Origin of the sequence: Imperialibacter sp. (assembly GCF_040222385.1) — a bacterium.
GTDB lineage: Bacteria > Bacteroidota > Bacteroidia > Cytophagales > Cyclobacteriaceae > Imperialibacter.
The window spans coordinates 230,480-288,150 of sequence record NZ_JAVKDF010000035.1 but is presented as its reverse complement, the minus strand read 5'-3'; the positions used below and the strand labels follow the sequence as shown (position 1 = coordinate 288,150).

General features: G+C 47.9%; 45 protein-coding genes (1 of these 45 cut by a window edge). 8 read left to right on the top strand and 37 right to left on the bottom strand.

The annotated features are described in order from the left end of the window. The 11 genes from RIG68_RS17090 to RIG68_RS17040 form a co-directional block, all read right to left on the bottom strand. A protein-coding gene (locus RIG68_RS17090) for a dihydrofolate reductase family protein (RefSeq protein WP_350124857.1) crosses the window boundary here: on the bottom strand, positions 1-437 show its 5' portion. 115 nt of this gene lie to the left of the window's left edge; the window shows 437 of its 552 coding nt (coding positions 1-437); it begins with the start codon at positions 435-437; the stop codon falls past the left edge of the window. A gap of 6 nt (positions 438-443) precedes the next feature. Continuing rightward, complete coding sequence (locus RIG68_RS17085; RefSeq protein WP_350124854.1) at positions 444-1,079, bottom strand: hypothetical protein; 636 nt, start codon at positions 1,077-1,079, stop codon at positions 444-446. Between the two features lie 139 nt (positions 1,080-1,218). Continuing rightward, positions 1,219-2,535 carry an alkaline phosphatase D family protein gene (locus tag RIG68_RS17080; RefSeq protein WP_350124851.1) on the bottom strand — a complete coding sequence of 439 codons (1,317 nt, stop codon included), beginning with the start codon at positions 2,533-2,535 and terminating at the stop codon, positions 1,219-1,221. Between the two features lie 502 nt (positions 2,536-3,037). Continuing rightward, positions 3,038-5,899 carry a M16 family metallopeptidase gene (locus RIG68_RS17075; RefSeq protein ID WP_350124848.1) on the bottom strand — a complete coding sequence of 954 codons (2,862 nt, stop codon included), beginning with the start codon at positions 5,897-5,899 and terminating at the stop codon, positions 3,038-3,040. A gap of 189 nt (positions 5,900-6,088) precedes the next feature. Further along, a complete protein-coding gene (locus tag RIG68_RS17070) occupies positions 6,089-7,255 on the bottom strand; it encodes a Fic family protein (protein ID WP_350124845.1) in 1,167 nt (388 codons plus the stop codon). Positions 7,256-7,617: 362 nt separating this feature from the next. Next, a complete protein-coding gene (locus RIG68_RS17065; RefSeq protein ID WP_350124842.1) occupies positions 7,618-8,004 on the bottom strand; it encodes an iron chaperone in 387 nt (128 codons plus the stop codon). Between the two features lie 6 nt (positions 8,005-8,010). Further along, the gene (locus RIG68_RS17060; RefSeq protein ID WP_350124839.1) at positions 8,011-8,379 is read right to left on the bottom strand and encodes an iron chaperone; all 369 of its coding nucleotides are present in this window, start codon (positions 8,377-8,379) and stop codon (positions 8,011-8,013) included. Positions 8,380-8,730: 351 nt separating this feature from the next. Then, positions 8,731-10,095 carry a sulfatase family protein gene (locus RIG68_RS17055; protein ID WP_350124836.1) on the bottom strand — a complete coding sequence of 455 codons (1,365 nt, stop codon included), beginning with the start codon at positions 10,093-10,095 and terminating at the stop codon, positions 8,731-8,733. A gap of 24 nt (positions 10,096-10,119) precedes the next feature. Further along, positions 10,120-10,587, bottom strand: a complete 468-nt coding sequence (locus tag RIG68_RS17050; RefSeq protein ID WP_350124833.1) for a GNAT family N-acetyltransferase — start codon at positions 10,585-10,587, stop codon at positions 10,120-10,122. Between the two features lie 6 nt (positions 10,588-10,593). Then, positions 10,594-11,295, bottom strand: coding sequence for a LytR/AlgR family response regulator transcription factor (locus tag RIG68_RS17045; RefSeq protein ID WP_350124830.1), 702 nt, complete (start codon positions 11,293-11,295; stop codon positions 10,594-10,596). After that, complete coding sequence (locus RIG68_RS17040) at positions 11,273-13,219, bottom strand: tetratricopeptide repeat-containing sensor histidine kinase (protein WP_350124827.1); 1,947 nt, start codon at positions 13,217-13,219, stop codon at positions 11,273-11,275. Before RIG68_RS17040 ends, RIG68_RS17045 begins: the two co-directional genes overlap by 23 nt. 187 nt (positions 13,220-13,406) lie before the next feature. Between RIG68_RS17040 and RIG68_RS17035 the strand changes: the two genes are divergently transcribed. Then, entirely contained in the window at positions 13,407-14,333 is a 927-nt protein-coding gene (locus RIG68_RS17035) for a hypothetical protein (protein ID WP_350124825.1), read from the top strand. Positions 14,334-14,414: 81 nt separating this feature from the next. Here RIG68_RS17035 and RIG68_RS17030 read toward each other — a convergent pair whose 3' ends face one another. The 14 genes from RIG68_RS17030 to RIG68_RS16965 all read right to left on the bottom strand — a co-directional run bounded on the left by RIG68_RS17030 (position 14,415) and on the right by RIG68_RS16965 (position 30,735). Continuing rightward, complete coding sequence (locus RIG68_RS17030; protein WP_350124822.1) at positions 14,415-16,217, bottom strand: SGNH/GDSL hydrolase family protein; 1,803 nt, start codon at positions 16,215-16,217, stop codon at positions 14,415-14,417. Positions 16,218-16,322: 105 nt separating this feature from the next. Further along, the gene (locus RIG68_RS17025; RefSeq protein ID WP_350124819.1) at positions 16,323-17,207 is read right to left on the bottom strand and encodes a TraB/GumN family protein; all 885 of its coding nucleotides are present in this window, start codon (positions 17,205-17,207) and stop codon (positions 16,323-16,325) included. 136 nt (positions 17,208-17,343) lie between these two features. Continuing rightward, positions 17,344-18,417 carry a helix-turn-helix domain-containing protein gene (locus RIG68_RS17020; RefSeq protein WP_350124817.1) on the bottom strand — a complete coding sequence of 358 codons (1,074 nt, stop codon included), beginning with the start codon at positions 18,415-18,417 and terminating at the stop codon, positions 17,344-17,346. After that, entirely contained in the window at positions 18,321-19,862 is a 1,542-nt protein-coding gene (locus RIG68_RS17015) for a glucuronyl esterase domain-containing protein (RefSeq protein WP_350124814.1), read from the bottom strand. The genes RIG68_RS17020 and RIG68_RS17015 overlap by 97 nt, the downstream gene beginning before the upstream one ends. Before the next feature lie 49 nt (positions 19,863-19,911). Then, on the bottom strand, positions 19,912-21,879 hold the full coding sequence (locus RIG68_RS17010; protein WP_350124811.1) for a sialate O-acetylesterase: 1,968 nt from the start codon (positions 21,877-21,879) through the stop codon (positions 19,912-19,914). A gap of 162 nt (positions 21,880-22,041) precedes the next feature. After that, complete coding sequence (locus RIG68_RS17005; protein ID WP_350124808.1) at positions 22,042-23,814, bottom strand: arylsulfatase; 1,773 nt, start codon at positions 23,812-23,814, stop codon at positions 22,042-22,044. Between the two features lie 2 nt (positions 23,815-23,816). Beyond that, positions 23,817-25,277 carry a serine hydrolase domain-containing protein gene (locus tag RIG68_RS17000; protein ID WP_350124805.1) on the bottom strand — a complete coding sequence of 487 codons (1,461 nt, stop codon included), beginning with the start codon at positions 25,275-25,277 and terminating at the stop codon, positions 23,817-23,819. Positions 25,278-25,428: 151 nt separating this feature from the next. After that, on the bottom strand, positions 25,429-28,059 hold the full coding sequence (locus RIG68_RS16995; protein WP_350124802.1) for an ABC transporter permease: 2,631 nt from the start codon (positions 28,057-28,059) through the stop codon (positions 25,429-25,431). Continuing rightward, the gene (locus tag RIG68_RS16990) at positions 28,056-28,394 is read right to left on the bottom strand and encodes a PadR family transcriptional regulator (RefSeq protein WP_350124799.1); all 339 of its coding nucleotides are present in this window, start codon (positions 28,392-28,394) and stop codon (positions 28,056-28,058) included. Before RIG68_RS16990 ends, RIG68_RS16995 begins: the two co-directional genes overlap by 4 nt. Positions 28,395-28,507: 113 nt before the next feature. Beyond that, positions 28,508-28,954: a YdeI/OmpD-associated family protein gene (locus tag RIG68_RS16985; protein ID WP_350124796.1), complete on the bottom strand. Its 447-nt coding sequence runs from the start codon at positions 28,952-28,954 to the stop codon at positions 28,508-28,510. Positions 28,955-28,988: 34 nt separating this feature from the next. Beyond that, complete coding sequence (locus RIG68_RS16980; protein WP_350124793.1) at positions 28,989-29,363, bottom strand: hypothetical protein; 375 nt, start codon at positions 29,361-29,363, stop codon at positions 28,989-28,991. A 25-nt stretch (positions 29,364-29,388) separates the two neighbouring features. Beyond that, positions 29,389-29,802 (bottom strand): VOC family protein, encoded by a 414-nt coding sequence (locus tag RIG68_RS16975; RefSeq protein ID WP_350124790.1) that lies wholly within the window; start codon positions 29,800-29,802, stop codon positions 29,389-29,391. A 119-nt stretch (positions 29,803-29,921) separates the two neighbouring features. Next, the gene (locus tag RIG68_RS16970) at positions 29,922-30,413 is read right to left on the bottom strand and encodes an SRPBCC family protein (RefSeq protein ID WP_350124787.1); all 492 of its coding nucleotides are present in this window, start codon (positions 30,411-30,413) and stop codon (positions 29,922-29,924) included. Further along, positions 30,406-30,735, bottom strand: coding sequence for an ArsR/SmtB family transcription factor (locus RIG68_RS16965; RefSeq protein WP_350124784.1), 330 nt, complete (start codon positions 30,733-30,735; stop codon positions 30,406-30,408). Before RIG68_RS16965 ends, RIG68_RS16970 begins: the two co-directional genes overlap by 8 nt. A 345-nt stretch (positions 30,736-31,080) precedes the next feature. Between RIG68_RS16965 and RIG68_RS16960 the strand changes: the two genes are divergently transcribed. Together RIG68_RS16960 and tamL are read left to right on the top strand one after the other, a co-directional pair. Continuing rightward, on the top strand, positions 31,081-36,105 hold the full coding sequence (locus tag RIG68_RS16960) for a translocation/assembly module TamB domain-containing protein (protein ID WP_350124781.1): 5,025 nt from the start codon (positions 31,081-31,083) through the stop codon (positions 36,103-36,105). Between the two features lie 4 nt (positions 36,106-36,109). Beyond that, positions 36,110-38,386 carry a translocation and assembly module lipoprotein TamL gene (tamL, locus tag RIG68_RS16955; RefSeq protein ID WP_350124778.1) on the top strand — a complete coding sequence of 759 codons (2,277 nt, stop codon included), beginning with the start codon at positions 36,110-36,112 and terminating at the stop codon, positions 38,384-38,386. Here the strand turns inward: tamL and RIG68_RS16950 are convergent. The 3 genes from RIG68_RS16950 to RIG68_RS16940 form a co-directional block, all read right to left on the bottom strand. Then, positions 38,383-39,009: an HD domain-containing protein gene (locus RIG68_RS16950; protein ID WP_350124775.1), complete on the bottom strand. Its 627-nt coding sequence runs from the start codon at positions 39,007-39,009 to the stop codon at positions 38,383-38,385. The two genes, tamL and RIG68_RS16950, sit on opposite strands and share 4 nt — an antisense overlap. Positions 39,010-39,060: 51 nt before the next feature. Beyond that, the gene (locus RIG68_RS16945) at positions 39,061-39,453 is read right to left on the bottom strand and encodes a DUF302 domain-containing protein (protein WP_350124772.1); all 393 of its coding nucleotides are present in this window, start codon (positions 39,451-39,453) and stop codon (positions 39,061-39,063) included. 112 nt (positions 39,454-39,565) lie between these two features. Further along, positions 39,566-42,070, bottom strand: coding sequence for a cation-translocating P-type ATPase (locus RIG68_RS16940; RefSeq protein ID WP_350124769.1), 2,505 nt, complete (start codon positions 42,068-42,070; stop codon positions 39,566-39,568). Positions 42,071-42,522: 452 nt separating this feature from the next. Between RIG68_RS16940 and RIG68_RS16935 the strand changes: the two genes are divergently transcribed. Genes RIG68_RS16935 through RIG68_RS16925 form a run of 3 tightly spaced genes read left to right on the top strand, consistent with a single transcriptional unit; the run spans position 42,523 to position 45,429 of the window. Continuing rightward, complete coding sequence (locus tag RIG68_RS16935; protein WP_350124766.1) at positions 42,523-43,662, top strand: Re/Si-specific NAD(P)(+) transhydrogenase subunit alpha; 1,140 nt, start codon at positions 42,523-42,525, stop codon at positions 43,660-43,662. Further along, complete coding sequence (locus RIG68_RS16930; protein WP_350124763.1) at positions 43,662-43,976, top strand: NAD(P) transhydrogenase subunit alpha part 2; 315 nt, start codon at positions 43,662-43,664, stop codon at positions 43,974-43,976. Before RIG68_RS16935 ends, RIG68_RS16930 begins: the two co-directional genes overlap by 1 nt. A 7-nt stretch (positions 43,977-43,983) precedes the next feature. Beyond that, positions 43,984-45,429 carry an NAD(P)(+) transhydrogenase (Re/Si-specific) subunit beta gene (locus RIG68_RS16925; RefSeq protein WP_350124760.1) on the top strand — a complete coding sequence of 482 codons (1,446 nt, stop codon included), beginning with the start codon at positions 43,984-43,986 and terminating at the stop codon, positions 45,427-45,429. Positions 45,430-45,514: 85 nt separating this feature from the next. On the opposite strand, the gene RIG68_RS16920 is transcribed toward RIG68_RS16925, so the two are convergent. Genes RIG68_RS16920 through RIG68_RS16910 form a run of 3 tightly spaced genes read right to left on the bottom strand, consistent with a single transcriptional unit; the run spans position 45,515 to position 48,137 of the window. Further along, on the bottom strand, positions 45,515-46,600 hold the full coding sequence (locus RIG68_RS16920) for an amidohydrolase family protein (protein WP_350124757.1): 1,086 nt from the start codon (positions 46,598-46,600) through the stop codon (positions 45,515-45,517). Between the two features lie 20 nt (positions 46,601-46,620). Continuing rightward, positions 46,621-46,917, bottom strand: a complete 297-nt coding sequence (locus tag RIG68_RS16915) for a TolB family protein (RefSeq protein ID WP_350124754.1) — start codon at positions 46,915-46,917, stop codon at positions 46,621-46,623. Further along, positions 46,914-48,137: a TolB family protein gene (locus RIG68_RS16910; protein ID WP_350124751.1), complete on the bottom strand. Its 1,224-nt coding sequence runs from the start codon at positions 48,135-48,137 to the stop codon at positions 46,914-46,916. The genes RIG68_RS16915 and RIG68_RS16910 overlap by 4 nt, the downstream gene beginning before the upstream one ends. A 590-nt stretch (positions 48,138-48,727) precedes the next feature. On the opposite strand from RIG68_RS16910, the gene RIG68_RS16905 reads away from it, so the two are divergent. Continuing rightward, positions 48,728-49,561: a phytanoyl-CoA dioxygenase family protein gene (locus tag RIG68_RS16905; RefSeq protein ID WP_350124748.1), complete on the top strand. Its 834-nt coding sequence runs from the start codon at positions 48,728-48,730 to the stop codon at positions 49,559-49,561. A 264-nt stretch (positions 49,562-49,825) separates the two neighbouring features. Then, a complete protein-coding gene (locus RIG68_RS16900) occupies positions 49,826-50,944 on the top strand; it encodes a hypothetical protein (RefSeq protein WP_350124745.1) in 1,119 nt (372 codons plus the stop codon). A gap of 680 nt (positions 50,945-51,624) precedes the next feature. Here the strand turns inward: RIG68_RS16900 and RIG68_RS16895 are convergent. The 6 genes from RIG68_RS16895 to RIG68_RS16870 all read right to left on the bottom strand — a co-directional run bounded on the left by RIG68_RS16895 (position 51,625) and on the right by RIG68_RS16870 (position 57,527). Beyond that, complete coding sequence (locus RIG68_RS16895) at positions 51,625-52,092, bottom strand: hypothetical protein (protein ID WP_350124742.1); 468 nt, start codon at positions 52,090-52,092, stop codon at positions 51,625-51,627. A 251-nt stretch (positions 52,093-52,343) separates the two neighbouring features. Then, positions 52,344-52,823, bottom strand: a complete 480-nt coding sequence (locus tag RIG68_RS16890) for a Kazal-type serine protease inhibitor family protein (protein WP_350124739.1) — start codon at positions 52,821-52,823, stop codon at positions 52,344-52,346. 844 nt (positions 52,824-53,667) lie between these two features. Further along, a complete protein-coding gene (locus tag RIG68_RS16885) occupies positions 53,668-55,110 on the bottom strand; it encodes a hypothetical protein (protein WP_350124736.1) in 1,443 nt (480 codons plus the stop codon). 98 nt (positions 55,111-55,208) lie between these two features. After that, complete coding sequence (locus tag RIG68_RS16880; RefSeq protein ID WP_350124733.1) at positions 55,209-56,042, bottom strand: sugar phosphate isomerase/epimerase family protein; 834 nt, start codon at positions 56,040-56,042, stop codon at positions 55,209-55,211. A 222-nt stretch (positions 56,043-56,264) separates the two neighbouring features. Next, entirely contained in the window at positions 56,265-56,771 is a 507-nt protein-coding gene (locus RIG68_RS16875; protein ID WP_350124730.1) for a hypothetical protein, read from the bottom strand. Between the two features lie 75 nt (positions 56,772-56,846). Next, positions 56,847-57,527, bottom strand: coding sequence for a DUF6962 family protein (locus RIG68_RS16870; protein WP_350124727.1), 681 nt, complete (start codon positions 57,525-57,527; stop codon positions 56,847-56,849). Between the last annotated feature and the right edge of the window lie 144 nt (positions 57,528-57,671).

Genomic DNA, 57,671 nt, shown 5'->3' with positions numbered 1-57,671 from the left:
AATAGCATCGACTTCACCGTAACGATGATTTCGTCGACCAACCTGGCCCGGAGGAAGTCTTTGGCAACAGTAGTGCCACCCACTACCCAAATGTTTTTATAGCGAGGTTTCAGTTGTTCAGTCACCAGCTTTTCGATATCCCCTGCATGAAATTTTACATTCACCCTTGCCGACATCATTGGTCGACTGGTCAGTACCATTACCGGTTTGTTGCCATAGGGCCAGCCCAATGCCAGGGCGTGTTCATAGGTTTTGGAGCCCATTACATAGCAGTCGATGCCTTCGAGAAAAGTTGTGATCTGTTCGTCGGTTAGGTCTATACCCTTTTCATACGTGTCAGGCGTTTCAATCCACGATACGTCATTGTCCTTCCTGGCAATAAAGCCATCGAGGCTGGAGACCATGTGCAGGGTTATTTTCGAGGAGGTCGTAGTCATTACTTTCTATTTGGCCTTTAGCCGTATCACATAAATGGAGTCGGTGGAGAAAATGTGAATACTGTTGCCGCTAAGGGTAAAGCCAGCATTAAAAAGCTCTTCAGCGCTCATCATGCTGAGCGAATCGACGGTCTCTTGGTCAAGCTTGCCATTGTACATATAAGGAAGGCCATTGCTCACCTGGCGTGACTTAGTCAAAACTGTGGAGGACTTCGCTTGCATCGTCCGCTTCATGTCATGAGTGGTTGTGAGTAGCTTGGTTAGCGTGAGTGAGGTGCTGCTCAGTTCAGTCAGCGAAAAGATTCCCCCGAAGTTAACCTTGTCCTGATCGGCCTTGTCGTCAAACGTATGCTCGATATACTTGTCGTCAATCACTTTCCAGCTACCGAAGGATCCATTGTAGAAAAACTTTCCGTTGGGGTAGTAGCACAGCGAAACATTCATGGGACTGGAAAGGGTATGGCCTTTGTTCTCAGTCGCATCCTCAAATACCCGCCAATAGCCACCGGTCAACGTAGCTAAAGCCTGATTGTTGAGTACTATGGCGTTAGGGTTACTGAGTTCAAAGTTTTTGGGTTGTGCGATTGCGATATTAAGCAGCAGACAGAATGCAGGGGTGAGTAGGTTGGTGATTGTTTTCATGTTCCTCTGGTTTGGCAGTAATCGTTAACTAGTATTTGTAACAATATCATTGTAAGAGTAGCGTTATCTAAAATAACAATATTTTAGTCTTTTCCACGGTTTCTGCCGCAAATTGTGACTTCCGGGGAGAGTTTCTCAGTCATTTATTAGAACCAATTACTTCCTCATGTACTACCTTCCCATCAACATCGTGATGGGTAAACTTGATGAGGGGAATGCCCGCTTCCCGGTAGACCTGGGTAGTGAGAAAGCCTCCTTTTACTCGTAGAAATTTATGTTCTGGCTTCAAGTCATCCTGATCCCATCCTTGTGCGTGCGAATCGCTGGTAGGCCCCTGGCTAAACTCCCAAAGACCTGTTTTGGGGTCTACTGACACATATTGCCAATGCCGGTCGCCATTGATGACAAGCACTTGCTGATCGGCTAAATATTGGCGAAGCCATTCTCCCTCCGTCTGAAAGGACTGATTGGAATGGTTGTCAATTTTGCCTTGTGCCCGATCAGGCCCAACAATAGGGATGGGGGAGACGAGTACTTTAAAAGTAGCATCTGATGCCTCAACTGACTCCTTGAACCAATCGATTTGTGCTTGCCCCCAAATCGTTTTGTCTTTTCCATCAGGAGCCTTGTTGTCGCTGCGAAACTCCCGTACCTCGACCATCCAAACTTGAAGGTCTTTGCCCCAGCGTACGGTTCGGTAGGGCTTGCCTGATATAGGCACTTGCTCCCTCCAAATTAGTAAGCCGTCGTCGAATGTCAGCTCACCGAAAGGGTCAGAGAAAGGAGTGGCGTCGTCTTTAAGCAAGTCATGATCATCTTTTTGCAAATACAACGGTATGTGCTCGAAAAATTCCTTCAGCGATGGCCATGAGTTCATGGCGTGCCACTTGTGCCTGGCCAGTTCGATGGTGGTGGCCATGGGGCCTGGTTTGTCGTAGTACACATAGTCGCCGGTCTGGCAATGAAAAGCAGGGTGCAACTTCAGCATGCTGTCATAGATTTTGAAACCACGCACAGCATCATCGAACGACCAGTAATACTGACAGGTGGAAGAAGTAAAAAGCACAGGCACGATGTCGTCGGCGGCGGGCGCTGTGGTGAAGAAACTCGTTAGGGCAGTAACGGGCGACCCTTCGTCTTTTCTGCCCTGAACCAATAGCGAATAAGTCGTATTTGATTGCAGGCCTGTGAACTCCCGCTTAATAGTAAAGTCTTCGTAAGCCGAAACATAGATCCAATCGCTGTCAATTGCTAATCCATTTGCAGTCAGGCTAATTTTCACCTCCCCGAAGGCGCCTTCAACAGCACCCTCCATTTTACTGATGGGCATGTTTTCGTCGAAGTTGAGAGGACTTTTGAAGGGCGGCTCTTTCTGTTTGTGATAAACAGCTACAGGCTTTGGACTGCCGCAGAGCCTTGTCCAAATAACGACCGACGAGGCGGTGACTTCACCCATCTTGAAGCCCGTTGTAAAATAAACTGAGTCGGAGGTATGTTGGGCGACTGAGCTGAAGCAGAGAAACAAAGCTGCAAATGAAAGGGTCGACCGGATTTTGTTTGTGTAGTTCAATGGACAAATGAATGGTAGTGATCATTCAATATACAGTATTGTTCAATCAAAGTAACTCTGAGGGTGTTCGGAAAAGCCTGGTGAAAACTGAAAAGAGGTCAAGCAATGAATCTGCGGCGTAAAGCTCAAAATCAACGTTATTCCATTCAGCATTGGTGGAAAATAAAGAAGCAAAACTGGCATAATGCGCCCCGCCCGACCGGGGTAGGTTTGGATCTTTTGCTCCTTTATGTAAAAAGTTACTCTTGTAATAAAAATCAATCCCTCAAAAGCACCGACTGATCCCGGAAAAGCCAGGCGAGCACCTGATCTTTCAAAAGTTCGAAACGGTTGTAAAAGAAAAGCCATTCTTGCGAATGGCCTTTCAATTCGTATCAGAAGAGCTGTTTTACTTATCTACTTTAATGGAGTTTTTGTCAATCACCTCTCCTTTGGCATCAAGCTCCACCACCTCGTAGCCCAGCTGCTGTAGCTTTTCCCGGTTGGTGGCGCCGTCACCTACCACCAGGATATAGATGCTGTCGTCGTCGAGGTACTTCTTAGCCAAATTGTTGATCTCATCTTTGGAAATGGTGTTGATGATTTTGGTTTGCTGATCCACATAACTCTTGTCGAGGTTGTAGTGAGCGATTGTCCGCAGGAAACCTGCTTTCTGCCCAGGCGTTTCATAGCTTCTGGCATCCCGCTGACCAACTGAATTTCTCATAAAGGCAAGCTCGTCGTCAGTAATGCCTTTTTCACGGTAGTCTGTGATCTCTTTCATAAATTCCACCACTGCACTATCCGTAGCTGTTGCCAGCACGCCCGCATAGGCCTGATAGGGCCCCGGGTCTTCCGTCGAACTGAAATAGGCGCCAGCGCCATATGTCCAACCTTTGTCCTCTCTCAGGTTTAGGTTGATGCGGCTATTGAAAGCGCCGCCCAGCGGATAGTTCATTAGATACGACTTAAAGTAGTCGCCCGTGGCATCATATTTCAGGTCGGTCATGTAGCCTACACGAATCTGCGATTGCGGCGCATTGGGCTTGTCAACCAGGTAAATCTTGGTTTTGTCGCCTGACTTAGCAGGAGGCAGGGTGGGTAGCGCCACTTTCTTGTTAGGCCAGCTTTTCAGGAAACCTAGTTTTGGCAAAACCTCCTTTTGATCAACATCTCCCACAATCACCAGCTCGCCAAGGTTGGGTGAGTAGTACTTGCTGTAGAACGCCTTTACGTCGTCGAGGGTGATATTGGCCACTGTTTCCTCTATGCCGGACGTGGGCACCGAATAGATGTGCTCATCGCCATACAATAGCCGATCAAATACCTGCCCTGCAATAGCCGATGGATCCTGCTGGCTTGCCTTGATACCTTCCATTTGCTGCTTGATTACCCTGTCAAAGTCGATTTGCTGAAAGCCTGGCCTCAAAAGTTTTTCTTCGGCAAGCTGAAGCGTTTTATCGAGGTTCTTCTTCAGTGTGTTAATGCTCACCACCGTCGAGGTTCTGTTGGCGTAGATATTAATGCTGCTACCTATCTTCCTCAACTCTTCCTGCATGGCTTCGGCTGAATAGTTTTGCGTTGACTCATCCATCATGGAAGCCGTGATCTGAGCCAACCCGCTTTTCTTGGGGTCGGCCGCATCGAACTTGTGGCCACCTACCAGCGTCAACTGAATAGCAACGGTAGGAATCTCATTGCTTTTTGTTCCAATCACCTTAATGCCATTATCGAATTTGGTTTCCCAAAACTCAGGCACTTTTACGAGTGGACTTGGGCCGGAAACGGGTCTTTTACTTCTGTCGAATGGCTCGTTGGTAGGTTTCTTATAAGTAAGGCCAGAGTAGTCCGTTTTTGGAAAGGCGCTAACACCACTTGTTGGCTTCTCGAAGTTGTCAGGTTTGGCAGGAGCTGTTTCAGCATTGGGCAGGTAGCTCAGGATCACGCCAGGCTTGTTGTAGATGTATTTATTGAACACCCGCATCACGTCGTCAGCTGTAATGTCGAGGTAGCGCTGCAGGTCTTTTTTTATCAGGTTGGGGTTGCCGAATGCGTACTGGTATCTGGATAGCTGTGAGACCTTTCCGCTGACACTGGCCAGCCCGTTGATCGTATTCGATTCCTGGTTGGCTTTGAATTTCTTCAGGTCGTCTTCGCTCACACCATTTTTGGCGAATTCGTCCAGTATCTGGCGCATGGCTGTTTCGAAGTCAGAAAGAGTCTGCCCGGGATAGGGCAGCACAAACATGGTAAACTCGCCTGAAAGCTCCGCCGCCGGGTGAAACACGGAGGCCTGAATGGCTTTCTGGGTTAATACAAATTTTTTGAAAAAGTAAGAGCTTTGACCTGTTCCTAAAATCTCAGAAAGGCAATCAAGTGCTGCTTCATCAGGGTGCATATTGGGCACCGTAGGATAGGTGAACATCAGCGCAGGGAAGCGGATGTTGTTGTCGATATGCGAGATATAGCGGTCGGCAGGAATCACCGGGGCGTCCAGCTTCATTTTTGCTACTTCCGGTCCTCTCGGAATACTTCCAAAATACTTTTCAACAAGGGTGATTACCTTTTTTGGATCAACATCGCCACCAACAGTCAGCGAGGCGTTATTAGGGCCATACCACCTCAGGAAGAAGTTCTTCAGGTCTTCCAGATTAGCCCGGTCGAGATCCTCCAGTAGGCCGATAGTCGACCAGGAGTATGGGTGACCATATGGATATACTGCAGCAATGGTCGTTTCGTTCCACATGCCGTAGGGTGCATTGAGTACCCCCTGACCTTTTTCGTTTTTCACGGTCGCTCGTTGAACTTCGAATTTTTTCGTTGTTACAGCGTCGAGGAAAAAGCCCATCCTGTCGGCCTCAAGCCAAAGCATGGTTTCGAGCTGGTTGCTGGGTGCGGTCTCAAAATAGTTGGTGCGGTCACGGTTGGTAGTTCCGTTCAGTGTGCCACCCGATTCGGTCACAATCTTGAAATGTTCTTCATCGCCAACATTGTCGGAGCCCTGGAACATCATGTGTTCGAAAAAGTGTGCAAAGCCAGATTTATTGAGTTCCTCCCGGGCAGAGCCCACGTGGTAGGTGACGTCGACATGCACCAGCGGATCGGAATGATCTTCGTGAATGATCAGCGTCAGGCCGTTGGCCAGTTCGTATTTTTCATAAGGAATCACCAGCTCATCACCGGTTTTTGTCACCTTTTCGATGAGCTTGGTTTGCGCTTGGGAAGTGAATCCCAGCGAAATGGCAAGACAGAGAAGTAGCAGTTTTTTCATTCGGAGCATAGATTAATTAAAAAGTAGTATTGAGTCTTTAACGTTTGGTTACTGAAAAGTAGTGTTGCGGATATAATTTAGTACAAAACGGTGGTTCTAATAAGTTTTCGAGAGCAAAATAACCTGAATCAGGCTTTTATTGGACTTTATGCATATATTTTCTCTCTGAGAAGGTAGACTTTGATCCGATCAAGCAATGTGGTGGTTGATGGAGGTGGGTTCCACGCTTCTATCAATGCCTTCATTTAAAACCAACAGGTAATTCGTACTCCTGCCCCCGCCTGCTGCTTTTTGAAGTATCTGTTTTGCCAGCAAATCTTGTATGTCACGCAGCGCCGTGTCAGCGGAACACCCGGTTATCTTCGCCCACTTCGAAGTGGTGAGGTTGCCTTCGAATCCATCCATTAGTTTATCAAGCATCAGCTTCTGGCGCTCGTTGTCTATCAAAAGTGCGTTCTTGCTCCAAAAGGTATGCTTGAATATCACTGCATCCAGCACATCATAAGACGCATTGAGAGCGTTGAGCAGACAGTTCAGGAACCAGTCGAGCCAGTGGGTGATGTCTACGTCTCCCTGCTGGGTTTTTTCCAGTATGTCGTAATATGCTTTTCGCTCCTTCCTTATTTGCGCCGACATACTGTAGAACCTTTGGGCCATGCCGTCGGCCCTGGCGAGTAGCATATCAGCTATTGCTCGGGCTATTCTGCCGTTCCCGTCTTCGAAAGGGTGGATAGTAACGAACCATAAGTGGGCTATGGCTGCTTTTATGACCATGTCGTTGCTGTCATTTTCGTTGAGCCAGAGCAGGAATCTTTCCATTTCATCATCCACTTGTTTAGCCGGTGGCGCTTCAAAATGCACCTTTTCTTTGCCCAGCGCACCTGACACCACCTGCATAGGCCCGGTGGAATCATCTCGCCAGTTTCCCACGAGCACTTTGTACATGCCGCTTCTACCAGTGGGAAACAGGGAGCTGTGCCATGCAAATAACCTCTCTTTTGTCAAAGGGGAGTTGTATTGCTGGGTGGCGTCCAGCATCATGTCGACGACGCCGTCCACATCCCTGTCCGAGGGAATCAGCCCGGATATGTCCAGACCCAAACGACGAGCCACGGAAGAACGTACCTGCTGCGGGTTTAGTACCTGGCCTTCTATTTCTGTTGATTTCAATACATCGAGTGTGAGCGTTTCCAGCACGGCTTCGTTTTGCAGCACAAACCCAAGAGATTCCATTTTGCCTACCAGTTTTCCTTGTAAATGGCGCACCTTGCCCAATAGGGGAGTTAGCTGATCCTGCTTCCATGCAAACGCTGGCCAGCTTGCTTTCTGATAGATGTATGGTAGTAATCTCCGCATAATATGCGGTAAATGTACCTGTTATTCCCCGCATTCAGAAATAATATCCGCAAAATATGCGGTGAATGGAAGAGCTAATCGCCGCACTGGTGCCCACAGCGATAGCTGGTGGCACCATCTACAAGAGGTTCAGCCACCCGTAGCATGAGACTACAAAAGTTTGGATCGGTCGGCGGAGGCAGTATGACCAGCCTGGCTAATGCGACCTTTCTTTTCAGTAAAACAGCCGAAACTTTTGTAGTCTTTTGATGCATCGTCACTAACCAGTCGTGCCACCAACCTGACAAGGACCATCGTTGTGGGCACGACTTGCGGGAGTGCTCATCTCCCCAAAAGATCGACGTGAAATAAGTTACGGAATGCTATTTCCTCTTTTTCTCTCTGGCTTTATCGAGGTTCTCCTCTACCCTGAACTTTACAATTTGTGCAATGAGGTCTAACGGCAGGGGTTTGTCGATGGGGAATTGCACCGAGCCTTTGGCACCTTTGTAGCCACCCAGTTCTTTTTTAAAAGCAGCAATACCGGAAGGGGTGGGGTAGAACCCAATGTGCTTATCGTAGGCGGCGTAGTATACCAACATGCCCTCAAGCATAAAAGCCGGCATATTGTAGCTGATCTTCTCTACTGCCTGGGGAGCCGCTTTTTTGATCGTTGCTCTGAGCCCTTGCATAAGTTGCTGTGTCCGCTCGGGGAACGCAGCAAAGTATTCTTCGATGGTTTTGAATTTGTGGCCGGGTGCTATTTCCATGGTCTTTTATTTTTTTGCCTTCACTCTTTGCTCGTTTTCTTTCAGTCGGAATGCTACCAGTTGTGCAATCAGTTCTAATGGCATTGGTTCGTTTAATGGAAACTGGGCTGTCGACTTTTCAGTAGTAAAGGGAGCTATGGTTTTTTGGAAAGCCTGATCACCAACAGGTACCGGATACATGCCGATGTGTTTTTTCCAGGCGGCGTACGACACGAGAAAGCCATTTTGCTTAAAGGCCGGCATATTGTAGCTGATCAACTCTTCTGCCTGGGGTGCAGCTTGCTTAATTGTTTGCCTCAGGGCAGTTAAAATCGACTGTACTTCTTCAGGAAAAGTACCGATATAGTCATCGACTGATTTGAATTTTGCTCCCATTAACTAATGTTTTTGTAGCGTCCGACATAACAAAAATACCTTTATCCTCATAAAATCCTCCGGTGCAGAAGCGGCAATTGGAGGGGTGGTTTGCGGCAGGTACTATCTGGCTGTGGGCATCGCTGCCTAACTGGTCGTGCCACCAACTCGGCGAGGGCCTTCGTTGTGGGCACGACTGGTAGTGGTGCCCACAGTGATAGCTGGTGGCCCCACCTAAGAGGGTTTCAGCTCCCTTTAGCATGAGACTACAAAAGTTTGGATTGTCGACTTTAGGCTGGACAGCCAGCCTGGCTCATGGCGCAATCTTTCTCAGCTAAACCGGCGAAACTTTTGTAGTCTTTCGGCGCATCTTCATTCAGACAGACTTTCAATTTGCTCACTGCACTGCTTGCGAAGCGCTGCCAGTATCTTCTGCGACGCCTTGTCTTGCACCAGGTTTTTTGTTTCCCATGGATCATTCACCAGGTCATAGAGTTCTTCAGAATCCGGGATATCTCTGTATCTGAAGTACTTGTATTTCTCGGTTCGTATGCCCTCGCTGGCAGCGATAGGCTTGAAGTTCCAAAGGTGCTCGCACAGAAAAGCCTCCCTTCTTGGCACGGCCATTTTGGTTTTTTTGGTATGTCCTGTCAGGCTCATTCCCTGGTAAGACGCCGGGACTTTGGCCTGAGCAAAATCAAGGATAGTAGGGGCAATGTCTACGTTTAGGGCCATGTCTTCCACGGTTTTTGCACCAACGCCCGATGGGTCATAGATGATCAGCGGCACACGCAGCGATGGCTCATACATCAGCCATTTGCCGGCCAGCTGACGTTCGCCAAGAAAGTAGCCGTTGTCACCCATCAGGATGATGACTGTGTTCTTGTCCACCCCTTTTGCTTCCAGCGCTGTTCGTATTTTGGCGATAGCCCTGTCTATTCCGCTGATCATCCGGTAGTAGCCCTTTACCATTTGCTGGTATTTTTCCGAGCTATCGAACCGCCAGTTCCAGCGGGCTCGGTTGAAGCCTTCCCGAACAGGCAGGGGCAGTTTCATAAAGTAATTGTCGTCGGCCATTGAGGGGCCCGGGATAGTGACATTTTTGTACAGACTGTCCACCTCCTGGGGCCAGAAGTACTGCTGCGGGGAGCTGTCGTCAGCGTGTGGTGCATGGAAGCTGATCGACAGGCAGAAAGGATGGTCGGCCGGTGCCTTTTCGATGAAGTCGATGGCATTGTCCCTGATCACGTCGGTGGTATGTTTATGTTTTGTTCCACCCTCCACGAGCCTGAAGTAGGCCGCTACAGGTTCTGGCTTGTAGACATCGAAAAGAGCAGTATCTCTTCGGCCTTCAAAATTGACACCCATTTTTCCCAAAAATCCACTGTAGTAGCCCTCACTTTTCAACACTGCAGGATAGCTATTGTCTATGAATTCGTTTTTGACTGGAGGTTGTTGAAAGGTGTAATTATGTTTTCTTTCGTAAAGTCCAGTAATGATGGTAGCACGGCTCGCAGCACAAATGGGTGTGGTAACAAAAGCATTTTTAAAGTAGACCCCCTCCCTGGCCAGTTTATCCATTTCCGGCGTTTGAATAATGGAGTTGCCTGCATGGCCCAGCGCATCCCAGCGCTGATCGTCAGTGAGAATGAAGACGATATTGGGCCTGGTTTTTTGGCCATACACGTAGCCAGACAAACAAATCAGGAGTAGGGTTAGTAGTTTTTTTGAAGTCATGGAAGGGTATTTTGTGGCCTTAAATCAGGTTGTGGTTTGTGTGCGTAATTGCTTTGCAAAGCAAATGCTACTGGCCATATTGGCATATTGTCCATAGTTTTCAATCACTGTGTAGCCAGATTTTTTGTATAATCGAATGGCGTTTTCGTATTGTATGCCGGTTTCTAAAATACAATATTCATAGGAAAGATCCGTAGCCCATCGCTCCAATTCCTGGAGAATTTTTGAGGCAACTCCCCGCCCTCTACCTTCTGGAGAAGTGTACATCCTTTTGACTTCCATGGTGGTAGCGTCGAACCTTTTGATAGCGCCACAGCCGAGAGCTGTTTCTCCATCGTATGCCACCACTACATGCCGGATTTCGTCAATTTGATTGAATTGAGCATAAAAGGCATGTTCTTCTCCGTCCATGGCTGTCACATAAACGTCGAGTTGCTTCACTAGCTTGATGAAGTCTGGATTTTCAGAAGTGGTTCTTTTGAATTGGATCATGCTCCATTACAATATCTGCATTTTTTCGAACAAGCCGGCTCTGTACGCTTTCCCTATGGGAATGGTTTCTCCTGCCACTTTTGCCACACTGTGTTCTATCAGGTCGATATATTCCAGATTGATCAGATAGGATTTGTGTACCCTGCAGAAAATCGAATCGGGCAACTTGTCTTCTATGCTCTTGAGTGTGTGGCTCACCGTAAACTTCCTATTGCCTGCCATATGCAGAATGGTGTAATTGCTTTCACCTCTGGCAAATACTACCTCTTCCGCTTTTATGGGCTTCAGAATGCCGCCATCCCTAACGAAGAGCTTTCCTGGCTTTGCACTCACTGCTGCCGACCTGTTTTTCTTTAGCGCCAGCTGAATATTTGCCAGCACTTCTTCTTCCTTAAATGGCTTCACGATGTAGGCTGAGGGATTCACTCCCTTTACCCGCTCCAGCGTTTGCGCATCGTAGTAAGAGGTGACAAAAATGAAAGGTACCGGAAGGATGGCAGCAACCTTCCTGGCCAGAGCGATGCCATCTTCAGCTCCTTTGATATTGATATCAAGTAGTAGCAGATCAGGCGAGGTGGCTGCGATTTGTGGCAGGGCTTCTGCTGCTGTTTCGGCCATGCCAGCAATTTCGTGACCGGCCTGCTCCACGCACAGTTTGAGATCGTAGGCAATGATAGGTTCGTCTTCAACTATAAACAGCCTGGCCATTGGGTTGGGGGAGCTTAATGGTGAAAGAGGTGCCATTAGTGGCATCAATGGTAACTGTACCTTTAATTGAGCGGACAAGTGCATCAATCAATTGTGTGCCAAAAGACGGATGCGTATTCTTAGCCCCAACGCCATTATCGGCAATACAGAGGTAAATATTCTGATTTTCGGCTGTGAGAGATACTGAAACAACAGCATCCGAGCTTTTGAATCCAAAAAAAGCATGTTTGAATGCATTAGTGATGATTTCGTTGCTGATGAGGCCAAGGTTCATGGCTGTATCGGGCGGCAAAACCACTGGATCAAGACTTAAATTGAGTTGGCAATGCCCTTCAGGATCAAACGACTTGCAAACCGTTTTGATGAGCTGCTCCAGGTACTCGTTGGCAGATACTTCGGTTACCTCACCACTTGAATAGAGGTTTTGGTGGACCAGCGACATAGAATGTACCCTCGACTGACTATCCCGGATCGCCTGCTTCGCCGCTTCATCCTTTACCATCTTCGATTGGATATTTAAAAGGCTGGAAACGATTTGCAGATTATTTTTGACCCGGTGATGGATTTCCTTCAATACCATTTCTTTTTCCTGAAGCGTGCGGGAAATGATTTCGTTCTTTACCGAAAGCTGCTCATTGGCCTTTTGCTTGACCCTGTAAAACCGATAAATCACAAACAAAAGCACAAAGGCTAGCCCAAGCCCGAAGAAAGTGGACACTTGAATGAGCTCCCGGCGTTTGATGTCTGAGTTATAGGCTAGCAGCTCTTTTTCTCTTGCAAATTGCAGGGAGTCTTTCTCCTCCTTGAACTGATAATTTACCTCCATCCGGGTGAGCTGCTCTGTTAGGTCTTCGTTGAGCAAACTGTCGGTCACCGATTTGTTGATTTCGAGAAAACTCAGGGCTTGACCTATATTTCCTCTTGACTTATAAAATTCATATAGTGATTTAGAAGCATCTTTTACCTGCACCTTCAGGTCGTTAGCTTTGGCGACATAGTAGCTTTCGGCCAGCCGCTTTTCTGCTAAAGTATACTGTTTATTGAAGACGCTGATTTTACCAAGTGTCTCCAGGCTTGACGAAATAATTACCGGGTCGTTGCAAGCCACTGCTTCGCCATAGGCTTCGTCAAGGTACTTGTGGGCAGCTTCGAGCCTGCCAAGCTTGTAATACGTTTGACCAAGGCCATTAGCAGGATACATTTTCTGGCATTCAAGCTTTAAAGAGTCCATCTTCTGATATGCCAGGAGATAGTTCTGCAGAGCGTCGTTTAACTTCCCGGTTTCCAGGTACACGAGCCCCACGTTGCCTAGGGAACGACCCTGTCCCATAGCATTGCCCAATTTATTTTCAATGTCAAGGGCACGCCCATAGTACTGCAGCGACAGGTCGTAGTTTTTCTGATAGTAGTAGATGTTACCAATGTTATTGAGCGAATTGGCAGCACCCTTTTCATTGCCGAGCTTCAATTTAAGCTCCAATGATTGCTGGTAATTGTCCAGGGCTTCGGGGTAGTTGCCCTGCACAGCATAAATGGAAGCCATGTTATTGAGGAGACCAGCCACCCCCGCTGAGTCATTTTGTTCTCGCCTGAGTAGCAGACTGGAAGAATAATGGTTAAGTGCCACAGGAAAATTACCCCTGATATGATTAGCAATGCCAAGGTTATTCAGTGCATCGGCCTTGCCTTTGGCATCGTTTTCTTTGCTGGCTAGCTGTAGCGACGTTTCTGACAGCCGGATCGCAGAGTCGGCATTTATATAGCACAACTCATACGCCAGGGCGTTCAGTAGCCTGATTTTGTCGCTGTTGCTGGTCGCCACTTTGAGACTGGCCGCCAGGCTATCGACCAGCGATTCCTGGCCAACACACGCTGGAAGTGCCCAATAGACCACAATAAAAAGTACTGCAAGTCCTCTTTTCACGGACGGAATATAATGGCTGACGCAGGTATTTTCTAGCAAAATAGAGTATTTGAGAGGACGGAAATTTTCGTTGCCTTCAGGTGACCGTTCACTCAAAAAAAAGGACGCTGGCTCAATGTAAGCTAGACAATCCCGGTCATTCACTCAGCTTTCGGTTCAAGAAGTCTAAACCGAAAAACTTTTGATCATGAAAACCAGATTATTACTACTGATTTTTTTATGCGCCTGCTATTTGGCCAATGCTCAGCTTTCTGCTGATAAGTGGAGAGAAAAAATGTTTCCCGATGCAGGGAAGATAAAAGATGAAAATGCCACTAAGGCCGTATTGTATGGAGACCTTCAGAAAAATAAAACTGTTTCCACCATCGACGGAACGGTGAATCAGTACCTGCTCTATTTTCCGGTAACAGCTGCCAGCACCAGCGAAACCATGGGCAGCGCTATGACTGGCGGGTCGGTCAACTATGCGGTGCGGTTTTATTTCATCACTGAAAATGAGTGCCTGAAAGAGTATGCTTTTTATGACACGAACACTGACATTGAAGGAGATATGTCTGAGGTGGCCAAAAAGCAAGGGTACATTGAAGAGGAAATAGACGGTGACTACCTGAACGGAAGAATCAGTGACCGGCTGGATGATTGTAGCTGGCCAGCGGGAACTCATCAGGTGCAAGCAAGGCTTGAAACCGGGGGTAAAAAGGGTGCAGGAATTATCGTGTCGCAAGCTACTTTTCCTATTTCCAGTGCAAAGGGTAGTGGGCTATACGATGGCTATAGGGCGCAAATCGTTCGCAAATGGACCAGTGGCGATGCTTCCAACACGGTGGACGACGAGGCTTTACTTGCCACGATCGAAAAGCACCTGGAGAAGAACTGGGGCTATGATGTCACCACCGTTAACCTTACTTATTTAAAATACGAAAGCCCCAAGAACTTTCGATTTGAAGGGATGTTTGCAGGTAAAGATCCAAATGAAGGCACTTGCATGATGGGCGATCTTTTTGGTACTGGAGGCGTATCTTCCAATGGTGCCTATTTCATCAATGCTGGCAATAATTCTATGGGTTTCAGCCCGTTCGACTGTGATATTGCCGCAGAAGTAAAAAACCGATAGGGGCAAGCCATCGACCTGATTTACCTGGCTGCTTAATCTGTGGGCCCCTTTCCGAGAGGAAAGGGGTTTTTGTACAAATAGTTATTTACTCACCATTGGCTTTAGTGCCTCTCTCATCTTCACATACCCAGCCGCATTGGGATGCAGTCCATCTGAAAAAAGACTTTCGTTTATCTTATTGTCTTTGTTTAAGAAAATAGCACCCAGATCAGCATATATCACCTGCTGAGTGCTTGAAAGCTTGGCTATTTCAAGGTTTAGATCTGCTACTCGCTGCTCGTTGTTTCGTCTTGGCAAGAGTCCCATCAGTGTAATTTCTGCTTTTGGCTGGCGGATTTTGATGGCGTCCAGTAACATGCTTAGCCCTTCAAGGATTTCTTCGTCAGTGTTGAGGTGGAGGTTATTGGTGCCTATCATGATGAAGATCTTTTTGGCTTCAAAGCCATCCAGTTCGCCATGATACACCCGCCAGAGTACGTTCTCAACCCTGTCCCAGCCATAGGCCTGGTTGCGCATGCCAGCTGGTGTGAACAGCGTTTTCCATGACTCTTCTTCCACCACTCGTTTAGTACGTGGCAAGCCGCCCCAGAAGTGGATGATAGAGTTGGCCAGGAACACCATCTTAGGTGGTTCGCTGGCGTTCATATGCAGAATTTCGTTGTGGCGTTCTTCCCAGTCGTAGTTGTTGGGCTCCCGGTATTGCGTCACTGGTTGGGTGGTGGAGGCGATACCCACCGGTTCTTTCAGAATGGCTCTCAGGCTTTTTTCGTAGCCTTGGGCATAATGGAGCATGCCCAGGTCAGTCGGGTGGGTGCCATCTACTGTATCGTCCAGTCCGAGGCCAATCTCTTCCTTCGTCAGGTAGAAGAGTCCGGTAACTCCTTCTTTCTTCAACTGATAAAAGGCCTCTTGCTGCACCCGGTTGGCCGTGGAGTATTGCCACTTTCTATCCTCGTTGATAAGGGCGTCGGTATAACCAGCGTTGTCGACCAGGAGAATAGGCGTTGAGGGGTGTTTTGCTCTCAGGGTACGAACGGACGCTAGCACCCGATCCTTTAACCCCTGCTCTCCGTTGATGCCAAGCCTTTCCCAGGTGCCAGGGATCAGGTTGGGCAAGCAGTCGAGCACAAACACTTTGGCTTCAATCTCATTCACGAAATCTACGACGGAGCTATCGAGCCGACCGTTGCCGCTGAACGCCAGGTTGATCAGTGGGCGATCCATTTTTCGTCCGACGATGGATGTCCACGCCATGCCGGGGCGGGAGGCGCAGGCACCGTGAGCGATAGAGGTTCCGTACACTACTATGGGCTTATCTTTGCGGACAGGAAGTGGTTTGAAATGAGCACCAGTTTCCACGCCTACTTCCAGCCAGGAAACAGAATTGTAGAGTGGCAAATAAAGGCGATATTCTCTGCCCAGCTCGTGGAAGTTATCATTTGGTCTGAGCCCTTCATAGCGGTAGGTGATGGTGTCGCTAAAGTTGCGTTTGGCAGCGCACCACAGTTCCTGCCCTTCGTTGGTGATGGCATACAGGTCGACGCCGCTTACGCCTGTGGCAGGCATGTGATCCATGCCATAATTATTGCCTTCTCCTTTTGGCCTGGAGATATATCGGACAACGATCTGTGTCGAATTAGAACGAAAGCGCACCATGAGGCCAGCCGAATGTTGTGATAGGTTCCAAACTGCTGGTGGGACTTTGCCCTCTGCCCTAGTTGGTAGTCTGTCGTAAGGGGAGTTGGTTTCGCCTGCCCAAGCCTGTCCCTCGATGACCGGGAATTCGTGTTGGGCTGGATTCCACCATTTGAGCAAAGACTTTTCTTGTGAGAAGGCGTCGAAGGCGACAAGACAAACCACGACAGCGAGTAGGTATTTTTTCATGAGGTGTTAAAAATAGAATAACGTAAGCCCTTTTTTGCTCGAAAAGGGAAAGTCAATCTAATAGTTTTTGCTTAAAAAGCCTTCAGTGAAACTATTGGGTGGTTCTCAAATAGCCGAGATCGGCTCTACCACAAAACCTCTTTCTCTCAGCTGACTGATAAGCCCGCACTCAAACTGCAAATGGCTCAGCCCGACAGCGACAAAGCAGCTTGAGGACTGGAGATCACCAACGATTTTTTCCAGCCAACGGGCGTTGCGGTCGGTCAGCATGAGGCTGTTGCGGCAGGGCTCCGTTAGCCGGTAGTCAAAGGCCATTTCACGGTACATGTCGGTGGCTTCGCAGCTTTGGGTATCACCTCCACTCTTTATTAATTCGATAAGCCGGGACAGACGTTTTTTATGCACTTTTGGTGGCATGCCTTCAATGTCTTTCTTGATTAATTCCAGTTGCTCTTCAGCCGTTTCCAGCCCTAGCACTTGCTTGCCCGACTGTTTGGCAAGAAAGCCGATATAGTCGTCGATTGAAAGATTAGGGTCGGCGGCTGTTCTTGTGTTACAGGCGTTAATGGTGTATTCCCTGTTGAGAGCGGCATACAACTCTTCAGGCCGAAGCTTTTCAAAGTTGGTGGCGCCCTTTTGCAGGTGCTCCCGTAGGTAGGCAAGGTCGGCTTTTGTCAGGTATTTTGACCACAGTGTCTCGGACGTACGGGCATTCACAATGTCGTTTGCCGTATGGCCGGGTTCGGGATCTGATTCTGTGATCACTATCTCCGCAGCCATGAGTTTGGCCCTCGTATTCGATAGTGTGTCGAAAAAAGACTTGCTAAATGCGTGGTGAGTACCGAACAGGTAGGATTCAGTTGCTCCATTTGGCGAAACGATGCGAAACAGGAGCGTACGGGGTATCTCACCCTGGCGGTTGCTGGCAGCGAGCCTTCCGGCGATAAAACCGAGGAATATTGCAAGAAGAATAGATGCAAGTTTTTTCATCAGTCAGTGTTGTATCTACTTACATATCTGAGTATGCCATGGTGAAATAGAGGAAGCCAATTATGATTTTAATTGCCAAAATTGCGAGGTTACTGCACAGCAGGATAGTAAAAACTGGACAAAAAGATGTTTAGCTTCAGTTTCTTGTAAAAATGGGCATCTGCAAATCCCTCGGAGCTTTCAGGTATTCGCCGGGTGTCAGGCGTGTGAACTTCTTCATTTCTTTTATAAAGTGCATTTGGTCGTAAAAACCATTGTCGTGGGCAATGCTGGTGAGGTTGACCTGGCTGGCTTTGTTAGTGGCTTTCAGTGTATGAAACAGCCGAATCAACTGCCCGCACTGCTTGGGTGACACGCCCAGGTTTTGCATGAATTTTCTCTCAAAGGTTTTTATGGTGACGCCGGTTTCTTCCGCCAGATCGAGTATACGGTGAGCGCCCCTTCCATCCACAATGCGGTTAATCAGGTAGTCGAAAGTGGCATCGGCCTGCCGGTTGAGTGTCAGCAGTCTTTTCATAAAGTAGGTTTCGATAAGCCTAACCCTATTTAGCAAGCACTGGGTTTCAAAAAGCTTGCTTTCCAATTCCAGCATGTCTTTACCAAAAAGGTCTTCAATAGATATTGACTGATTCACTGTCTCCTTAAGACCTGGCTTGATAAACGGGTAGAGTCCATTCGGCTTGAAGCGAACGGAAATGCCCATTTCTCCATTTACCTTTACATCCTGGGCAATGGTTTTGAGTCCCGAGAGATGGCTACCCAAAACCTCTACTTTTCCTGACCCATCTTTTATTTGTCTTTCAAGCGTGCCAGAAGTAAAGATTAGCTCCACAGTATTGTCGGGTACCACCAGGTAGGTTCTTCCCTTGTTTTCGGGCCGTTTTGTATAGCTTTCCGTCCACACACAGTCGATATACCGACTAAGTACACTGTTCAGCTTAAATTCCTGGTACTCATAAATCATACTGATGCTCTTATGGAATGAGTATACTTTGGATGTTAGAATTTGTTGCGAAACTGTGGTGAATGGCAGGAAAGAAGTATTGAGCGAGGCGCTGGCTCCCAGGTCAGATACAATGGGAGCGCAGCTTACCGCCTCTGTAGTCGTCAGGGCTACTGTGCTTTCTCGTACTTTAAAAAGCTGCTTGCCCAGGGAATGAAATATTGAAAGTTGGGAGCGTCGGTGTGTCCGCCATCGTGCTGTCTCCATGCCAGCTCGCCGTCGAGCAGACCTGTGAGGACGGGAGGCATTTGCTCAGTCTGATAGTTATTGGAGACCCCAATGTCTTTGACGCCTAAAAGCTTGAAAGCCGGGCCAGCGGCCACCGTAGCCATGTAGCTTCCGTGCTGATCCAGCCATTTAGCATCGCCGCTTTCTGGTATTCCGTAGCTGATGAATGTTAAACGAGGAGCACACAAGGCAATTAATTGATGTGAATCAACGGGCAGGTCGCAGCCTGTTTTGCTTCCGAATTCGGCTTTGGAAGCGCCGTACTTCAGGTAGTTGCCCGCCATCCAGTGGTATTCGCCTGAGCCAGTGAGGTTTTCTACGGCTTCACCAAAAACACGCCGGTGAAGCACGGCACCACCCTTTCCAGACGATCCTATGAGCCCCACGGCAAATCTTTGCTCAAAAGCAAGCGTCACCAGGGCGGCTTTTCCATAGCGTGACACGCCTTCGATACCCACTTTGTTCGCATCCACCAGGGTGTCTGTTTCCAAATAGTCGAGGCCTCTGGCGGCTCCCCAGGCCCAGGCACGCAGTGAGCCCCAATCTTCAGGTTTGCGTGGTTGCCCTTTGTTCACCAGGCCAATAATCCCCCGGGTAAGCCCGGCACCGTTGTCGGCCTGAATGCTTGCGGGCTCGATAGTGACATAACCCCAGCCTGCCGCCAGGAGCTGTTCCGTTGGGGGAGAATCCCCCGTTGGTGCGGGGGCAAAGAAGTTAGGGCCAGGCAATTTTGTGAGGGGCGTATAGGCAGGATAGCGGTCAAAAATCTCCTTCACTTCAGGATTGCTCCTGATCATCATTTCTTTGAAGGCCGCATTCAGGGTTTCCATATCGGGATTGGATGGCTGCGCTGGTGAAGGAAATGACGGGCGGCCAAACATCATCAAAACCGGTACGGGCCCTTTCACATTGGTGGGCACCACCAGCATCATATTGATGTCTACGTTGATGAGCGGGTATGCGCTGTTGTCGACATACCCCACCAATTGCTTTGCTATAACAGGTATGCGGCCAACGAACTCTTTGTCTGTGATTTTCACTTCCCAGGTCACTGCCGGGATGTTTTTCGGCAGGCGGCCGTACATTTCAGTTTCAATATCTTCTACAATTTCAGGGCGGCGCTGCTTCCACCACATGTCGGCCGAGGTGACCTTTTTGCCACTGTTGGTGACGAGCAGCTCCGGGAGCTGAGGGCAGGGGTTCGCAATGGATTCGTCGTAGTTGGCATGATTGGGCGCCGATTCATTGCCGCTTGGGCCAGGTCGTAGCTGCTGAATACCCAGTTGCTGCATCATGTTGGCGTGGTCTTCCTGTGCTGTAAAAGTGACCAGGGGCGGGTATTTGTTGCTGTCAATTTTCGCCCCCTGGCCAACCGCCATGTGGCTAATGGAAGCGGTAAATAATAGAGTAAGTAGGTTTTTCATCAGTTGTAATTATTTATAGCCGAGTCGAAATATTAGTGCATACAAAGCTTCATTGATCTGTCCGGAATGGAGAGGCTGGTAGTCCCTCCTGGTTGTACAAGTTGGGATTGTCAGGGTTGTCGGCCCAGGCGTAGCGCACAAATTTTGGCTCAGCTAATTCATCACTCCATACAATCACTTTGTCACCCTCGATCTTTGCCTGTGCCCAAACAAATTTTTTATCGGCTCCGGCGATAGCAAATTCGCTCAGTGCTTCTCCATCATCGGTTGTCAAGCCACCACCAGTATGTGAAAACGAGATGGTTATTTTGTTACCCTCGATAGAATGGTTTTCGTACAACGGGCCTGAATAAACGATGGCTTCCCCATAAGCTATTTTTAGCGCAGCAAGCGCCATTCTTTCGCCCACATCCTTTTTGTTGTCAGGGTGGATATCGTTCCATTCTCCCAAGTCAATATTTACCGTCATGGCAGTGTTGGGAACCGCCAGACCCTTCAACTGCGACTCTCTTAAAATCGCCCAATTACTTTCGGAAGGCAGGTAATTTACCTCCATAAAATTGGGAAGCTGAGCATATACAAATGGTGCGTTGGGGTAGTCAAACTGAGTTCTCCAGTCGTTGATGAGTGCAGGCAACAGGTCAGCATATTCGACCGGTTTGCCTGCATTGCTTTCTCCCTGATACCACAATATTCCTTTTATCCGATAATTGGTGACAGGGGCCACCATCGCATTGAAAAGTGCGGTAGGCTGGCTTTGTGCGTTGATGCCTGGCGGTGACGATGGCCTGGGTGCAAACACAGCGCCCACTTTGTATTGCCAGTAGCCTTTCAGGTCAACTGTGTCACTGCCAGCAAACACGCAATAAGGCTTGTCGGGCACGAACCCGCCTTTGCCGTTGTAGTTGGCGACCTTAACGACAAAAACATTCTTCCCTGCTTTTAAAAGGCCGGCAGGAACCGGGTACCTTCTCTGTGGGTACTGATATGTTTTATTTCCGACTTCTTTTCCATTGATGTATAGTACATCGGCATCCACTATCCGCCCAAGAAACACCTTCGCTTCTTTGCCAGCCATAGAAGCCGGCACTTCAATTTCTTTCCTGTACCAAACGATGCCATTCAGGTCTTTGGCACCCTGATCTTCCCAGTAGCCGGGTATGTTGATGGTGCGCCAGTCATTTGGAACAAAATCAACTGCATACCATGGTTTTGGCCCGGTTAGTCCCTTGTCTTCGGGCTGCTTTGGGGGCTGGCTTGGTCTTGCTTTTCTATTGATTGCGTTGACATAGGCCGTGTCCTTGTTGTTTTCGATGGTTTGCAGGATAGAAGGAAACTCTTTGAAGCCTTCCTCACTTGTCCAGGCTTCAATAGGGGTGCCGCCTACACTGGCATTGATCAGGCCGATGGGCACATGGTATTTGTCGTTGATCCTTTTTGCAAAAAAGTAGGCGACAGCCGAAAAGGGTCTCACCTCTTCTGACACAGCCTGGCTCCAGGAGCCGTCGGCTAAATTGTCGATAGGGCCAGTAAGGCTGTTGCGAGTTGGAACAAGAAACTGCCTGATCTCAGGATAGTTGGCATTGGCTATTTCATCGGCATAAGTAACATCGTGGATATTGAGCTGGTGAACCATGTTCGACTGCCCGGAGCAAAACCAAACATCACCCATCATGATATCTTCGAGGGTAATGGTGTTCTTGGCTGAAATCGTCATACGGTGCGGGCCACCGGCCTTCATGGCGGGCAACTCAACAAGCCACTTTCCTTCTGCGGAGGTTGTTGCCTTATATCGCTTGTTGTTGAATGATACCGTGATCTTTTCGCCAGGAGATGCCCAGCCCCAGATATTGAGTTTTGCGTCACGCTGCAAAACCATACCGTTGGTGATGATTTGTGGTAGCCTCACCTGTGAAAAGGCGCTGGTCAGTGGACTCACTAGTAGTGCTAGTAGAAGCAGTCTTCTTACTGCTATCAGGGAATTATGCTTTTTGAGCATACCTGTCTCTTTCTTCATTTGTTTCAACGAGTGGTTAGTTTATGCTTCAGACCGAACGGCTTATCTTTACGAAAAGACTGCTTATAGGTGCCAGTGTGCTTTCCAGCCTGGCATTGAAGATATAATATTTTGCATACATGCCCTAAAGCAGCGGTCGAGAGGTCCGTGCCTACCCCAGCTTCACTCCAACTTCTCCAGCTCCACATAAAAAGGAAAGATGCTCCGGCCATTTACTGCATAAAACGAAGTCAGGTCGCAGTCCAATTGAGGCAGGCTGACGTTCTTCATTTCTATCATGTCGGTAGTGCTTCCGGCCACCTCCATCTGCTGGATAATGGGCCCCGTTTCGAGGTATAAGGTACCGCCACCTGCTACTGGCTGAGTGAATTTGAAACGGATATTGTATCTCCCTTCTTCAATACCGACTCTCCAAAGTCCATAAATTTCTTCCTGGGCCCAAATGCCTCTTTCGCCGGCAGCATCGTTTCGGTTAAGGATCACAGGGTTTTCCTTTGCGCCGCCAACAGCAATTCTGGGCGGGTTCATCAGGTTTTCGGAGGTAATGAGCTCCCGGTAAGTGCGATCCAACTCAACTTTCAGAGGCGTTGCTATGGTCTTGCTTCTTGCAATGATGTTGTTTTGCTCGTATGGATCGGCTTCAATATTGTACAGTTCAAAAGCTTCCAGCGGGGAATCGTAGTTAGTTTTGCCTACCAGCTTGTAGGGGCCTTTTTGCAACGCCATGTTGTTGTATAGCTCGGGATAGCGCCGGGTCCAGTAAAAGAACAGCGTTCTTTCTGACCAGTCGACCTTTTCGCCCTCTAGCAGTGGCCAAAGACTCCTGCCATCGATTTGCCGGTCAGCTGGAGCGGCTACGCCACAAGCCTCAGCGATGGTTGGCAGGATATCGATATGGGCAGCAGTGGTGGCGACATCTTTGTTGCCTTTCAGCTTGGCCGGATAGCGCAGATAAAACGGCACCCTGATTCCTCCCCGGTAAACGTCACCTTTCCGCCCTCTCATGCCTGCTACATACCGGTTCTGCTGAGGGCCGTTGTCCGTCATAAAAATGACGATGGTATTATCGGCGATTTTGATCTCGTCGAGCTTTTTGAGGAGCTTGCCTACATTGTCGTCAATATTGGTCACCATGGCATACACCCTGCGGGCATCTTCCTTGTCCTTTTCGCTCATAGGCATGAAAGGTCTGCCATCGTCAAAACCAATAGACGGATCAATGTCTTTGTACATCTGGTAGTACTTGTCGGGCACCTGTAAAGGTGTGTGTGGTGCATTGAAGGCCAGGTAACAGAAAAATGGAGATTGGCGATTATTTTCTATGAACTTCAGAGCCTGCTCAGCGAAAATATCCGAGCAATAACCCTGGTATGCCTCCTGCTTTCCATTGTGCCAGAGTGTTGGGTTGAAATAGCTGCTGTCGCCCTTGAACCAGGTGGTTACATCGCCAACCTGTCCCATACCACCTGACAGGTGAATGACAGACTCATCAAATCCCTGGTCGTTGGGCCTGCTGGGGTAATTATCCCCCAGGTGCCACTTGCCAAAGATGCCGGTGGAATAGTTGGCTTGTTTGAGCATTTCCGCCATTGTGACTTCATCAGGGGCCATGGTGGCACCGCCATTGTAAGTGTCTCTGATGCCGGTACGCAGTGAATAACGGCCTGTCAGCAGGCTGGAGCGGGTCGGGGCGCACACCGGAGATACGTAGAAATTATTGAGTCGGGCGCTTTCCCTGGCGAACGCATCAATGACTGGGGTTTTGACATGTGGGTTGCCTGTAATTCCCAAATCGCCGTAGCCCTGATCATCGGTGAGGATAATGATGACATTGGGTTTTCGCACTTGTTGAGCAAGGGCAAGAGACGGAATCGTCCAGCTAATTGTCCAAATGGTGAGCAGTACTTTTATTGTTTGGTTGTTATACTGTAACATCATCATTCTACTTTATAGAACCTATAGTTGTTGTTCCAAAGCAAGACCACCGGGCTATTCTCACTGGCAGAAAAGACAATCTGATCTCCTTTTTCCAGGTCGATGAATTTCATAGCCTCCGTCGGCGTCAGACTGAAAGAACTGTTTTCTTCGGGGTCGATCACAGTGAGCTGACCATTGGTGAGCCTTACTTCAATATAATAGCTGCCTGATCCCGGCACCTGCTCTGAATACTGATACTTTCCGACAAATTCCTGTAGTTTTTCGGGAGAAAGCTTGATGGTCTCTATGGTTCTGACATTCGACAGGCCCCAGTCGTAGTAGTCAGAGGCGGCGTTGATGATCTCGCCAATCAGGCGGCCTCCGTTGTCGGCATTGGTCATGACAATGATGGCTTCTCCCTTATGAGCAAAGGCTACCATATTGTTCGTGAAGCCTGCGTTTTTTCCACCATGCTGAAAAATCAGGCCATTGCCCTCGTTTTTCAGTGATGGCCCAAGTCCCCAGTCATTTTTGTCTTTGGTGAGCATGCGGGTCACCATTTCCTGCGATAAGATGCCACCCTTTTTGCCAGCCACAATGGATTGAATTTCAATGCAGTATTTGGCCAGATCGGTGGGGGTAGTCCAAAGGCCGGCAGCTGCCTGTTCAGGGTAGTTATGCCAAAGCCCGTCTATGAGTGTGCCTTCGCTATCATAAGCTGCGCTGGCGTTGGCTGTGAAATCGGCCGGCAGAGGCTGCGCATAGGTGCTGTGATCCATGCCCAGAGGTTCCAACACGCTTTGCTTCAGGTAAATATCAAGTGGTAAATCGGTTACATCTTCCACCACCTTTTCCATGATCGTGTAGCCTCCGCCTGAGTATCTCCAAAGGGTGCCAGGGGTTGTATCTACATAGATGGCGGGTGTGTTACCCCTGCCATTCAATACTGTTTCGATGCCAGGAAATATCATGGTAGGGTGATAACCCGGAAAACCATGAACCGTGGTGCCTGCCGTATGAGTCAGCAGGCGGCGAAGTGTTACTTTTTCGGTTTGAGTAAATTCGCTATCGGGGACTTTCCAGCTTGTGAGGTAAGTGTTTACATCAGCATCCAGCTCAACTTTTCCCTCCCCGGCAAGCTTTAACGCAGCCAGTGCAGCAATAGGCTTGCTGATGGAGCCTGCCTGAAACAGTGTGTTGACATCAACCAGACTGCCAGTTTGTGAGTTGGCGGTTCCATAGCCCCTGGCCCAGCTGATCTTTCCATCTTTTACTACGGCAATACTTACTCCAGGCACGTTATAGTGTGCCATTCTCTCAGCAAGCGTGTAGGTCTTCACCGGTTCACCTTTTATTTGCATGCCAGCCACCAGGCTGTTTTCGATGATTTGGGCGGCGTCTCCATTGCCCACCTGAGTTGAGGTGGAGCAGGAGTAAAGGGTGAGAAAACAAAGAAGCGCAGGAAATGTCAGAAGTTTCATGAAGTAGGCTAGGTGGGTTTGTACTAAGGGTAAAGTTGTTTATTAGTAAGCAAGATAGCAGAATGTACCGAAAGGAGGTCAATTCGAGGCGCATCAAAAAAAGCCACCCCGGGGGATAGCCTTTTGGTGGTTTGAATGCTGTTTTGAGGCTTTACTCGTATCTCAGTGTTTTAGAAGGGTCCAAAACAGCCACTTTATATACCTGGTAGCCGACGGTTAAAAGCGCAATCGCCAGCACAATGAGCAGCGATAAGCCAAGAAATAGCCAGGGGAAGCCAATTCTGTAGGCATAGCCATCGAGCCATTGAGTCATCCCAAAGTAGATCAGCGGTGCGCCAACCAAAAAAGCAACAGCTATCAGCGACAGGAAATCTTTGTAAAAGATGCCAATGATATTTGGTACTGAAGCTCCCAACACTTTTCTGACACCCACCTCCTTTGTACGCTGGATGGCCATGAAAGACGAAAGTCCGAAAAGGCCCAGCGTGGCTACAACCAGGGCGAGCACAGCGAATGCACCGAAAACTGCACCAAATCGTTTGTCTTCCTGATAAAGTCCCTCAAATCGCTCATCGAGAAAGGTATACCTCAAAGGGTCATTTGGGAAGAACTTCTGCCAGGTGGTTTCAAGGATTTCCAGACCTTCCCTGTACTTCCCGGCCGCCAGTTTTACCATCACCTGAGAAGGTGTATCATTGTAAAAATAAACCGTTGGCTCCACTTCATTTTTGAGCGAGCTTCTGTTCACGTCTTTTACAATACCTACGATGTCATGCTTTCGGTTTTCAGGGTTTTTTCCAAACTGCACCTTTTCATTGATCAGTGACACATCGGGCACAAGACCGAACCGCTTGATAAATGCTTCATTGACCAGCACAGTGGCAGTATCCATTCCTCTGTTTCTATCAAAGTTGCGACCATGGAGAATTTCCATATCCAGAACGCTGATTACCTCGTCATTCAAAGACAACACATAGGTAGTTGCGTCCAGCCGGTCTGTTTTACCGACGATTTTTATACCACCGCTGCTTGAGTTCACGTCGGAGCTGCCCCCACCCGGGAGGTTGGAAATCATGGCAACTCCCTGAATAGCAGGATAGGTCTTTAGTTCTTCAGCAAACAACGTCCGTTTTTGTTTGTGGGCCTCGTAGTCGGCGTCGTTTACCCTGGGGTTTCTGAACCCAACCACCTGATCGATCGACATACCGATGTCTTTGGAGCGCATGTAGTTGACCTGCTGGTAAACAATGAAGGTGCAGGCAATCAGCGAAAGCGAGGAAGCGAACTGAAGCACGACCAGGCCTTTTCTCAACCAAATACCTTGCTTTGAGTTTCTGAATTTGCCCTTCAGCACCATTACAGGTCGGAAGCCAGATAGCACAAGAGCTGGGTACACGCCCGATACCAGAGTGCCAATGATCGCAAAGATGAACACGTTCAGTAGAAACCCGGTATCATTCCATGTATGATCCAGAATTTCTTTGCTAATCAGGTTGTTGAATAAGGGAAGTGCAAGCTCGGCAAGCCCGAGGGCCAGCAGTGAGCCGAGCACATTGATCATGAATGCCTCGGTAATAAATTGGAACATGAGTTGATTTCTGCGAGCTCCCACTACCTTTCTGATACCCACTTCCTTTGCTCTGTCAAATGACCTGGCAGTAGAGAGGTTTACATAATTGACCCAGGCAATGATCAAAATGAAAACTGAAATAAGTCCAAGGAAACTGACGGCTTTGGCGCTGCCATGCATCTCGGGTTCAAAGGTGAAATCGGAATAGAGATGGATGTCGATCACAGGCTGAAGATTGAATACAAGGCTGCTTTCTTCTCCCATGTACTTTTTTGACAAAACTGGTAGCAGCGGTCTGACGTTCTCAATGTCAGCGCCCTGATCGAGTTTCACATAGGTATAGTAGTTGTAGCCATTCCACGCATCATCATCCAGTCGGTCCTTGATGGTGCTGATGGACATGAGCATGTCGAATTTGTAGTGTGTGCTCTGCGGCGGGTCTTCAACGATACCGACCACCTTAAAGTCTCTGTCGAAAGCACTTTGGAGGTAGATGGTTTTGCCTATTGGGTTTTGGTCGCCAAAATAGAATTTCGCTTTTGACGCTGACAGCACCAGGGTGTTGGGCTCTGTGAGCAGGCTTTCAGAATGACCTTCAAGTACCTTATATGTGAACAGCCTCAGGAAATGTTCGTCGACTGCCAGCACGTGCTCCTCGGTCACCAGGCTTTCGCCTTTTCGGAAAATGAGTTCTCCAAAATTCTGCGTCGTAGTGGCATCTACGATCTCAGGAACCTCTTCTACCAGCACTTTGCCAGATGGTGCGAACGACATGGCATCCCTGGTGCCCAGCACGCTGTCTACCACCTGGTCGGTGGTGAGGCGATACAACTGATCGGCATCGGCATAGTGCCGGTCATAGCTTTTTTCAAACTTTACATACTGCTGAATCAGCAGGAAGGCCGCCAGCCCAACTGCCAGCCCCATCACATTGATAAAGGTGAAAGCCTTTTGTTTCAGAAGGCTCCTGACACCTATTTTGAAATAATTCTTTAACATACCTGTGTCCTTTATAATTGAGTTTTTGAATAATGGGCGCATTAACGATGGCCGAAAAAGCACGATTACTTGCAGCATGTACTTCCAATTGGCCGCCGGCGCTGAAGTAGCTCTGTTGCGCAGGTACAATTCCTCCAGGTCACCGCTGATGTCAGGGTAAAAATCGGGATGGAGATACCACCTGAGCAGCCGGTTTGCCAGCCGTTTGATCATGTGAACTTGAAATCGAGTGCTACTGGCGGGATGGCATTGTAAAGTTCAAGACGCACATCTTTTGAGTGATCCAAAGCCTTTTTTCCATAGGCTGTGATCGTAAAGTAACGCTTGGGTTTGCCACCTCGCTCAGGATTAGGTTCGCCTTCTTTGGAGTGGAGGTAGCCTTTGCCTTCCATTCTGCGCAGGGCAGACTGAAGAGCCCCCACGCTCACTTTTCGCTTCAGTCGCTTCTCAATTTCATCTTTGAGAGCCACTCCGTAGGCTTCGGGGTACAAAACACCGACGGTCAGGAGCACAATCTCCTCGAACTCGCCCAGTTGAAATTCTTTCATATACCAATGTCTTAATTGTAGTATTGGCAAATCTAGGGAATTAGAATCAATATCCTAATTGTAGTATTGATATTGTCAGCACCGATTATAGAGCAGCTTCTTTGAAGGAAGGGTTATATTTTTCCCTCCCGAAGTATCGAAATAGCTTTTTCTACTCTCCTGGCTCTGGTTTCCTCTGTTTTCGCATCTTCAATCGGCAATACCAGTAGCTTCTTTTTGCTGTTTGAGAGCGCATCAAATTTGCCCTTGAGGTGGGGATGCGCATCTAGTGCCTGCTTGAGATCTTCAGGCAAATCCACCGTTCTGGGTGCCGTATCTACTTCTAACGTTACTTCCACTTTGTCGCCGCCACCAAGGCCAGATGCCGCCCTGTGAGCCGAACTGAAACTGATCAGGAACATTCCTCCCATCACTGCAATGGCACTTCGGTAGGTGTAATCATTGACGGTGACTACCACTAGTGGTTTTTTTCCAGCACCAAGCGCTTCTACTGTTTCCGTTGGCACCTCAATACCGGTGTTGTTGCCCATTTGCAGAATGACTGTTTTGAATTTTAGCACGTCGGAAATGTTTTGAAAAAGTGATAAGCTCAGACTAATTTTTCACTCTAAGTTTTCCGCCAAGCCAGGCACTTGGCCAGCCGAGAATAATGAGGGCGATAGGATACCAATGAGGTGGCTCACTCCACATAGCGATGGCTCCAAGGATGCCAAGCACTGTGCCAATGGAGGCCAGTACAATGGTGTGTCGCATGGGGTTAGCGTGGGACACTCTTGCCGTCACGTAACCGCCGACAAACACATAAAAGGTGCGGTAGAAAGTGACGAAAAGTTTTAGCCAAAGCGGATTTGAGTCGAATGGCAGCAACATCAAACCCGATTTCTCCAAAACAACATCGGTGACGTGAGACAATGCAAAAATGACAACCAGTCCAAGCAGAACGGCCCCTGCGCTTTTAAAGAAGTTCATAGTAGTAGGTTTAGGTTGGTGAACGTTAACTTTTCATTTTACTTATGTCCATGTAGAGCACATTCCAGCGGTGGCCGTCCAGATCAATAAAAAGACTGCCATACATCCAGCCGCTCATTGTGGACGGTTTGTGAGAGCTTTTCCCGCCAGCATCAATCGCTTTTTGAGTCAAAATATCTACTTCCTCTTTGCTCTCAGCATCTATAGAAAGCAGCACCTCGCAGCCTTTGCTTGTGTCAGCAATGTCAGCATTTGCAAAGCCCTTAAACGCAGGCTCTTCAAACAGCATCACCACCACATTTTTCTCTCCGACTAAGAGAGCCGCAGAGGTTTCGGTATCTCCAGGTCCGGTGCTGAACTGAAAACCAAGCTTTGTAAAAAAGGCTTTTGACTTCTTTACATCTTTCACAGGCAGGTTGAGCCAAAGTTGCTTTGTCATATCGGTATTGGGTTGGGTTTGTGATGGTCAAATATCTTTTTTTTTGACAAGGGCACTACGGTATGAATGCGACAAACACAAGGGTAGTCTGCGACTTGTCGCATTCATGCAAAGGGTTTTTAGACAAGGGTTTTGATTAGCTCGTCCAGATTGTCGTGCGCCATGGCGAAGCCCTCCTGGAAGCCCATGTTTACCATGGCTTCAAGCTCCTCTACCGAGTTATATGAGGTGACTACATTGACTTTGGTGCCAGTGTTCGATGAAGAAAAACTGACCTGCCAGTACGCTCCCGGAAAATCTTTATTGATATTCCCATCCTCATCGCAAAATGCATCTTTGGCCGAATAGCTGATATGAATTTTGATTTTCTCATAGTCAAGCCTGGCCCAGGCTACTTCTCCCTCAGGCCCCACCATGCAATAGTGCCAGTAGCCGCCTTCCTTAAAGTTCATCGATTTCGTTTTGGCCTTCCATGGGCTTGGAGCCCACCATTGATCCAGCAGCGTGGCGTCGGTCCAGGTTTTCCAAACCAGTGCTACGGGCGCATCAAAATGCCTTTCAACTAATATTTTCTTATTAGTCAAATCTTTGGTGAAAACTGTCTTATTCATCTTTGTCTTCTTTTAATTGGGTAAGCAAATTATCGAGTTGGTTAAATCTATTTTCCCACATTTTACGGAAGGGTTCCAGCCAATCGGCTACGGCACTCAGCTTCTCCGGCTGTACCTGGCAATAGCGCTCCCGTCCTTTTTGATCGATGACAATAAGCCCGCACTCGGTTAGTATTTTGATATGCTGCGAAATGGCAGGACGACTCATCTCAAAATTTTCGGCGATGGCGTTCAGGTTGAGCGATTTCTGCGTGAGCATATTGAGAATGTCCCTTCTGGTTGGATCGGCTATTGCCTGAAATACATCTCGTCTGATTTCCATTAATATTGCGTAAGTACTTGCTTACAAATGTATATGTAAGTATTTGCTTACGCAAATAATTTTAGTTTTTCTTCCAGCAGCATGAATAGTGGCGAGGGAAAGTGTGTCGATGCCGATCACAATTCATTGACAGTCAAACAAATGGAAGCTGTTTATTCTCTAAGTTGCATTGGTAATGCCAGCCGACTTGGCTGCTGAACTCTCTTTTTCCAAAAAATGCCCCTGCCGTATTGAGTTTGAAAATAGCTGTTTGGTGATATCTTACGTTGTTATATTGCACCTTCCAACCCTGAGACAAGATTTTGCCACATTGCCGCCTTGCACAGGCAGGGATGACTGGACTATATGCCAGAAACAAAAAGAAATAAATTCATAAAGATCATAGCGGGTATTTTGGGAGGTATCTTGTTGCTTTTCATCATAGCCGTGTTGCTTATCAGAAGTCCCTGGGGGCAGGATATCATTGTGAGCAAGGCGCTTGGTTTTGTAGCAGACAAAACAGGAGCAAGGGTGGGCATCAGACGGCTTTTCATTACTTTCTCCGGTAATGCTTTCCTCGAAGGCCTTTACGTTGAAGACCAGCAGGGCGATACCCTGCTTTATTCCGAGAGTCTGGAGGCATCGGTGGCGCTATTCCCTCTGATCAAAGGAAACGGACTCAACCTGAAAATGCTGGAATGGTCGGGACTGACAGCCAGGGTAAATAGAAAAGAGCCCAGTGGGGCATACAACTTTGATTTCCTGATAGCCGCATTTGTTGCGGAACCAGACACGACCAATGCAGCTACTGAAGCTCCTCAAGAGCAAAATTCTTTCACTATAGAGGTTGGATCGATCACCTTTAATAATTTTGATATTACTTATGATGACGAAGTCGGCGGGATGCTGGCATTGCTGAAAATAGGCAGCCTGGAGATTGAAATGGACGACTTTGATCTCGACCAGATGAAGTTTCATGCTGAATCCTTTGTTCTGGAGCACACGGAAGTAACATACAAACAAGTAAAGGCTTTATTGCAGTCAGCAGATACGGCCGGATCATCGTCAACACTCCCTTTTTTAATGGTCGACGAGCTGACGCTGGACGACGTGAAGGGCAGTTACCTGTCTGTGCCGGACTCAATTTCGGTGGAGGCGCTGATTGGCCACTTTTTTGCTGAAACACCGCAAATCGACCTCTTCAGCAACAAAATCAACATCGAATCTATTGTTTTCAACCAGTCGGATCTTTCGTATATGTCCACCAGGCGTAGGCAGCCCGATACCCAGCCGACAGACACTATTGCAAACAGCCAGCAGCCTGTAACTTTCGAATGGCCAGACTGGCAAGTGGAGGTGGGCGCTATTACCTTGGCGAACAATCAGTTCGCTTATCAGGCAGACACAATTCGCTCCCGGGAAGGAGTGTTCAATGCCAACGCCATGGCTTTCGCTGACTTGGCATTCGAAGCCTCAAATGTGGCTCTTCATCCGGGTTTGGCGCAGGCGCAAGTCAACAGCCTTTCCTTTAGTGAAGCAAGTGGCCTACACCTGACGCAACTCGCTTTTGATTTGAAGGTGGAGGACAACGCCTTATCGTTAGCAAATCTGGAAGTCGAAACAGGCAAAAGCAGTGTGAAGGGTAGCTTAAGTGTTTCTTATCCTTCCGTTGCGGAGGCGCTCAATTCACCAGAAACATCAGTATTCGATCTCTACATTGCCGAGATGGGTATCAATGTAAGCGACGCCTTCATTTTTCAGCCAATCCTTGCTGAAAACAAATATCTCGTTGCACTAGCAGAGCAAAAGTTAAGCGGCCATTTTCAGCTAACCGGGTCACTCGCCGACTTAAAGGTTAATGATGCTTTGATCAACTGGGGTGATGAAACGACCCTGTCATGGAACGGAGCGTTGAAAAATGTTCTGGACGTGCAACACCTTCAGTTTGCAGCGGCACCTTTTACTTTCAAAACAAGTAGAACGGACGTTGTTAAATTTACGTCGGAAGATGAGCTGGACGTGGCCGTGCCGACGACAATCACCCTTGACCTGACGGCCAACGGAGAGCTTGACGAGTCAACCATATTAGCCAACCTGACTACTCCGGATGGTAGAATAAACGTAAACGGTAAGTTTTCTAATAAAGAGCAGCTATCATTCGCCGCTGATATTGACGTGAAGGAACTCCGGCTCGGTAAGCTGTTGAAAAGTGATCAGATAGGCATGCTGACTTTCTCTGCGAAGGCTTCCGGATCAGGAACAAGCCTTTCGTCACTTAATGCATCGCTCCAGTCTGACTTTCAAACACTGGAGTTCAATCGCTACGATTTCTCAGGATTGACACTGGCAGGCGGCATTAACGATGGAAAAGGCGATATAGATCTTTTGTTTAAAGATGAGAACCTGGACGTTTCGCTGAAAGCCCTGATGGAGCTGGATTCTTCTTCATCAGCGGTCAACATGGTGCTTGATTTGAAAGGGGCGGATTTGCTGGCTCTTGGTATAGCCAAAGAAGACATCAGAGCCAGATTCAGGCTGGAGGCCAATTTTGAAGGAAATGCAGATGCATTTCACCTAAAAGCAGACATAGAAGATGGTCTTGTCATCTACGATAGCCGATCCTTCCCACTGGGTGCCTTTAGTGCAGAGGGGATCGTAAGGCATGACAGCACCAGTTTACGGGTGGCGAGTCGTTCTTTGCAAATGAATGTAGCATCAAACACGTCTCCAGCGCTGCTAGTAGCTGCCATTGACAGGCAACTTAATGCTTACTTTTCTGATTCAGTGGCGACCGACACAGTTTTGCGAAATACCGTCATGGATATGTCCTTGACGGTTCGGCAGTCGCCGTTGCTGAACGAAGTGCTGCTGCCGGGGCTGGAACGCCTGGACTCAGTTACCATCATCGCTACGTTTGATGAGGCCAGGCATGAGCTGGCGGCTGCGGTCAGGGCGCCGCTTATTGCCTATGGAGGAAGCAAAGTGGACAGCCTTCGTTTCGACCTCACAGGCGGGAGAGACAGCGTGACTTTCGACTTTGGGTGGCTGGGCGTTGAAGCAGGCCCTCTAGCCGTTCAGAGAACCAACATAGCCGGAGCACTTAGGAACAAGCTGCTAACGTTTGACTTCGACAGCTACGCTGAAGAGGAGCCGATTGCACATGTGCAGTCTGAGGTTAGGTTTGATGGTGATACGATAACTTACCATGTTGTTCCATCGGGTTTTGTGCTCGATAAAACCCCCTGGTCCATTGAAGAAACAAATGAGATACGCTATGTCAATAGGCTGCTGACCTTCCAGGATTTCACGTTGAGCAAGAATCAGCAGTCGCTCACCGTTAGCTCCAGCCTGCCCAATATAGAAAAGGCGCATATTGGAATTGACTTCAGGAATTTTAGCCTTGCCACGCTGCTTAGCTCACTTAACCCCGACCAGCCGCTCGTTACGGGAGTGCTGTCTGGTGATTTCATTGTGGAGGATCCGTTTGGTAACACAGGCCTCTTGGCCAGCCTCAAGATTAACCAGCTCAACGTGATGGAGGTCGATATGGGCGATATGGTAGTTAATGCGAAATCTATTGGAAGAGGTAGCTACGACTTCAACCTGGCCCTCAAAGGCGGCAATGCGGATCTTGACCTGACAGGCGACTACCTGGCTGATGAGGCAGGAGCAAAAATGAACCTCGATTTGAAGCTAAATGAAGTGAAAGCCAGTGTGATTGAGGGGTTTGCAAAAGAGACCTTTTCCGAAGCCAGTGGAAGTGTGGCGGGCGTAGTTAAAATAAGCGGCACCACTGCTTCTCCGGAATACACAGGCACTATTCGGTTTAGTGCTGCCAGCCTTATTGTGAATAGCTTAGACACTCGTTTTACATTGCCCGACGAAACACTCAAGGTTGATAATACCGGACTGTACATGGATAATTTTACAGTAGTCGACAATGATGAAAACGCCTTTAGGCTTGATGGAAAAGTGTTGACAGAAAACATCAGCAATCCTACCTTCCAGTTGACGATCAACGCAAGAAATTTCCAGCCTGTCAATGCGTCCAAACAAGACAATGAACTGTTTTACGGAAAAGTAAAAATGGATGCTGACCTCACAGTGGGCGGCGACCTGAAAGTGCCAGTGATCAAGGGCAAGCTTGCTATCAAAGAAGGTACCGACTTCACCTTTGTAGTGCCTGAATCACAAGTGGATGTGATGGAAAGAGAGGGTGTGGTACTTTTTGTTAACAGAGAAGACCCCGACGATATTCTGACCAGAGGAGATACCAAGACGGCTTCTGCACAACTGGTAGGTTACGATGTGAATACTACTTTATCAGTAGACAAAAACGCAACGTTCAAAATTATTATTGATGAGAAGACCGGTGATAACTTTCAGGTGTCCGGCACGGGCGATTTGATAGTAGGGCTTGAACCAAATGGCCGGACGACACTTTCCGGCACTTATTCCATTAGCAGTGGGCACTATGAAGCGAGCTTGTACAACCTGGTAAAAAAACGCTTCGAGATTTCCCCGCAGAGCACCATTACCTGGCGTGGCGATCCATTGGACGCTTCACTAAATGTGCGGGCTATCTACAAGGTGGAAACTTCGGCAGCACCGCTGATGGCCATCAGAACGTCCGGTGAAAGCACTGGCCTGGCCAGTAAGTATCAGCAGAAACTTCCTTTCCTTGTTTATCTGAATGTGGATGGGCAACTGCTCCAGCCTGAGCTATCCTTCGCACTGGATATGCCTGAGGATGAACAAGGGGCCATTGGCGGCGACGTGTATGGCAGGTTACAGCAATTGAACAGCCAGGAGAGTGAGTTGAATAAGCAGGTGTTTTCCTTGCTGGTGCTCAATCGCTTTTTTCCAGGCTCGGGCAGCGATGGAAGTGGCGGAGGCGCTGCGGCGGTCGCACGGGGCAACGTAAACAAAGTGCTTTCGGGGCAGCTGAATAATTTTTCCGACAAACTGGTAGGCAAAACTGGTCTTGATCTCAATTTTGGACTCGATAGCTATACCGACTACCAGGGAGAAACTCCCCAGGACCGAACCCAGCTTGACATCAATGCACAAAAGAAGCTGTTCAATGACCGCCTGATTGTTCAGGTGGGTAGTGCCGTGGATATAGAAGGGAGTAGCCAAACAACGGAGGGTACAACACCTGTTATTGGCAATGTCAGCCTTGAATACCTGCTCTCAGAGGATGGACGGTATCGACTGAAGGGCTTCAGAAAGAACGAATTTGAGAGCGTAATTGACGGACAGCTGATCGTCACTGGCATTGCTTTTATGTACAACAAGGAGTTTAATAAGTTCAGGGAACTTTGGCAAAAAATAGCGAAGGACGAAGGAGTGGAAGGCGAGATTGAAGGAAATAAAGCTGAAAAGAAATAGGAGTTTGAAGGCATTCATCAAAATACCGGTCTTTGTTGCGGCGTGCTTTGTTGCAGGCATGGTTTCCTGTCGGGTAAAAAAATTTATCCCGGAGGGCGAATTGCTCTATACAGGGTCAAAGATCGACTTGAAAGCGGAGACCAAAGTGCGGCATCTCAGTGAGATAGAAGACGAGCTGGAAACTGTGATGATGCCTGAACCCAACTCCAAAATATTGGGGATTCGTCTGGGGTTGCTGGCTTACTACAAGGCACAAAGGAAGCGCCCCGGCCTTTATTACCGATTCCTGAACAAGAAAATAGGCGAAAAGCCTGTTTATCTTTCTGATGTGAATCCCTTGCGGGTAGAGGAGCTGATGAACAACCGACTGGAAAACCGGGGGTTTTTCAGAAGTGACATTAATTCGTTGGAGAAAAAAGGAAAGCGTACCGGCACAGTTCAGTATGCAGTACAGGTAAAGGCACCGTACACCATCAGAACCTACCAGCTGGATAGTGGTAGCCTTCCCATTTACAAGGAAATTGGTGAGTACATGGATCGCAGCGGCTTCGTTAAACCGGGTGCCCGGTTCGATTTGGAGCGTTTCAAAGCGGAGCGGGATCGGATCGACCTTTTCCTGAAGAACAAGGGCTACTACAATTTCAATGCTGACTTCCTCATTTTTGAGGCCGACACTAACGGGCTCGCAGACAAATCTGTCGACCTGTTTCTAAGGCTCAAGAAAGATGTGCCTCATAAGTCGGTGATTCCTTATGAAGTTGCGTCCATCAATGTGTTTCCACACTATTCACTGAACGAGGGCGTGAAGAATGACACAGTAACACTGTCGGAAATCAAATTTATTCAGGACTCGGGCTTTTTTCAGCCCCGGCGCCTGGCGCCTTATGTTTTGCTTGAAAAGGGCAAGAGGTACAATCCCACTGACTCACGCCGAACAAGCAACCGGCTTTCGTCGATTGGCACCTACAAGTTTGTGAATATTCGTTACGATGAGGTAGGCCAGGAAAACGGCGGTGATACTTTGGGTTATTTGGCGACCAATATTTACCTGTCACCACTTAAAAAACGAGCACTGCGAGCAGAGCTTCAGGGGGTAACGAAGTCAAACAACTTTGTGGGGCCGTCATTGTCGCTTACCTACAGCAATCGCAATCTTTTCCGGGGAGGAGAAACGCTGAACCTCACAGGCCAGGCTGGCTATGAGCAGCAGTTGATCAAAGGCGACAATACCGGCCTAAGTAGTGTGCAGCTGGGCTTAAAAGGTGATCTTGTTTTCCCGAGGCTCCTTTTCCCGGGTGAAGTGGGTCGAAAATTTAAATACGCAGTGCCTAAAACACGGTTTAGTACGGGGGTTGAGTACCTGAATAGGAGTAAGCTATATACCCTGCAGTCAGTCACAGGCTCCTTTGGCTACAACTGGAATGCCAGCAGGTATGTTTATCATGAGCTGACTCCCTTGAGTGTCAATGTTGTGAACCTTGTCAATACGTCGCCGGAGTTTGAGACCATACTGGCGGAAAATGAGTTTTTGCAAAGCAGCTTTGACCAGAAGTTTATAGGAGGCCTCACCTACACCTTTACCTACAACGAACTATTAAGCTCGGGCATCAGGAATCCGTTTTTTGTGACGCTTAATGTGGATGTAGCAGGCAACGGACTGGGTTTACTTAACAAGGTGGCTTCACAGACAGAGAAAAACACCTTCCTCGGTTTGGAGTATGCCCAGTACTACAAGAGCGACATCAACATTCAGCATTATGCTTACATCAGTAAGACACAGAAGCTTGTGACCAGGCTTTTTGCTGGCTTTGGTTTTCCCTTTGGCAATTCGGTAACCTTGCCCTTCTCCAAACAGTACTTTTCCGGGGGGCCGTACAGTGTTCGGGCTTTCAGGGTGCGGTCGTTGGGGCCTGGCACCTACTATCCCGATAGCGAAAACGTAGGCTCATTTTTCGATCAGGCTGGCGACATCAGGCTGGAGGCCAACCTCGAATATCGGTTTCCGATCTATTCGTTTCTTAAAGGTGCCTTGTTTGCCGATGCGGGGAACGTTTGGCTGACCAACGAAAACGCTGCGTTGCCCGGTGGCAAGTTCACTTCCGGGTTTATTAGGGAGCTGGGGGTTGGCGTGGGAACAGGCTTGCGGGTGGACATTCAGAATTTTGTGATAAGGCTCGACCTTGCAACTCCCATTCAGAAGCCCTACTTGCCAAAGGGCGAACGCTTCGGGTTTGACTACAAAAACCCGGCGCTCAATTTTGCTATTGGGTATCCTTTCTAGTTACTGAGCTCCATTAGTTCGTGAGTAAGATTAGCTTTTGCCTGAAGTTCATACTTCGAATGAAATGCGTCAGTTTTGAAAATTATTTTCCTGTCCAGGAAATGCTGAACCACCTTTCTCCTCCCTTTTCTATACACAAAGTTGGGGTAAACAGCATACTCCTTTCTCACTGCCCTGGTGTATGTCTGATAGATTTCAGAGCTTTCTCCCAGAATTGCCAGGTCAATGTCGAGTAGGTACTGGGTATCGCTGTCTTGTGTGGCAGTATGCTCCTTTGTCGCCAATATTTGCTTTACGCATCGTTCTATTTTTTCTTCGGGAACTCCCAGCATCCGTAGTGCGTCGTTGGCGGCCACAGCACTTTTCTCCTCGTTGTCATTCCTGAGAGCGTTGTACGCAAAGTCGTGATAGAAAATGCTGAATAAAAGTGCATCAAAATCAGCAATTTGCGACTTATGCGCTGTGGCCTGGCCGACCATATATTCAATATGGTTCAAATTGTGGTAGTGCCGACCAGATGACAAATACGCATTTTCAATCTCCTGCCATAGCTTATCAATCAATACCTGATCTTGCGAATAGGCTATAGCCAGATCGTGCCATATCTGCCTGATGTTTTTCATGCAACTGCACCGTTTCGGTTCATCATGAATAGCAGCCTGTTTCCCCCGAGATCAATTAAGGTTATTGATTGCGCTGGCAAGCTTTTGCTGAACCTCCTTTGCTATGCCTTCCAGGTCTGTGTTTTTTACTGAGCCCATGGAAGCGATTGGGTCAACTGCCGATACCTCAATTTCTCCGTTGGCCTGCTCTTGCACCACCACATTACAAGGGAGGAATACGCCGATTTTATCCTCACTTTGCAGGGCTTTGTAAGCGAACTGCGGATTGCAGGCACCAAAAATTTTGTACTTTCTGAAATCTACATCCAGCTTCTTTTTCAGCGTTTCTTTGATGTCAATCTCAGTCAGTACCCCAAATCCTTCTTTTTTCAACTCAGCGATCACTTGTTCTGTTGCTTCATCGAAGCTTTTACCCTTTAGTATTTTATTTATGCTGTAGCTCATGGCTTTGCGATTAAATAGTGTTGCTAATTGTTCCTATTCTTTCAACAAAAAGCCGGGAGATATCATTCAGAAAAATCAGCCTTTACTCACCAGGCAATGCGGATAAGCTCTATCAATTTGAAGCCATTCTCCTTTTTCGCCACTTTACCATCTCGTACCAAACTACAAACAGGAAGCCAATCCCACCACTTGTGCCTAACTGTCCCAAACCAAGGGACTCAAAACCAAAGAACCGTGTAAGCGGGGGTGCGAAGAGAAGCAACCCTAAAATGATGATAGTGATGCCGATAATGAGTGGAACCAGGTTGTTTTTATACTTTAAGGTAGTGAGGACTGAGTAGAAAAACGACCTGTTAACCAGTGTGAGGAAGATATTAGAAGAGATGAGGGCCACAAAAACCATGGTGCGGGTCACCTCTTCACTGGCGCTTGCATTCACTGCCAGCTGGTAGGTGAGCAACGTGCCCGCTGTGATTGCTAATCCTTGCACCACACTGGTGGTAAGCTCCCTCGAATTGAAGAAAGTGCTGCTGAACGGGCGTGGTTTTTGGATCATTGTATTTTTCTCCAAAGGCTCATTTTCATAGATGATTGAGCAGGTAGGCCCCATGATCAACTCAAGCAAAATGATGTGCAGGGGCGAAAAGATATTGGGATATATCCAGCCCAGAGCCAGTGGAAGAAACACAGTAAGGATGATCGGTATATGTATGGAAATAATATACTGGATGGCTTTTTTCAGGTTCGTATAGATTTTCCGTCCCATGGCCACTGCTTCCACCATTTTGGAAAGGTCGTCTTCCAGCAAGATAAGCGACGCTGCCTGCTTGGCGATTTCTGTACCTTTCTTGCCCATGGCAATGCCAATGTGGGCGGCTTTCAAGGCAGGCCCGTCGTTGACGCCGTCGCCTGTCATGGCCACAATCTCGTTCCTGGCTTTCAGGGCATTAATAATTCTCAGCTTGGCTTCGGGAAACATGCGGGTGAATACTTGCATCTCTTCTACTTTTTCCTTCAGCTCCTCTTCCGTTAGCTGCATCAACTCATCACCGCTGATGCTTTTATCGAACCCGTGGAAGCCCACCTGTCGGGCAATGGCACCGGTGGTGAGGGCATTGTCTCCAGTTACTATTTTTACCTGGATGCCTGCGGCGTAAAACTGTTCCAGCACCAATGGAATATTCTTTTTTGGGGGATCGTAAAAGGCCACCAGACCTTTGAAAGCAAAGGCAAACTCCTGCTGAGTAGACGGGAAGTTGTTGCCGTCAAAATGTGCTTCGCCCACTCCCAGCACCCGGTAGCCATCTTTAGCCAGGGTGTTAATAGCTTCATGCACTTGCTCCTTTTCACCTACCGACAGGCCAGATACAGCTATCATCGCTTCGGGCGCTCCCTTGGCAGCAATGATTCTTTTACCCTCTTGGTCTTCAAAAATATGCGTCATCATCGGCGGTTTCCCACCCAGCGGATACTCATGAATCATTTTGAAGGCAGTCCGTTCATCAGCTACCGTAAATTGTCCGTAACCTTCGTGCAGCGCCACTTCCATAGGGTCGAAAGGGATGGGTTCGCTGGCCCACATAGCCAACCGAACAAGGGACTGAGCATCTGCTGAAAGCGGCCTACTGGCATCCACTATGTCCTGCGAAGACAGCACAAACAACCTTGCCAGGCTCATTTTGTTTTCAGTAAGGGTACCAGTTTTGTCGGTGCAAATCACCGTGGCACTGCCCAGCGTCTCCACCGTCTTCATCTGCTTCACCACAATACCAAGCTTCATCAGTCGCCAGGCCCCAAGCGCCATGAAAGTGGTGAACGCCACAGGAATTTCTTCTGGTAAAATGCTCATGGCAAGGGTGAGGGCCTTCAGCAGACTGTCCAGCACATCGTAAGACCGGAAATAATTGATGGCCCATACAACCAGAAAGACAATGCCACCGATTAACACCATCTTTTTGACGAAGTTGGCTATCTGCTTTTCCAGTGGGGTTTTCTCTTCGGCAATGTCCTCCAGGCTCTTACCAATTTTCCCAAGCTGGGTCGCATTGCCAATGGCGGTAACAGTGACTATGGCCAACCCGCTGGCTACTGTGGTGCCCAGCGAAACCTTGTTATCTTCCTTAGTTGCATCTTTATATACCGCCATCGACTCTCCAGTGAGAATCGATTCGTTGACTGAAAAATCATTGGAATGTACGATGATGCCATCTGCGGCAATGGTATTGCCCTCCTCCACCATCAGGCTGTCGCCCACCACCAGGTCTTTGCTTTGTATTTCTACTGTCTGCCCGCCTCTTATCACTTTGCACATGGGCTGGGTGAAGTTCTTGAGCTTCTCGAGGGCATTGCGGCTGCGGGAGTCCTGATACAGAGAAATACCTGCCACCAGCACAATGGCTGCCGCCAGAAAAAGGCCATCACCTATATTGCCGGTAAAAAAATAGATGGAGGAGACCACCAACAGTAGCACGACCATGGGTTCTGCGGCGATACTTTTGAGGGCATCGATAAGGCCGCTCTCTTTTTTGTAGTTCAGTGTGTTGGCACCATACTTTGCCCTGGCTTCGAGGACATCCTCAGCTGAAAGACCCTGAATCTTAAAATTATTGCTGGCCATAATGGGGTCGTTGTGTAGTAGTTTCTTGCATCATCAGCCTGGCGATGTTTACAGTTCGTTTAGGAAAGTAGCACAAAGAATTGGTTCACGAGCTAGAAATGAATAAGTAATCCTGAAAATGGCTGACCGCTGTACATGGCAGGCGGCTAAACTGCGTCTGTATAAGAGACACGCACTGCCATAAGTGGGTAAGTTTTTTTGCAAAAGACTCATATTGAAGCTATTATCGCAGTTTCTGGGAATGTGGGAAGTGGTGCGCATGAAAGTGATGCGCAAATGAAGATTAAAAGCTTCATGATTTTTAATGCATAAGTTGCAGGCAAGTGTTTCCTGGTAATTGGCGCAGAAATGGCTTAAAAGTTGGATAGTATAAAGACTGCAGGACATTTCTAGCCATATGTTTATTTGCCTTGAAAGTAGTAGATACACCCTATAGCTAATAACACAGAATAATGATTGTAGGCCTTCTAAAAGAAAGCGGAAATGAACAGAGAATCGCTTTTTTACCGGAAATCGCTGCCAGGTTGGTTCAGCAGAAAGTTCAGGTTTATGTAGAAAAAGATGCAGGGTTAGCGGCATTTCAATCCAACCAATTATACGAGGACGCAGGGGCGGAGATAGTTTCGAGAGAAGCGGTCTTGGCTAAATCTGATTTACTGCTGCAAATCGGAGAGCCCGCTCCCGAGTTGATTGAGCAATTGCGGAGCGATACAGTATGGCTAAGCCAATACAATCCCCTCTGGAATAAAGATCTGGTGAAGCTGTTTCTTCAAAAGGGCATTACCAGCTTCAGTATGGATTCCATACCCCGCACGTCGAGGGCGCAGGCGATGGATGTGCTTTCTTCGATGGCTACTGTTTCAGGCTACAAAGCCGTATTGGAAGGAGCCAGCCAGCTCCCCAACTTTTTCCCTATGTTCATGACCGCAGCAGGGACCATCCGTCCGGCCACCGTATTGGTGCTTGGAGCCGGAGTGGCGGGTTTGCAGTCGATTGCCATTGCCCGAAAGCTGGGTGCTCAGGTGCAGGCTTTCGACGTGCGTTCGGCCGTGAAAGAGGAGGTGATGAGCCTGGGAGCCAGGTTTGTCGAAGTGGAAGGTGCTAAAGAAGACGCTGCGGCAGGTGGATATGCGGTGGAGCAAACGGAAGAATTCAAACAAAAGCAGCAACAGGCCATCAACGACCATGCTGCAAAAGCTGACGTGGTAATATGCACGGCCCAGATTCCCGGAAGACGAGCACCGGTGCTTCTTCCAAAGGAGGCAGTAGAGCGAATGAGACCAGGATCGGTGATCGTTGATTTGGCGGCTTCAAGTGGTGGCAATTGTGAGCTGACACGGGACAATGACACCGTTGTGCATCATGGTGTGAAAATCATCGGGCAATCAAATTACCCTTCGCTGATGCCGGTAGATGCCAGCAAGATGTACGGAAAAAACGTTTTTAATTTCCTCGAATTGCTGATTGCCGACGATGGGTCGCTCCATCTCAATTTCGAAGATGACATCGTGGCCGGCACGTGTATCACCCACAAAGGTGAAGTTTTGAATAGCCGGGTAAAATCACTTTTTGGAGAGCTAATTGATATGTAATGGAGCAGGTATTTGTTTTCTTTTTCACCTACAGAGAGGCCATTTTCATTATCGCCTTGTCGGTTTTTTTGGGAATTGAAGTGATTTCCAACGTGCCATCCGTGTTGCATACTCCACTCATGTCGGGCGCCAATGCTATAAGCGGTGTGATCATTATTGGCGGGATTATCCTCGTTGGCCATGCCGATACGTCAAAAGTATCGCTGGAGCTGATTTTGGGAATTCTTGCCATCATTTTTGCCACGCTTAATGTGGTTGGTGGTTTTGTGGTGACAGACCGCATGCTGGAGATGTTCAAAAAGAAAAAGAAATAAACCTTCTATGGATCAGGTAATTGGAAGTTTAAATGGTGTCGATTTCACCCTGGGCGGGGCTTTGCTCGAGTTAAGCTATTTGCTGGCCGCTCTTCTCTTTGTGGTAGGGTTACGGCTGCTGAGCCACCCGGAAACGGCCAGAAAAGGAAATTTCTATGCGGCTGCTGGAATGTTTTTGGCCATGGTCACCACACTGCTGCTGCACAAAGACAGCCAGGGAGAAGCTATTCCACTGGCCAACGTATGGATCATTCTGGCGGCGCTGGGAGTTGGCACCGTCTTAGGTTGGGTAGCGGCACTGCGTGTTCAGATGACGGCAATGCCTCAGATGGTTTCGTTTTACAATGCCACAGGCGGTGCGGCGTCGGCCCTGGTGGCGATGCTGGAATTTCCGAATACCGACATGAGCAATGTGGGTTCGGCGCTGGCCACACTGCTGGGACTGATAGTAGGAAGTGTCGCCTTCAGTGGTAGTATGTTGGCATACGGTAAACTCGACGGAAAAGTTGGAGACACTGTCTCTGGCTGGATGAAATACTTGAATTTGGTTCTACTGCTCGTGGTGGTGGGGCTGTCGGCTTACATGATGGCTTCGGGCCAAACAGCGGGAGAGCTGAGCTGGGCGTTGTATCTGCTGCTCGGTATTTCACTGGTGTACGGGATCACCTTCGTGATGCCCATTGGTGGTGCCGACATGCCGGTTGTGATTTCCCTGCTCAACAGTCTCACGGGCATCGCTGCCACCATGGCTGGGTTTATTTACGGCAACCAGGCGATGATCCTGGGAGGTATTTTGGTGGGTGCTGCAGGCACTATCCTTACGGTGCTTATGTGCAATGCTATGAACAGGTCACTGCTCAATGTAATTCTGGGAGCCTTTGGCGGGGCGGGGGCAAGTGCCGGTGCCGGGCCCGAAGGCGACATGAAGGAAATCAGCATGAGCGATGCGGCCATTTTGCTTTCTTACTCTAAAAGTGTGGTGATAGTGCCTGGCTACGGTCTGGCTGTGGCGCAGGCACAGCATGTTTGTCATGAACTCGACATGCTGCTGGCCGACAAGGGTGTGCAAGTGAAGTACGCCATTCATCCGGTGGCCGGCCGCATGCCCGGGCATATGAATGTGCTGCTTGCAGAAGCCGATGTGCCTTACAGCCAACTGGTGGAGATGGATGACATCAACACCGACATAGCCAACACCGATGTGGTGGTGGTCATAGGTGCCAACGACGTCGTGAATCCGGCCGCCATCAATAATCCCGGCAGCCCCATTGCGGGCATGCCAATCATCAATGCACACCTCGCTAAGAACATCATTGTGATGAAGCGGGGCAGGGGCAAGGGCTATGCCGGCATCGAAAACGAACTCTTTTTTGACCCTAAAACCAGATTGCTGTTCGGCAATGCCAAAGACACTTTGCAGAAGCTTGCCGGCGAGGTGAAGAGCTTGCATTAGGAAGAAAAATCCTCGACGGCTTTTCAGGTTAACCAAGGCCATCACAGGTGGCCCTGGTTTCAAAAAGAACCTGATGCAGTGTTATTTATTGAAGCCCTATGAAATTGCTCGCATTTTGGAAGTAAACCTTTTCCAATACCTCCCTGGATAGGCCCAGGCCCCTTGTGTGTTGCTTCCTGATGACCAGCGAGTCGGTGGTGCTTAGGTACCGCCACAGGTCGTTGTAAGTGGCATCGAGGTCATCCTGCTCAGCGTTTAGCTGTTCGGCTGTCCAGCCCTTTGCCGGACCGTAGTTCCCAAAGTCGGTGCCGAACATGATCCTGTCCTGGTACTTCACATAGAATTCCCTCACCTTGTCGCTGTTCTGGCTGGCCAGGTCGCCAAACCGGGCAGCAGGCTCAACCATCATGTTTGGATATTTGTCCAGGCGCTCAGCCACCATATCCACGTTGTGCGACATGCTGCCCATGTGGGCGCACAAAATGGGCAAATCCAGATTTGCTGCAATCCACCGGTCACGGGCAGCGATGATGGTTTCATAGCCTGGGATCTCAGGATGGGCGAACGCATGGTATTGCGGATTGTTTTTGTAGTACTCGTAGTGCGGGTTCATTGGGTCGTCCAATGGTCGCCATGCCTGCACCGGCTCCCCGATATGGGCCATCACGGGGATGCCGGTTTCCTTTAGAAAATCCCAAATAGGCTGTAGCCGGGCATCGTCAATCTGGATGAAATTGCCTGAAGCATCTTTTGTCACCATGCCGAAGTTCTTCCACACCTTCACCATTTTGGCTCCGGTGGCAATCTCCTCTTTCAGCCGTTCAATGTTTTTGGTGGCAAAGTCCGGGTCATCGATGCCCACACCCACCAGGGAACTGCATAGATAGAATATCTCTGGGTTTTCGATGTTCATGTCTACATACTCTTCCCAGCTGCGCCGGATGCCAGCAGAATCCTCATGAGCCACATCCACCAGCACGGCCTGCATGTTCCAGTCCTGAAAAAAGGAGGAAAGGTAGGGTCGGGGATAGCGATAATGCGCATGCACGTCAATTTTGCGAATCGACTGCTGGTCAATGGCCTCTGGCTGGCTGGAGCCCGTTTTTTCCTTAGCGGGGCTACAAGACCCAACAACGATTAGCAAGAAAGCAAAATAGGTTATGTTGTTCATAGGTGGTTGCTATTTTTAGGCTAGTAGTTCAAGAAAGCGCTGTTGCTCACGAAGGCGATGCGCTTCCCATCGGGTGACCAGTTCGGCACATTCATAGAGCCCTGACCTCCATAAATATAGCCAATAATTTTTGGCTCACCCCCGGTAATCGGCATTAGCCGGATATAGCAATGCTTGTAAAATGGGTGCTGCCCTGAGTCCACCGTTCTTGGGAAAGAAATGAAAACGATCCATTTGCCGTCGGGAGAAATGTGTGGAAACCAGTCGTTCAGCTCATCGAACGTTACCTGCTCCGGATTGCTTCCGTCGGGCTTCATGCGCCAAATCTGGCCAATGCCAGTCCGATTGGAGTTGAAGTAGATATATTTCCCATCCGGGTATATTCCGGCCCGTCGTCAAGTCCGGGAGTTTTAGTAAGCTGTACTTCCTGCCCCCCTGACGCAGGTATTTTGAAGATATTCCATGCATTGTCACGCACGGCGGTGTATACCAGCTCTTTGGCATTTGGCGACCAGCCATGAAGGTAGGAGGGGCCATTTGGGGTGAGCCGTTTCGGGTTGCCGCCCTTTCTGGGCATCGTGAAAATAATCGAGTGCCCGTCTTCCGGTGGGGTGCTGCTGATCCCCATTTGCTTTCCATCAAAAGACAGCACATGGTCGTTGTTGTTTCTGATGGCAGCACCTGTTTCCAGTTTTGTTGGCTTTCCGGTTCTCAAATCAAAATCATAGAGCAATCCACCGGAGTTAACAGTAAAGACGTTGTCGTCTACCATCCAGTTGGGTGCCTGCCAGGAATTATCTGCGCTGAAAACGATTGTCCGATCACCCGTGGCCACGTCCATCAACTCAATATGACTACCGATGTAATCTCTGTAGGGCACATAGTCTGGCTTTGGCGGAACAATCACCCGCACATTTTTGAATGTGGCCGTTTCAACCACGTCAGGATTGTGGGCGCACACCGACAGACCAATATACACCTCGTTGCCCAGCTCGATGCCCGATACCTGCTCCTCAAAAAATCGCTCTCCCATTTTAGCTGCCGACATGATGAAGGTGTCGCCTCTTCGCTCCAATTGAATGACATTAGCGTGGGTCATGGCAAACGCCTTCTGATCCATGTCCGACTGTGGGTTTTCACGGAACTGCAACGATACAAGCCCATCGCCATGCACAGCTGCCGACACGCAAGGGGAGTTCACTTCGAGGCTATGCCTTACCATCCAGCCAATCTTACGGTGTGGGTCAACACCCTCACCAACAAATGCTACGTTTGCCCGGAGGATAAAGTCTCCTGTCATTTTGCGGTAGGCATACTGAAACTCATCTTTCTGGCTCCATATGTTTTCCCCTGAGCCCGAAATGGTATATGACTGCTTGTTTGAATCGTAAGTCGTTTTTCCGACTGTTTTCGTAGCGCCCACGTCTGCGTTGTTGGTGAACACTCCCAGTGTGCCGGGCTGCGCCATGGTGGAGTGAAGAAGTAGTACAAAGATGAAAGTGCTGCAAAGGTTAAATAGTGGTGTTTTGATTTTCATAAAGGTGTTGTTAGTCACTGAGGTAAAAAGATAGATGATCCACCGGCTGAACTGCCGACGGAATTTACAAGTGAGTATAAAAAAACAACTTCCCGTGGATGGCATTGTGAATGCCTCACTGGTAGTTTCACCATAAACTTAAACAGCGCCTTGCGAGGCCACTGAACAGTTAAATATAGCGAAAATAGTTTGTCGGATGAAGGGCAAGGCATTCCATTGCTGGATGGCAAAGATTAATGTTAATGAAACTATCAAACAGCATACGCTAAGATGTGAGTGGAAACTGGAAAACCTCTTATGCAGCCAAGGACCGAACTGAAAAGGATCAGTTTCTAAGCTTTGACTTTAAGAATATGCGCCGGGAAGGAGACCCCGTTTTTCCGTCGCCGTTTCATTCCTATCCAGCGCCGTAGCCAGATGCCTTTTGTTGCTTTGTCATTTTACAGATAATTTTTACTTTTATCGTATGAGAATGACTGTAATGCTATAGTACCTTTTTCAAGCTTAGTTCTTAAGCCATGCGCTATATCCTGTACATAGCGTACATATTTAACTATCATTAGTTTTATTAACAATCTCAAACCAAGCCCATGGATTGGCAGCTACTTGCTGCTCTCTTCGGGGTGGTTCTTAATAGAAAAATCATGTCAGATTTATTAAGTGAAAAGGAAATAGAACAGTTTATTCTCAGCGGTTTTGTTCGTATCGATAACGCATTTGCTAAAGCAACTGCAGACGCTGCCTTAGACATCCTGTGGAATGACCTTCCCTGCGACAGATCAAATCCTTCTACCTGGACGAAGCCCGTTATTCGTTTGGGGATGTATACCCAGCAGCCCTTTATTGATTCAATCAACACGCCGAAGCTGTATTCAATTTTTGATCAATTGATCGGTGAAGGCAAATGGATTCCTTGTCGAAGTGTAGGAACATTTCCTGTAAGGTTTCCAGCTGGTCAGCAACCGAATGACACGGGCAAACATGTTGATGCAAGCTTTCCGGGCAACGACCCTGGCAATTTTCTTGAATGGCGTGTCAATGCCAGATCAAAAGGGCGGGCCTTATTGATGTTGATTTTGTATTCCGATGTCAGCGAAAATGATGCGCCTACAGTCATTTACAAAGGGTCACATATTGACGTAGCACGGCTCTTGTCAAAAGAGGGCGATTCAGGTCTTTCATTTATGGAGCTTGCCAACAGGTTGGACGGATTGCCCAGAAGAGAAGAGGTTTATGCTACTGGTGAGGCCGGAACAGTTTACCTGTGTCACCCTTTTCTCGTTCATTCAGCTCAACTGCACAAAGGAAACACCCCTAAATTTATGGCACAACCACCCTTGCTGTTAAAGGGTGAGTTGTCTGTTTCGGAGTCAAATGTTGGTTACGCTCCCGTTGAACAGGCCATTCGTTTAGCGTTAGAATAGCTGGGAAGATGCTTGTTGGTGAAAAGAGGCTGTTGTTGAGCAGCCTCTTAAACTAAACGGCATTGGGCTGGCTGGAGGAGGCTACCCATCGAATGCTTGAAAATAGTCGTACTCACTCTAGTTTTGGTATGTAAAAATTTTCCATCTAAATTCAAAATGCATAAAGTGTTGATTCAAAAAATTGCATATCTCAAATTTGATCTGAAGATTAGGGATGTTAAAGAGGTAGTTGTTGAACGACGGTAACCCCAAAGTCTTATTGGTATGGAAGAGGATAAATACCAACAGTATGAAGACCTGCAAAAGCAGATCGCCGAAGAAATGCTCAATGATGAGCGCTACCTGAAATTTTTTGCGCAGTACCAGGAAGACTCCGTGCAGCATTTCGTCAGACAGTATGCCAGGCACAAGGCTAACCTTCTGGTGTTTGGCGACTACACCACGGCCAACCAACGAGAGCTGATGGGCACCTGGCAGGATCTTGCCTGGAAAGGGCTGAGGGAGATTCAGCAAAAAAAATTATTTGATCTATCGTGTCGGTGGCACGCCGAAGAGGTGACCAACCTGCCTGGGATAAAGATTTCAGAAGATTTTGAAAATGTGGCACAGTATATATTGGACTACACAGGCATCCCCGATATTTCCGAAACTGACCTTGATCTTTACCTTCTGTATCTCAAAACCCCTGTGGTAGGATCCGACTTCTGGCAGGTTATCTATTCTTATGATTACCAGGACTACGCAGGTATTAGTCAACGCTACAAAAAAGATCAGGAAACCGATATCCCTTATTACGATTTTCACAACTTACATACGGGTAACCACATGTTATTTAGCCTGCCATCGATCCGGCTGGAAAAAGAGCAAGTTTATTACCTTGAGGGCTTTGCTCACCATCATGTTTCCCCCAAGGCCGATCTCGATTCGGATCAACAGCTGGATTCAGATGTTTCAGAGGCTTCGGAGGAAAAGCCGCATTTAGGTACTCTGGATGAAGATCTGGTCGAATTTGCCGAACGCTTCAACGACCGAAAAACGGCTCAGTTTATTGCCGGATACAGAAAGTGGATTTCTGAAAAACCCGACATAGAGATTGAATGGGCTTTTGATTACCTGAAAGCTACATCACCTGAGCAGGTGCCGATTGCAGCGCACGCCGACTGGCAGGAGGCCATTTTTCGGGCGGCAGCTACGCATCGGCGGAAAAAAGCGGCGGAGCTGCTTCCTGCCATTTATGACGAATACCTATTGAAGAAGGGGGCAGGCATCGCACTCACCAGTGAAGACGCATTGTCGGAGATGCGAGACCCTTCGCAGGGGAAGAAATACCTAATTCTGGAGGGCCGGCGGCTGAGGGGCGAGCCAAGAAATTTTGATTTTTAGGGGGTGCTTTCTGAACCTTCTCAGTGCTTGTCCGTTCTGTTGCCGGTTCATTCCTAACCGGTTTAAAGCAATTGCTATCTGTTTCACTCATCTGGCTTTCTGGTTCGTGATCAATGGTAACTTTGTTGCAATTTTTGGGAAGTGGTTCCCTGATTTTGGGAGCTGGTTCAAAATCACCCGGTTCCGGCTACCTGTTTTTCTGTATCACTTCAAGATTTTAGTGACTAACATCCCAATTTGCGGTTTCCAGTTAGGAAAATTCGGTTATCACATACAGAATTTCGTATGTCAGATAGGAATTTTCGGTTACTACATACGGATTTTTGGTTATCACTTAGGGAAATTTGCATGTTGGTTACCAAATTTTGGTTCTTATATCGAGAAATTTGGATGTGGGTTATGGATTTTCGGTTATCACATACAGAATTTCGGATATGACATAGGAATTTTCGGATATAACATACGGATTTTCGTATGTCAGATAGAGATTTTCATGAGGAGCAACCGACACTCGGTGTGTAGGTTTTGGCAATAAGTGCTTGCTGGCCCACCAAATGGAAAAACCCGGCTGGCAAAATGAGTGCGCCTGCCCTCGCCAAAGGCTCAAAAGTTTGATTTACTTCTGGCCTCTCTACGGAGAAAGTAGGCACAATTCATTTTATCGGTCTATTAGCTGTTTTTTAACATTCGTGGAAGTATACAACGCTCATTCCGCCTTGTTCGGAAATGTAATAGGTTAGACAACAACTCATCTGGTCAGAAAAAATGTCAATATACCAGCCTTGTTTCAACCAGCTACCGGCATATTCTTTTGTTTCGAAGTTGACGTGTTCAGCGTTCGCTTTGGACCAATACCATGAGCTCGTTGTGTCAAAATCAATTCGATATCCGTTAGGGTGTTCGAGAGCATTGTCAGATTTAAGGTTCATTTCCAAAATGGAAATTGCATCGTTTTCATCTGTTGGAGTATTTACAGAAACTATGGATTCACCGTATTCTAAAGAACAAACTTCAACTGAAGGCCCAGATGGTTCAGAAGTTTCACAAGCCCAGATCAATGTCAAAAAAAGTGTTAGATAAGTAAGTCTAAAGGAAAGATAATTGTTCCATTTAGAGCTTGTTCGATTATAAAGTCGTCTAATTTCCATCTTATCGTAATTACAGCTAACCTCAGATATGGCGCTGTGGCCCGAACTTTTTAAATTCCGATTAAAGTAGCTTATCTGCCGCTGCATTCAAAGCATCAGAATAGCACTGCACTACTCCAGATAAAAACTCCCACGAGAGGAGATGGCAGAAAGCACTTCAGTTTCCTGGCGGTAGATAATTGGGATGTTCAGCAGGATCTTGGCAAAGTGCTAGGTAAAGCCATGCGCCATCATCGTTTGTTAGCTGGTGTTTATTGACACTTCCCTCGAGTATATTTCATTATCCCTTCATTGTGCATTTCGCACATATTATTATACTCTTTGCCATTGCATCCGCAAACCGGTGGGCTCCATGATCGATCACAGGCGCCTGTTCGGACTTCTTCAGGATCAAAGCAAACCAAGTTACTCAGTTCCATGAATGTTTGTTGAGATACGTTATGTAGATTCTGAGTCCATGAGCATGGATTTAATTCATATCTGCTATTTTTTAAATCAGCGAAAATTAGATAATGTATTTCAGGTTCGAATTGGAATTCTCCTCTCATGGCAAGTTGATTTCCTGCAAATCCCTTGTAGCTTTGAATTATATTAAAGATGATATAATTATCACCTTCTTCTGATAATTCTACTACTGCAATAAGTTCTCTTGTCGTTATTTCATCTGACAATGAGAGTTTTTCGCATGGGTTTAACAGGGTTGAGATAAGAATGATTAAATAGGTGATCATATCTATTTCTACCAATAACAGCTAACGCCTGCCTAAAATGAGTGAGGGAGTTTAATGCAGCTCCGCTTCCACTACATCTTAGCCACGCCGATGATAAAATTATACTTTGTGGCGGACAATCCAAGCCAACTAACCTATGATAACTGGTGAAGCCCGCATTCATTTTTACCGTTGTGTTAGGAGCATTTTCAAATAATCTCGCTGACTTTACAAACATGTTTTACTGATAAATTCTTCGGATTGACTGTCAAAAGGTAGTGTTCAACAAAATGAAGCTTTTGATAGACTTGTATGTAGATGTAGAATTGTCCGTCCAGTTCCAATCTGGAATGCACAAATATTTGCGGTTGTGAAGAATTAGATCTAGGTTTTTTAGAAGCTATAGGACATTTGTCTGCGTTAACTGAAACACTTGGGCCCGGAGTCTCGTCGCTCATTGTCTTGACAAATTCTCGGTCGAAGTCCTGGCATCCATAAAAAACACTATAGTAGCCATCGGTTCGGGTAACAGCGTTAAACCTTACTGTTTGAAGGTCGGGAAAATCCTGTTCTAGTACATTTGTAAAAAAATAGTCCACGGCAGCCTGCTCTGGAGTTTTATGGTCCTGAGGTGAGTAAGAAAGAACTAAGAATAGATAGGCTGTCCTGATCCACATAGCAAGTTACGTAGCGAAATTTGCTCCTAACACTAGTGTAAACGACAAAAGTGTCGTTTATTTCCATTATAAGTATTTTTCAAGTTAATAATTAAAAATACCTAAATAAAGCCCATAAAGCTATATTATCCGTTTGCAAACCCATAATATACGTATATTATACTCATAATATGAGGGTGTGGTTTTCGCTACTTCCTCCTCACCACCAGCACCTTATCCGCCGTTCCTGGCACGGGCACTTTCCCGTCTTTCGCCGCACCCGTTGAAATGATGTTGCCAGTGGTGGTATCTATCCACTCAGTAGAGTAACTGGCTGCTGGCAAGTTGAGTGAAATATTGTGGCTTTTTACAGCCAACGATTCCCAGTACACCACCCATCTGTCTTTGCCATTGCTCATGGCCAGCGTGGTGGCGCCGGGTGCTGCCTTCACCACCGAGGCGTCGGGCTTCAGGTTCACAAAGTCATGGATTTCCATGAAGGTTTTCAGAACGCCAAACTGCTTCCTCAGTGCAGGACTGCCTCCGCCGGGCGATTCGTAGGTGGTATCCTGTCCGTTTTCCTGGCCTACAGAAAAGGAATAGTCGAGGTGGCTGAACAACGCACCGCCTGCCATCACAAACTGCCACACCTGGCGGCGATAGGTGTCGTCTTCGCCTCCGGCAAAGCCGGTCTCGTTAAAGCCCAGCACTTTGTTGAGGTAGTAGTTTTCGCTGGCAGCTCGTGGGTAGGCATAATGGAAATTGAAAATGTCGATTTGTGGATCGGGCTCTGTGATAGGATAGTAAAAGTTGGAGATGTTCTGCGAAATCAGGTGTTTGTTGGCCAGCTTGCTTTCTTCATCTTTGATCCAGCTGGCTACCTTCTTCTGCCATTCGTTAGACGCCTGCGACACTACCTGGATCTTGTCTGTCCACGGACTTTCGCCGTAGTCGTTTCTGGTGAAGACGATTTCGGTGTTGTCGGCCCAGGGTTCGTTTTGTATTTCAAAATAGAAGTTACCAAAGCCGTTCAGTTCCTGCACCAGCTTTCTCACATAGGCCTCCTGGCGGGCCAGCAGGCCTTTGTTGTTCAGCGTATTCACGTCTTTGGCCTCCAGCACTGGCGTGCCGTTGACGTTGTTGTTGGGGTTGAAGGCGGCGTAGTTCCAGCCTCCACCATAATGAGCGGAGAACAGGCAGACTTCCACGATCACCTTGTTGGTGCTGGCCAGGGTCATGAAGTCTTTCAGCCGGGCAAAGAATGCCGGATCCCACTGGTCAAGGTCAAACTTGTTGCCGCCGAGGGCATAGCCAGGTTGGTTGCTCCGCCTCCACGGCAGAATGGCTCTGCCTTCCGCCGGTGCCATGGTGTTCTTTTTGATGCCGAAATCGCCCTGCTTCTCCAGGTAAGCACCAGTGAACAGGCGGGTGTGGTTGAGCTGGTCTTTTCCCAGCGTATTCAGGTAGGTTTTGTAGTCGAAGTCGAGGTTCATCACGGCTCCATAGTGTTCGCCAGAGCCGATAATGATCAATGGTTTGCCCTGAAATTGAAAGTAGTGCGGATTTTGCGGGTGAAGCTGGAGGATGTTTTGGGCTACAGCAGCCGGCAGCCAAAGGCAGAATAGAAGGAGAAGAGATAGAAAGTTTTTCATCGGAAGTGGGGAGTAAAAGTGTGTTGCATCGCTTAGCAAGTAAAAAGAGGCTGTGTTACGAGCCTCTTTTTTTTATCATCAATGTCAGGTGCAGGGGCTCAGATCACTTTAAGCACTCCCCTCACATAGCCGAAGGATTCAGCAGCACCCGCTAGCGGATCTTTGCCGTCTTTCTCATATTCAAGAGACATATAACCGGTGTAGCCTACTTTAATCATGGTTTTTAGGAAAGCTGGAATGTCGGTTACCCCACGACCAATCTCAAGTGGTTTTCCATCTTCCTGGGCTTTGTCCTCGTCTTTAAGGTGGATGTCGTAAATGCGGTCTTTGAACTTTTCTGCCCATACAGACGGGTCTTCGCCAATGCGCACCACATGGCCAATGTCCATGCAAAGGCCAATACGCTTGTCCAGCCCTTTCACTTTTTCATAAACGTCCTTAGGGCTGCGGTAAAGGTCATCTCCCGGGCCATGGTTGTGAATGGCCAGTTTGATGTCAGTTTCTTTCACTTTTTTCTCCGCCAACGGCAGCAGGTCATAGTTGGGCACGCCAATGATCATTTTCATCCCTGCCGCCTTAGCATAAGCAAACGCCTGGTTTACTTCGGCTTCCGTCTTCATGTAAATGACGCCAGCACCGTACAACTCAAGACCTGCATCGGCTATTTTCTTTGCAGCTGCCTTGATGTCTGCTTCTGATGAGTCTAGCGGCAAGTGCATGCTTTTCAATGCAATCTTGGAAATGCCAAGCCTCTTGGTGTATTCTATGGTGGTATCCAGCGAAAACTCACGAAAAGTGTAGCTGGCAAGGCCAAGTTGAAAAGTGTATTTGCTGGCCCTTGATGGTTTTGCATTGCTCATGCCAGGAGCGAGCATCATTCCAGCTCCTGCCAAGCCTGCTGCACGCAGGAAGTCTTTTCTATTCAATGTCATCTGATCAAAAGTTTAAGTAGAATTTAAATATAAGGGATATCAGGTGAAAGGGCCATAGATTTTACTTGCAGAATCTGATTTGTTAGCAAAACCCATTTGGATAGCCGTCTGAAACCAGATGGCAAGTGTTCGTTGTTTTCCACCAACCGCTAGAAGTGCGCTCTCTGTCGGTTTTGCATCAGGGAAATCGAAAAATTATAAAAGACGGGCCGCCGCTAAATATCAAAAGCTGTAGCCCAGGCTAACCCCCGCCCAGGGAAACACGACCAGCATTGGAGTGTATCCAGCTCTGAAAACCAGCCCCTTCGGCCCCATATATCTGTAACCGATGCGAATGCTAGGCATGGCAGTATAGTACCGACCTGAGGTTTCTTCAGGTGTGGCCTTGAAACTTGTGTATGTGTGATATGCAGGGTTAATTGAGAAGCCCAGTTCTACTCTGCTCGCCGACTTTCCAAGAAGCCAGTTGAACTGCATGGGAACCATATATACTCTTGTTCCTTCAATTGTGACAGGAGCACCAACCCCTATAGACATAGCCAGGGTATTTCCCTTTTTTAAAGGGTTTAGTCTTTCATAACTAACAGAGGCTTTCACGGCCGTTCCGCCGAGCTCAGCATATACAGCGTTTTTACGAAAAACAGGAAGTTCCTGAGCTTGAGATTTCGTCGCCGTAAAAAGTACAATCGTAACAAAGAAAAGGGCTGATAATAGTTGAAGTAGTTTCATAGTATAGGAGTGTAAAAAGTGATAGGATTACATAAATTTAACTAAAAAAATCATTTGAAAGAAAATACAGTCAAACTATACCGGTACTTTACTGGATTTCACTTCAATTTTTCGCACGCCCTTATAAATAAAGAAAGTAGCCACTGCCATCAGCACATGGCTAAGTGCTAGATGATTGAACCATTGGTGGGGTGACAGTTTGTTCATGAACACTAATGCTGCCAGAGCAGCGAAGGCAATGCCGATGAGAATATTTTTGCTCGCTGGGTTTTTGGTCTTCAGGAATAGGTAACCCTCAAACGACAACACCACGAACATTAGCCCATAGCCGGAATGGAACTCTACAAAAAAGAAATTGAGCGTAAAAATGGTGAGGCACAGGAAAGTCAGTAACTCTAAAATATTGATCACCTTCAGCACCTTCACTGCCGACTCCTTAAAAAGCATCCCCGAATGCTCAATAGCGCCTCTTTCTATCAGCATAATAGAAAACATGCTGATGATCCAGCCAGGCAGCTTCCAGCCGAAGGAAAAGGCAAAGAGAAACGCATGCCCGAGCAAGCCGCCGAGCGCTGTGGCAATGCCCATCAGCAGGAAGTAGTACTTGAACCAGGTGAATACTTTCTCGGTCTTGCCCGATTTTTGAAGCTTGTAGTAGTAAAAAATACACAGTGCCGACACCAGCAGATCGGTGATTGTAACAATGGGCTCATCTATTCTAAGTCCAAACAGATGAATGGTATTTATAGCATCCATATTTTGGCAATCCTATTGACTTCATAACGGCCTTTCCGGGCTTTAGTTCCACAATCTTCAGCTTTGGTGAGTTGCTCTCGATAATGTATGCGATATCGATTATGCTACTATTTTATTTTTTCGCTAAACGGCTTTTATTTACGG

Bases quoted from the DNA above. Each gene is read 5' to 3' on its own strand.
- RIG68_RS17085 (WP_350124854.1), bottom strand. From the start codon at position 1,079: ATGAAAACAATCACCAACCTACTCACCCCTGCATTCTGTCTGCTGCTT.
- RIG68_RS17080 (WP_350124851.1), bottom strand. From the start codon at position 2,535: ATGGGTGAAGTCACCGCCTCGTCGGTCGTTATTTGGACAAGGCTCTGC.
- RIG68_RS17075 (WP_350124848.1), bottom strand. From the start codon at position 5,899: ATGAAAAAACTGCTACTTCTCTGTCTTGCCATTTCGCTGGGATTCACT.
- RIG68_RS17070 (WP_350124845.1), bottom strand. From the start codon at position 7,255: ATGCGGAGATTACTACCATACATCTATCAGAAAGCAAGCTGGCCAGCG.
- RIG68_RS17065 (WP_350124842.1), bottom strand. From the start codon at position 8,004: ATGGAAATAGCACCCGGCCACAAATTCAAAACCATCGAAGAATACTTT.
- RIG68_RS17060 (WP_350124839.1), bottom strand. From the start codon at position 8,379: ATGGGAGCAAAATTCAAATCAGTCGATGACTATATCGGTACTTTTCCT.
- RIG68_RS17055 (WP_350124836.1), bottom strand. From the start codon at position 10,095: ATGACTTCAAAAAAACTACTAACCCTACTCCTGATTTGTTTGTCTGGC.
- RIG68_RS17050 (WP_350124833.1), bottom strand. From the start codon at position 10,587: ATGATCCAATTCAAAAGAACCACTTCTGAAAATCCAGACTTCATCAAG.
- RIG68_RS17045 (WP_350124830.1), bottom strand. From the start codon at position 11,295: ATGGCCAGGCTGTTTATAGTTGAAGACGAACCTATCATTGCCTACGAT.
- RIG68_RS17035 (WP_350124825.1), top strand. From the start codon at position 13,407: ATGAAAACCAGATTATTACTACTGATTTTTTTATGCGCCTGCTATTTG.
- RIG68_RS17030 (WP_350124822.1), bottom strand. From the start codon at position 16,217: ATGAAAAAATACCTACTCGCTGTCGTGGTTTGTCTTGTCGCCTTCGAC.
- RIG68_RS17025 (WP_350124819.1), bottom strand. From the start codon at position 17,207: ATGAAAAAACTTGCATCTATTCTTCTTGCAATATTCCTCGGTTTTATC.
- RIG68_RS17020 (WP_350124817.1), bottom strand. From the start codon at position 18,417: ATGGAGACAGCACGATGGCGGACACACCGACGCTCCCAACTTTCAATA.
- RIG68_RS17015 (WP_350124814.1), bottom strand. From the start codon at position 19,862: ATGAAAAACCTACTTACTCTATTATTTACCGCTTCCATTAGCCACATG.
- RIG68_RS17010 (WP_350124811.1), bottom strand. From the start codon at position 21,879: ATGAAGAAAGAGACAGGTATGCTCAAAAAGCATAATTCCCTGATAGCA.
- RIG68_RS17005 (WP_350124808.1), bottom strand. From the start codon at position 23,814: ATGTTACAGTATAACAACCAAACAATAAAAGTACTGCTCACCATTTGG.
- RIG68_RS17000 (WP_350124805.1), bottom strand. From the start codon at position 25,277: ATGAAACTTCTGACATTTCCTGCGCTTCTTTGTTTTCTCACCCTTTAC.
- RIG68_RS16995 (WP_350124802.1), bottom strand. From the start codon at position 28,059: ATGATCAAACGGCTGGCAAACCGGCTGCTCAGGTGGTATCTCCATCCC.
- RIG68_RS16990 (WP_350124799.1), bottom strand. From the start codon at position 28,394: ATGAAAGAATTTCAACTGGGCGAGTTCGAGGAGATTGTGCTCCTGACC.
- RIG68_RS16980 (WP_350124793.1), bottom strand. From the start codon at position 29,363: ATGAACTTCTTTAAAAGCGCAGGGGCCGTTCTGCTTGGACTGGTTGTC.
- RIG68_RS16975 (WP_350124790.1), bottom strand. From the start codon at position 29,802: ATGACAAAGCAACTTTGGCTCAACCTGCCTGTGAAAGATGTAAAGAAG.
- RIG68_RS16970 (WP_350124787.1), bottom strand. From the start codon at position 30,413: ATGAATAAGACAGTTTTCACCAAAGATTTGACTAATAAGAAAATATTA.
- RIG68_RS16965 (WP_350124784.1), bottom strand. From the start codon at position 30,735: ATGGAAATCAGACGAGATGTATTTCAGGCAATAGCCGATCCAACCAGA.
- RIG68_RS16960 (WP_350124781.1), top strand. From the start codon at position 31,081: ATGCCAGAAACAAAAAGAAATAAATTCATAAAGATCATAGCGGGTATT.
- RIG68_RS16950 (WP_350124775.1), bottom strand. From the start codon at position 39,009: ATGAAAAACATCAGGCAGATATGGCACGATCTGGCTATAGCCTATTCG.
- RIG68_RS16945 (WP_350124772.1), bottom strand. From the start codon at position 39,453: ATGAGCTACAGCATAAATAAAATACTAAAGGGTAAAAGCTTCGATGAA.
- RIG68_RS16940 (WP_350124769.1), bottom strand. From the start codon at position 42,070: ATGGCCAGCAATAATTTTAAGATTCAGGGTCTTTCAGCTGAGGATGTC.
- RIG68_RS16935 (WP_350124766.1), top strand. From the start codon at position 42,523: ATGATTGTAGGCCTTCTAAAAGAAAGCGGAAATGAACAGAGAATCGCT.
- RIG68_RS16930 (WP_350124763.1), top strand. From the start codon at position 43,662: ATGGAGCAGGTATTTGTTTTCTTTTTCACCTACAGAGAGGCCATTTTC.
- RIG68_RS16925 (WP_350124760.1), top strand. From the start codon at position 43,984: ATGGATCAGGTAATTGGAAGTTTAAATGGTGTCGATTTCACCCTGGGC.
- RIG68_RS16920 (WP_350124757.1), bottom strand. From the start codon at position 46,600: ATGAACAACATAACCTATTTTGCTTTCTTGCTAATCGTTGTTGGGTCT.
- RIG68_RS16915 (WP_350124754.1), bottom strand. From the start codon at position 46,917: ATGAAGCCCGACGGAAGCAATCCGGAGCAGGTAACGTTCGATGAGCTG.
- RIG68_RS16910 (WP_350124751.1), bottom strand. From the start codon at position 48,137: ATGAAAATCAAAACACCACTATTTAACCTTTGCAGCACTTTCATCTTT.
- RIG68_RS16905 (WP_350124748.1), top strand. From the start codon at position 48,728: ATGGATTGGCAGCTACTTGCTGCTCTCTTCGGGGTGGTTCTTAATAGA.
- RIG68_RS16900 (WP_350124745.1), top strand. From the start codon at position 49,826: ATGGAAGAGGATAAATACCAACAGTATGAAGACCTGCAAAAGCAGATC.
- RIG68_RS16895 (WP_350124742.1), bottom strand. From the start codon at position 52,092: ATGGAAATTAGACGACTTTATAATCGAACAAGCTCTAAATGGAACAAT.
- RIG68_RS16890 (WP_350124739.1), bottom strand. From the start codon at position 52,823: ATGATCACCTATTTAATCATTCTTATCTCAACCCTGTTAAACCCATGC.
- RIG68_RS16885 (WP_350124736.1), bottom strand. From the start codon at position 55,110: ATGAAAAACTTTCTATCTCTTCTCCTTCTATTCTGCCTTTGGCTGCCG.
- RIG68_RS16880 (WP_350124733.1), bottom strand. From the start codon at position 56,042: ATGACATTGAATAGAAAAGACTTCCTGCGTGCAGCAGGCTTGGCAGGA.
- RIG68_RS16875 (WP_350124730.1), bottom strand. From the start codon at position 56,771: ATGAAACTACTTCAACTATTATCAGCCCTTTTCTTTGTTACGATTGTA.
- RIG68_RS16870 (WP_350124727.1), bottom strand. From the start codon at position 57,527: ATGGATGCTATAAATACCATTCATCTGTTTGGACTTAGAATAGATGAG.